Consider the following 57,671-nt stretch of genomic DNA (forward strand, 5'->3'; position numbering starts at 1 on the left):
CAGAATTGATTGAAAAAGCACAAAAAGTTGTTGATACTTTTCAAGAGAACTTACTGTACGCCAGGGTAGATGGGATACTGATTGATAATGAACTTTATTTAATGGAAATTGAATGCATTGAACCTGATTTATATTTCAATTTAAGTGAAGGTTCACTGGAACGATTTGTTACGGCAATAGTGGAATTAATACAGTAAATTTGTTTCCATCAAACAAATTACAAATTAACACAAACCTTGGATGAAAGTATATACAAAGACTGGTGATAAAGGAACCACGGCACTTTTTGGCGGAACCAGAGTCCCAAAGGATCATGCACGAATAGAAAGTTATGGTACGGTAGACGAATTGAATTCTCACATTGGACTAATCCGAGATCAGGAGATGAATTCCCATTACAAAGAAATTCTAATCGAGATTCAGGATCGTTTGTTTACAGTAGGCGCTATATTAGCAACGCCACCGGAAAAAGAAGTACTGAAAAACGGCGAACTTCGTTTGAAAAAACTCGGAATAATTGAATCAGATATTGAACTGTTGGAAAATGAAATTGACAGCATGGAAGAAGCATTACCACCCATGACTCATTTCGTACTTCCTGGAGGACATACAACCGTGTCATATTGTCATATAGCACGTTGCGTATGCCGTAGAGCGGAGCGTTTAGCAGTTCATTTAAGCCACAACGAACCGGTTGCAGAAATCGCAATAAAGTACCTGAACCGACTTTCTGACTACCTTTTTGTGTTGGCACGAAAGTTGTCTCATGATCTGAAAGCTACGGAAGTTCAATGGATTCCTAGAAAATAATTTGCAGCATTTAAGGTCTTTTTCAGTTGTATTTATAGTGAAAAAATGCAAACTTTTTAACCGCAAAATTTAAATCAAAAAAAACGTTCTTAACTTTTTATTAAAATAAATGATTTTTTACTTGTCTTTTTCAGTAAAAAATTTATTTTTGCACAAAACTAAACAGACAACAAGATGTATTGGACATTAGAATTAGCATCCTATCTAAGTGATGCACCGTGGCCTGCTAACAAAGACGAACTTATTGACTACGCTATTAGAGCTGGAGCTCCATTAGAAGTAGTAGAAAACCTTCAGTCTATAGAAGATGAAGGCGAGATATATGAATCAATGGAAGAAATTTGGCCAGATTATCCTACAGACGAAGATTATCTTTGGAATGAGGATGAATATTAAAAAGTAAACCAAGAAAAAGTCTCTAAAGAGGCTTTTTTTTTGTTTAAATTTACAGAATTACACAAACAGAAATAAAAACATATTATGAGTTTTATAAATAGTATTATCAAAGTCTTTGTTGGGGATAAATCTCAAAAAGATGTGAAAGCTTTACAGCCGTATCTTAACAAAATTAAAACTTTTGAAACTCCTTTAATGGCATTATCTAATGATGAGCTTAGAGCGCGTACTGCATTTTTCAAAGAAAAAATAAAACAAGACCGTTCTGAAAAAGATGCTAAAATTAGTGCTCTGAAAGTAGAAGTTGAAAGTATTGAAGATATCGACAAACGAGAGGATATTTACGTCGCTATTGATGCGCTGGAAAAAGAGGCTTATGATATTTCGGAAAAAACGTTGTTAGAAATTCTTCCGGAAGCTTTTGCTGTAGTCAAAGAAACGGCTAGACGTTTCAAAGACAGTACACAAGTAATTGTAACTGCCACTGCAAAAGACCGTGAACTTTCGGCAACAAAAAGCTATATAACTCTAGATGGAGACACTGCGATCTGGGCAAATTCTTGGAGTGCTGCGGGTAAAGAAATTACTTGGGACATGATTCACTATGACGTACAATTAATTGGCGGAATGGTTTTACATGAAGGAAAAGTAGCAGAAATGCAAACAGGTGAAGGAAAAACATTAGTGGCAACTTTGCCGCTTTACTTAAATGCATTGACAGGAAACGGAGTACATCTAGTGACTGTCAACGATTATTTGGCAAAAAGAGATAGTACATGGAAAGCACCTTTATTTGAATTTCATGGTATGTCAGTAGAATGTATTGACAATTATCAACCAAGCTCAGAAGGAAGAAAAAAAGCATACGATGCTGATATCACGTACGGAACCAATAATGAGTTTGGTTTTGACTACTTGAGAGATAATATGGCACATTCTCCAGAAGATTTAGTGCAAAGAAAACACAATTATGCGATTGTCGATGAAGTCGATTCTGTTTTGATTGATGATGCAAGAACACCATTAATTATCTCAGGTCCAGTTCCTCAGGGAGATCGCCATGAGTTTAACGAATTGAAACCAAAAATTGAAAATTTGGTTAGTTTACAACGTCAATTGGCAAACGGCTTCCTATCTGAAGCTAAAAAATTAATAAAAGAAGGAAACACTAAAGAAGGTGGATTCCAATTGTTAAGAGCCTACCGAGCATTACCAAAAAATAAAGCATTGATTAAATTTTTGAGTGAAGAAGGAATTAGACAATTGCTTCAAAAAACCGAAAATCAATACATGCAGGATAACAAAAGAGAAATGCACAAGATTGATGAGGCATTGTATTTTGTTATTGAAGAAAAAAACAATCAGGTAGAACTGTCTGACAATGGTATCCAATTCCTTTCCGGAGATACTGATTCTGACTTTTTTGTACTTCCGGACATTGGAACCGAAATTGCCGCTATCGAAAAAAGAAAACTTGATAAAGATGCAGAAGCGGAAGAGAAGGAAAAATTATTTCAAGATTTCGGAATCAAAAGTGAGCGCATCCACACCCTGACACAACTTTTGAAAGCATACGCTTTATTCGAAAAAGATGTAGAATATGTAATCATGGACAACAAAATCATGATTGTTGATGAGCAAACGGGACGTATAATGGACGGTCGCCGGTATTCTGACGGTTTACACCAAGCCATTGAAGCCAAAGAAAATGTAAAAATTGAAGCAGCAACACAAACATTTGCAACAGTTACATTACAGAATTACTTCAGAATGTACAACAAACTGGGAGGAATGACAGGAACAGCCTCTACTGAAGCAGGTGAGTTGTGGCAAATATACAAACTGGACGTGGTAGAAATTCCTACGAACAGACCAATGGCCAGAAAAGATAAAGAAGATTTTATTTATAAAACTACTCGTGAAAAATTCAATGCCGTAATCGAAGACGTTTCAGAATTATCTAAAGCAGGGAGACCGGTTCTTATTGGTACAACTTCAGTAGAGATTTCAGAATTGTTAAGCCGAATGTTGAAAATGAGAGGTGTTGCACACAATGTCTTGAATGCAAAAATGCACAAACAAGAAGCGCAAATCGTTGAAGAAGCAGGGAAACCTGGTGTGGTAACAATTGCAACAAACATGGCTGGTCGTGGTACCGATATTAAATTATCTGCCGAAGTAAAAGCCGCAGGTGGATTAGCAATTGTAGGTACGGAACGTCATGATTCGCGTCGTGTGGATCGTCAGTTGCGTGGTCGTGCAGGACGTCAGGGTGATCCGGGAAGTTCTCAGTTTTATGTTTCTCTGGAAGACAACCTCATGCGTTTGTTTGGTTCTGAAAGAGTGGCAAAAGTAATGGACAGAATGGGATTACAAGAAGGTGAAGTGATTCAGCATTCTATGATGACCAAATCTATTGAACGTGCTCAGAAAAAAGTAGAAGAAAACAACTTTGGTGTTCGGAAGCGTTTATTGGAATATGATGACGTAATGAATGCGCAACGTGAAGTAGTGTACAAACGTCGTCGTCATGCTTTGTTTGGAGAGCGTTTGAAATTAGATATTGCCAACATGCTGTATGACACCTGCGAACTCATTATTGATCAAAACAAAGCGACTAACAATTTCAAAAACTTCGAATTCGAATTAATTCGTTATTTCTCTATTACATCACCGGTTACTGAAAGTGAGTTCATAAAACTCAGCGAAATGGAATTAACAGGTAAAGTATACAAAGCTACATTAGAATATTACACCGAAAAAACAGTACGAAGCGCCAGAGAAGCATTTCCTATTATAAAAAATGTTTACGAAGACAAAAACAACCAATTTGAACGCATTGTTGTTCCATTTACAGATGGAATCAAATCGTTGAATGTAGTTACTGATTTGAAAAAAGCCTACGAAACTGAGGGAGCTCAACTTGTTGCTGATTTTGAAAAAAATATTACATTATCTATTGTTGATGAAGCTTGGAAAAAACACTTGCGCAAAATGGATGAGTTGAAACAATCGGTACAACTTGCGGTTCACGAACAAAAAGATCCATTGCTAATTTACAAACTCGAGGCTTTCAATTTGTTTAGAGCTATGATTGACAATGTCAATAAAGAAGTAATTTCGTTCTTGTTCAAAGGCGATTTACCGGCTCAAGAAAACCAACAAATTCAAGAAGCGAAAGAAGTACGTCAGAAAGAAGACTTTCAATTGAGCAAAGACGAGGTGCTGAATTCTGATGAATTAGCAACACAAAATCGTGAAGCGGGACAAACGCAACAACGCCAAGTTACCGAAACTATCGTGAGAGATATGCCAAAAATTAATCGCAATGATACTGTTACGATTCAGAACGTGGCCAACGGACAAACTCAAGAAATGAAATACAAAAAAGCCGAGAGCTTAATCGCTTCAGGACAATGGGTTATCGTTAACTAATAACCGTTTCGATACCTTAAATTAAATTCCTCAATTACGAAAGTAGTTGGGGAATTTTTTTTATCCTGAATTTATTTCAGGATCTAATTTCAGGAGCCATTTCCCGCCCTACGCTGCAAGCTATTTGGTTTTAAACCCTTTTTCTAGCCGCTGTCAGGTGCTTCCGTCGGTCGCTCTGCCACCACCAGAAAAAAGTAGTTTTCAACCGGCATAGGCTTTCCGCTGCGGTCGGGGCTAGGGATTTTGCGATAAATAACTCCGTTTACGGTTTCCCGTAATAATCCTATAATCAAAGAATATATCTTTGAAAATAAATGAATTACTTTTTTATTTTATAAGTATTTTCAGTGATTTATTTATATATTTGAAAGTAAATAAAAATTGACGTTTATCAGACAAAGCGACCCAATTTAGGGTGGATAAGTCGGACGTCGTCAGTAGTATATACAAGTTATAGGCAATTTCCGAAAATACGCACAATTAATATATGAAACAATATTACGATCACCTGTTTATAAAAGAAGGAAGTACGATAGAAGAGATAAAAAGTGCCTATAGAAAATTAGCTAAAAAATTTCATCCTGATGTCAATCAAAATAATGATTATATTGAGGAATTTAAAATGATCCACAAAGCTTATGAATCTCTAATTTCTCACATAGAAAACACTAATAAATCTTCTTCTCAAAGTAAAGACAATTCGTCAAAAGTAGATAAAAAGAAATCTGTAACAGAACATTTCGATTATAGTGATTACTCTGACGAAATTCAAGTCGAAAATTTAATTTATCAAATCAAAGAAACAAAATTCACTAAAGAAATTAGTATTCATTACCAAAAAATAGTTGCTGATGGGATTTACTTCATTGTTAAGCTAGGAATTAAAAATATTGACAAAGAAGTTCGGAAATTATCATTCACTGACTTCAAATTATACGATGAAGATTTAAATTGTTATTCAAGTTTAGGACAAGAAATAAGATATTTAAATTTAAATCAGAAAGAAATGATATTTGAAAAAGAATGTCAACCACATTTACCTACTATCGGTTACGTGATGTTTGAGGTTCCGAATATAAAAACGTATTTTTTAGAACTTTATGGTGGAAGAATTCCAGGAAGACCAAGCTATAAAAAGAAAATAATACCATTAGAAATTGACACAAAAAATTTAAATGTCTAAACTAGAAACTTCCTATAATAGCTACTCCAACGTTGGCAGTCAGTTTGCCTAAAAAAACTTATAAACAAAACCTTTTAAAAATTTAAATTATGAAGAAAATTATTTTAGGATTATCATTAGTTATTGCTTTTGCGTCTTGTACTAAAAGTCCAGAAAATCAAGCCCAAGAAAACGTACAAGAATATATAACTACAAAAATGGATGATCCAAAAAGTTATGAATCTGTAAGTTTCGGTAAATTAGAAAAGGGAAAATCATCTTATCAAGATGAAGAAAAATATAAAAATTTAGTTTTAGAATATAATGATATGGACAAAAGAGTTTCTGACGCTTATGATTTTGCAATGTCTATGACTCACGAAAACACCATCAAATCAGCAACCGAAAGTTATGAAAAATTAGCATCAATGCGAAGCTCTGTTTTAACTGAGACTGAACAATATTTAAAAAAATATAAATCAGTTGATATTTTTAAAATGAAACATCTTTTTAGAGGTAAAAATAAAATGGGAGCGATAATTTTAGACAGTTGCAATGTAATTTTAGATAAAAATTTAAAAGTAAAATTAGTTCAACAATTGTAATCGAAAAAAACCGAAATATCCCTCGTGCCCACAAAGTAAACACAATATTAATGCGAATCAAGGGTTTAAAAAGAAAGAAATATCTGTTTAAAATTATATTAATAATCTGATAAACAGTATATTTATAGTGTATCTAACGCACGTTTAAATATATGATTAATCAGCCTAAAGCCCTAAAATTAATAAAAATCTACTCAATAATCTGCGACAGATTTGAAAAAGATTTAAAATATACTTGCGAACGTTTTAGCAACCCCGCTAGCGCGAGCGCAATGTCATTAAGTTAAGGGATTTTCATATTGCATCTTTCTGATTTTTAAGAACCAAAGGTCTTATTCGAGTTCTATACTTGCCTGCTTCACGTTTGTTACTCCGGTTTAATCGAATTGGAATTGTGTTTTGAAGAAATAGATTTTCCCCGCTAGCGCGAGCGTCTCGCTCGTGCCCACAAAGTAAACACAATATAAACTAAATGAGCACAAAATATAAATTTGGAGAGAAAACGGGAGCTTATTTTGTGAGCTTCGCAACTGTAAATTGGATTGATGTATTTACTAGAGACGCATATTTTTGTAATATTATTGAGTCATTGGACTTTTGTCGAAAGAAAAAGGGAATGGAGATTTACGGCTATTGTATTATGCCTAGTCATGTGCATTTAATATTTCGTTCCGAAAATGGAGACCCATCAGGATTGATGCGTGACTTCAAAGGTTTTACATCAAAAAAATTGCTCAAAACAATTGAAGAAAACACTCAAGAAAGTCGAAGAGAATGGATGCTTTGGATTATGGAACGAGCAAGAAAAAAGAATAGCAATGTAAAGCATAGACAATTTTGGCAACAGGATAATCATCCCATTGAGATTTGGTCGTTAAAAGTTTTTGAACAAAAGCTTACCTATATTCATCAAAACCCTGTAGAATCTGGTTTTGTAACCGATCCGATAGATTGGAAATATAGTAGTGCTAGAAATTATGGAAATAACGATCAAACGATTTTAGAAATTGATTTGAATTGATTTAGATTGTGGGCACGAGCGGGACGCACGCGCTAGCGGGGATCTATTGGAAATATAGTAGTGCTAGGAATTATGGAAATAACGACCAAACGATTTTAGAAATTGATTTGAATTGATTTAGATTGTGGGCACGAGCGGGACGCTCGCGCTAGCGAAGGTCTAGAATCAGACAGTCTATAGAATCTCTTTTTAATTAGTTGATTAAAAACACAAATATTCAAAGAGCATGCAAAGTTAGATCCGCAAAAGGATTATTAGTGCAGCTGCTTGGCAAGATTGCAGCTGCCTTTATAAACTTAATATTTTAACCCTTGATTCGCTTTATTTGCCATTGGAAATAACGGCGTCTATCGCTATAAAATGAATCCGAACAATATAAAAGACATACAACTAGAAAGTGAAACAACGTTTTAATGCTCCTCAAAATACCGTTCTTCAATTCGCTTAATGTCTTTTATTGAATTTTTGGCCCAAGCCAATCGCTTTTCTAAAATTTCATTTTCGGATAAATGCCAATCAATATTTGAATTGCGCAATCGATTCGTCAGGTTTTGAATGATAATTGCAGCTGAGACTGAAATGTTTAAACTCTCTGTAAAACCCACCATGGGAATTTTTAGAAAACCATCGGAGCTCTTCAAAATTTCTTCTGATAATCCGTCTCTTTCTGTTCCAAAAAATAAAGCGCTGGGTTTCGAAATGTCAAAATCTTCCATCAAACAATCATTCTCATGTGGCGTGGTAGCGATTATTTGATATCCTTTACTTTTTAACGCGTCCACACAGTTTGTAATGCTGTCGAAGGTATTGATATCGACCCATTTTTGGGCGCCCATGGCAATTTCCTTGTCGATACTTTTTCCGTAGCGTTGCTCGATAACGTTCAACTCCTGAATTCCAAAAATCTCGCAGCTTCGCATCACTGCACTGGTATTGTGCATTTGAAAAATATCTTCTACAGCAATGGTAAAATGATTGGTTCTGTTTTCTAATATTTTCAGGAATTTTTCTTTGCGGTTATCCGTTAGGATATTTTCAAGAAAATTAAGGTAATCAATGTCGACCATTAGAATATTTATTTATGCAAAAATAGTAAAAAAGACTAGCTTTATAGCTTCAAAAGTAGATTCTGACAGCTGCTTTTGGGATTGTTCCATAAAAGCTGAATTATAAATGATTGCGGAATTTGCGTGAGGGATAGAGGCGGTATCCTTTTTGGGCTTTTTAGCCAAAAAGATAAAGCTGAAAGCCCGACCCTTGTGGTCACGCCCAAATTGATATAAAATGAAAAAGAAATTAGTGGTTTTGACAGGAGCGGGGATTAGTGCCGAAAGTGGCATCAAAACCTTTCGGGATAGCGACGGACTTTGGGAAGGGCATAATGTGCTGGATGTGGCCACTCCAGAAGGTTGGCATAAAAACCCGGCTTTGGTACTGGATTTTTATAATCAAAGACGAAAACAACTCAAGGAAGTACACCCTAATTTAGGCCACCAAATTCTGGCTGAATTAGAAAATGAATTTGATGTTTTCATCATCACACAAAATGTAGATGATTTACACGAACGCGCCGGAAGCACGAATGTGTTGCATTTGCACGGCGAATTGTTGAAAGTAAGAAGCACCAAAAACCCAAATTACATTCTGGATTGGCAGGACGATTTGAATTTTGGCGATTTCGATGAAAATAAAAATCAATTGCGTCCACATATTGTTTGGTTTGGCGAGGAAGTTCCAGCACTTGATCAAGCCATTAGAATTAGTGAAGGTGCAGATTATTTTGCGGTGATTGGGACATCTTTGCAAGTGTATCCTGCAGCCGGATTAATCGATTTTACAGCCCGCGAAACACCTATTTTTTATATTGATCCAAAACCCATAAAAATTCCAAATCTCCGAAATCCATTAGATGTGATTCCTGAAGTGGCATCAGAAGGAATGAAAACACTAAAAAAGAAGCTAATCGGCTTTATTTAAAAACCATTCGTTTTCTATTTTGTCACGAAAGGGTTATATTTGCGCCTTTCGAACAAACAACAAAACAATGACTACTTTAAACGAATTGAATGCTATTTCTCCTATTGATGGAAGATATAGAAACAAGACTATTTCGCTGGCTCCATTTTTCTCTGAAGAAGCCTTAATCAAATACCGTGTATTGGTTGAAATTGAATATTTCATTGCTTTGTGCGAAGTACCTTTGCCTCAACTTGCAACCGTAAACCCAGATGTATTCGACAGTTTACGTAATATTTATAAAAACTTCTCTACTGAAGATGCCCTTTGGATCAAAGAGACGGAGAAAGTAACCAACCACGACGTAAAAGCGGTAGAATATTTCATCAAAGATGCTTTTGAAAAACTAGGCTTATCCCAATATAAAGAGTTTATTCACTTTGGATTAACATCTCAAGATATTAATAACACGGCGATTCCGCTTTCGACAAAAGAAGCTTTCGAGAAAGTATACATGCCTTCCTTGATCACTTTGACATCAAAATTAAAAGATCTAAGTGTCGAATGGCGCGATATTCCAATGCTTGCCCGTACCCACGGACAACCGGCTTCACCAACGCGCTTGGGTAAAGAAATTGGTGTTTTTGTAGAACGTCTGGAAGAACAAATGCGTTTGTTGTTTAATATTCCTTTTGCAGCTAAATTTGGTGGTGCAACTGGAAATTACAATGCGCATCATGTGGCGTATCCTCAAATTGACTGGAGAAAATTTGGAGGGAAATTTGTGGAGGACAACCTTGGTTTACACCACTCCTTCCCTACTACTCAAATTGAACATTACGATCATTTTGCTGCATTTTTTGATGCGTTGAAAAGAATAAATACAATCATCATTGATTTGGACCGAGACATTTGGACGTATGTTTCGATGGAATATTTTAAGCAAAAAATCAAAGCGGGAGAAATAGGTTCTTCAGCTATGCCACATAAAGTTAATCCTATTGATTTTGAAAATTCAGAAGGAAATTTAGGAATGGCCAATGCGATTTTCGAACATTTATCAGCTAAATTACCTTTGTCTAGATTGCAACGTGATTTAACGGACAGTACCGTTTTGAGAAATATTGGTGTACCAATAGGACATACGTTAATCGCTTTTGAAGCTACTTTGAAAGGCTTGAACAAATTGTTATTGAACGAGCCAAAATTCCACGAAGATTTAGAAAAAAACTGGGCTGTAGTTGCCGAGGCAATTCAAACAATTTTGCGTCGTGAAGGATATCCTAATCCGTATGAAGCATTAAAAGGATTGACCAGAACCAATGAAGCTATTGATAAAAAAGCGATTCACGGTTTTATAGCAACACTTGAAGTTTCGGATGCCATTAAAGCTGAATTAATGCAAATAACTCCTAGTAATTTTTTGGGAATCAGCTAAAAAAAAATAACCCGTCTTCTTATTAAATTCTGCTTCTATAAAATTTTAACGTTTTATGGGAGCAGAATTTTCTTTTAAGACTAAAATTATCATAAAAAAAAGTTATCCTTTAACGTTTTTTTTGATAAATAATAATAAAATTATATATTACAACAATACCAAAAAACATTTAATACAAATCAGTACATCCATCAATGAATCCCATAGAAGCAACATCACAAATAACACAACATTTACATCCTCTGATCAGTGATTTAGGATTAATATTAATGACCGCTGCAGTTGCGGTACTTTTATTCAAAAAAATAAGACAACCTTTAGTCTTAGGATATTTAATCGCTGGTTTTTTAGCGGGGCCAAATTTTATTTTTTTTCCATCAGTACAAGAAATAAACAGTATCGAAGTCTGGGCTGAGATTGGTGTTATTTTCCTTTTATTTAGTTTAGGCCTGGAATTTAGTTTTAAAAAACTGATGAAAGTTGGAGGTACAGCCGCTATTACGGCGCTGTTTCAAATAACCACTATGATCGTTTTAGGGTATCTCGTCGGACAATGGATGGGATGGTCCTTGATGGATAGTATTTTTTTAGGCGCTATTTTATCGATGTCTTCAACAACAATTATTCTTCGTGCTTTTGATGAGCTGAATGTAAAGGGGAAAAAATTTGCTGGAATTGTTTTTGGAACCTTGATAATAGAGGATATTGTAGCCATTTTGCTGATGGTCTTACTTTCAACAATAGCTGTCAGTAAACAATTTTCAGGAATGGAGTTATTCGAATCTGTTTTAAAACTCTTTTTCTTCTTAATATTATGGTTTGTAGGTGGTATCTTTTTCATACCCACCCTTCTTAAAAAAGCAAAAAATTTATTCAATGAGGAAACCCTATTGATAATATCAATCGCACTCTGTTTAATGATGGTTATCTTAGCTACAAAAGCAGGTTTTTCCCCAGCACTAGGTGCCTTTATAATGGGCTCTATCATTGCTGAAACCATTCATTCAGAAAGAATTGAGCATTTAATTAAACCCGTAAAAGATTTATTTGGAGCTGTTTTCTTTGTATCGGTAGGAATGTTAATCAACCCAAATACTTTAGTAGAATATGCAGTCCCTGTTGTAGTAATCACGTTAATTACAATTTTTGGAAAATCGATAAGTACGATGTTTGGAGCGCTAATTGCCGGTCAGCCCCTAAAGCAATCAGTCCAGTCAGGGATGAGTTTAGCACAAATTGGCGAGTTTTCTTTTATCATTGCCACCTTGGGAATGACATTAAAAGTGACAAGTGATTTTGTGTATCCAATTATTGTTGCAGTTTCAGCAGTAACGACTTTCACTACCCCATTTATGATCAAAATAGCGTTGCCAGTTTATGAACGCTTAATAAAAATACTGCCTAAAAAATTGATAGATGCTATAGATCGATATAGTGTGAATTCACAATCTGTAAAAACGACCAGTAATTGGCAGATTGTTTTGAAAGCAAAGTTGTCACAAATTGTGGTTCATTCTGTAATTATTATTGCCATAATTATTTTATCTGACCGCTATATTATTCCAATGACAGAAAGTTCTAAATTTGGAAACGCAGCAGCAGCCTTGGTAACATCCATAATAATAGCTCCTTTTTTATGGGCGTTATCCTTCAGAAAAGTGGCGGTAGAGCAGATTGAAGCTTTACAAAAAGCAGGCAAACATCGTGGTCCAATAATGGTATTGATTCTAATCCGAATTAGTTTAGGAATCTTTTTTATTGGCTTCTTATTAAATAATTTTTTGTCGCCTTGGATAGCCTTCGTCGCTTTGATCGCTGCAATATCTGTTTATTTATTGTTCCCAAAAAAATTAAACACTTTGTACAATAAAATTGAACTTCACTTTTTTCGAAATTTCAATGATAGAGAAATTTCTCAAGCACAGAAGAAACGAAGTGATTTAACTCCTTGGGACGGGCATATGGCATTTTTCGAAATTACCAAAGAATCAAATCTGGCAGGTAAAGCATTGAATGAACTTGAAATCCGAGAAAACATGGGTATTAATATTGCTTTTATAAAACGTGGAGGCATTACTATAAATATTCCTGATGGCAATGAACGTGTATTTCCCGGTGATGAAATTTGCGTCATTGGAACCGATGACCAAGTTCAAATATTTAAATCTTATCTGGATCAGAATGAAATTGAAGTTCCTGAATTAGTACAAGAAACCGCTATAATATTAAAACAAGTAGAACTAGAAAATGAAGAATTTATCGGAAAAAGCATTCGGAAATCACAGCTAAGAGAAAAAACGAATGGTCTGATCGTCGGGATTGAAAGAAATGAAAAACGGATTCTTAACCCGAATTCGGATATTATCTTAGAGAAAAATGATATTCTTTGGATTGTAGGAAACGAAAAATTACTCACTGCCTTTTTTGAAAAGTAAAACAAGGTCTTTTGTTGTACTCCAAGTTTGATAAAATTATAATTCAACAGGGTCCTCTTTTATTTGAGATGTATTTTACCATCGTCTAAAATAAATTATTATCTTTATTAAGAGACGTTCTCAATAAATCTATCGATTTTTTTGCCAGGATTTCTTGTTTTATTTTTAGTAGTACTGTAGCAATTAATATCATTATTAAATTTTAAATGCGAAAAAAAAATATAATTCAATAAGCTAATCACCTTATCAATTTTATGTCAAAAAACAAAATATTAATCCTATTTTCCCATCCACTTTACGAGAAATCGCACGCAAATAAAGCCTTGGTGGAAAATATTCCAGAATCAGAAAACATAACTTTCCATGATTTATACGAAGAGTATCCTGATTTTGATATTGATGTAAAACACGAACAGGTTTTGTTAAGTCAGCATGACATCATCATTTGGCATCATCCCATGTACTGGTATAGTTGTCCGCCATTGATGAAACAATGGATTGATATGGTACTGGAACACAACTGGGCATACGGAAAAAAAGGAAAAGCCTTGCAAGATAAAATTATTTTTCAAGTAATTACTACCGGCGGAGACAAAGAAAATTATTGCAAAACCGGCAGTGAACGGTACAGTATTCCCGAATTGCTCGAGCCGTTTAACCAAACCGCAAAAGTATGCAACATGATTTACTTACCCCCTTTTGTTGTGCATGGCACACACAATATGTCCAAAGATGATTATAAACAAAACGGTTTAATGTATGGCCATTTTCTAGATTACATAAACAACAATAATTTAGATACGGAAGTACTTTTGCAGTACCATTATTTGAACGAATGGTTTGCCACAATACAACAATAACATGGATACCAATTTTTTACTTCAGGCTATTATTTATTTATCAGCTGCCGTTATTTGTGTTCCTATTGCTAAAAAATTAGGATTAAGTTCTATTTTAGGCTATTTATTTGCCGGCATAATAATAGGGCCTTATGTAATGGGGTTTATTGGTCAGGAAGGCCAGGATATTATGCATTTTGCTGAATTTGGCGTTGTGATGATGTTGTTTTTAATTGGTTTAGAACTGGAACCCAGTAAGTTTTGGAAAATGAGGAAATTTATTATTGGAATGGGTTCCGCACAATTAGTAGGAACAACGCTTCTTTTATTTTTTGGATGTCTTTATTTTATGGATTGGAAATGGGAAACCACACTGGCCGTTTCCTTAGCGCTCGCATTATCCTCTACGGCCATTGTATTGCAAACTTTAAAAGAAAAAGGATTATCTAATACTTCCGTGGGACGTTCGTCATTTGCTGTTCTTCTTTTTCAGGACATCGCCGTAATTCCGATTTTAGCATTTTTGCCGCTTTTATCTACCGTAAATCTAGAAACTACAAATGAAATTCAACAATCCCTAATTACAGGTTTCTCCAGCTGGTTGCAAACTTTAATAGTCATCGGATGTATATCAACAATATATTTTGCAGGCCGCTTTTTATTTGTTCCGCTATTGCATATTATCGCCAAAACTCGGTTGCAGGAATTGTTCACCGCATCGGCATTGTTATTAGTTGTAGGCGTTTCTTATTTGATGCAGCTGGTTGGGTTAAGTCCCGCTCTAGGAGCATTTATGGCTGGAGTCGTACTGGCCAACTCTGAATTTCGTCATGAGCTGGAAGGGGATATTGCTCCGTTTAAAGGATTACTGCTTGGTCTTTTTTTTCTTGGAGTAGGCGCATCGATAAACTTTAAACTGATTCTTGACAATCCCCTTTTCATATTTGTTTTTGGAGCTATTCTTACTTTGGTTAAGTTTTTCGTTTTATTTATAATCAGCCGCTTTCATAAAAAGAAAATAGACCAAAACCTATTATTTGCTTTTGGGTTAAGTCAGGCAGGAGAATTTGGTTTTGTAATCATGAGCTTCTCTATGCAGCTAAACATCATTCCTAACATTTTGGCCAATCAAATCATGGCTGTTATTGCTATGAGTATGATAGCAACACCTTTTTTACTGTTAATAAATGAACGCTTAATTTATCCTAATTCAAAATTTCAAGAAAAGGAAACAAAAAAAGACAGTGATTATATTGATGAAGACAATCCTGTAATCATAGCTGGTTTTGGTCATTTTGGGAGTACAGTTGGACGCCTATTAAGAGCCAATAACGTAAAATCAACGATCCTAGATTATGATTCTGATCGAATAGATGTATTACGAAAAATGGGATTCAAAGTATATTATGGAGATGCCACTCGTTTAGAATTATTGAAAGCTGCAGGTTGTGATACTGCCAAACTTTTTATTGCTGCCATTGATAATCCTACGGTAAATTTGCAAGTAATTGAAACCTTAAAAAAACACTTCCCAAATTTAAAGATCTTAACTCGTGCCCGAAACCGGATTGATGCCTATGAATTAATTGACCATAAAGTAGAACACATTTATCGGGAAACGTTATACAGTGCGGTCAATATGGGGGTAGATGCCTTAGTAGAATTAGGTCACAGGAAATATACCGCTACCAGGCAAGGGCAGCAATTTATAAAATATGATGAAATTACCACCCGAAAATTGGCGGAAAAACGTCATGATAAAATGGCCTATCTGATCACCGTAAAAGAAGAAATTGAATTACAGGAACAATTGTTGAAAAGTGATATTTATTCCCAAGTTGCTGCCACCAATCACAGTTGGGACAGCGAGCATTTGAAAAACAACTTAGCAGATACTACAGAATAACGATTTTCCGAAAACTGAAAAAAGACATAATTAAAACCTTAAGCGGAATTAATTATGCCTTTTTTTATTGTTTAAAAAAACTAAAAATTATCTTGAATAATTAGGCGCTTCTTTTGTAATGGTTACATTATGAGGATGACTTTCATTGATTCCGCTAGCTGTTATGCGAACAAAACGACCGGTTTCCTGTAAAGTTGGAATGTCTTTAGAGCCACAATACCCCATTCCGGCACGAAGACCACCAATAAATTGTTGCATGCTTTCGTTCAATTCCCCTTTGTAAGGAACCCTTCCTACAATTCCTTCCGGAACCAGCTTTTTTACATCATCTTCTACATCTTGAAAATAACGGTCTTTAGAACCTTCTTGCATTGCTTCAACAGAACCCATTCCACGGTACGACTTAAATTTTCTGCCTTCGAAAATAATAGTTTCTCCTGGAGATTCCATGGTACCTGCTAATAATGATCCTAACATTACACAATCAGCTCCTGCAGCAATAGCTTTTGGAATATCTCCAGTGTAACGAATTCCACCATCAGCAATAACTGGAACTCCAGAACCTTTGATCGCCGCAGCTACTTCAAGAACAGCTGAAAACTGAGGAAAACCAACGCCTGCTACAATACGAGTCGTACAAATAGACCCTGGACCAATCCCTACTTTTACTCCATCTGCACCATTCTCAACTAGATATTTAGCTGCTTCAGCAGTGGCAATATTACCAACAATAACGTCTAAGTTAGGGAATTTCGCTTTAACTAATTTTAGTACATCGACAACTCCTTTCGTATGTCCATGAGCAGTATCGATAATAACTGCATCTACTCCGGCATTAACCAAAGCAGTAGCCCTTTCAACAGCATCGGCAGTTACACCTAACGCTGCAGCTACACGTAAACGTCCGTATTTGTCTTTGTTTGCATTTGGTTTTTGAGTCAATTTAGTGATGTCTCTAAAGGTAATCAGGCCCACTAATTTATAATCAGCATTTACTACTGGAAGTTTTTCAATTTTATGACCTTGCAAAACTACTTCTGCTTGTTCCAGAGAGGTACCTTCGGCAACAGTTACTAAGTTTTCACTGGTCATAACCTCAACAATAGGTCTTGAACTATTTTTTTCAAAACGTAAATCTCTATTGGTAACGATTCCTTTTAATATTTGATTTTCATCTACAATTGGAATACCTCCAATACCAAATTCTTTCATGGCATTTTTGGCATCTGCTACTGTTGAAGTTAATGGCAAAGTAACGGGATCGATAATCATACCGGATTCGGCTCGTTTTACTTTTCTAACTTTCGCAGCTTGCTGTTCGATGGTCATATTTTTATGCAAAACGCCTATTCCACCTTCTTGAGCCATCGCAATTGCCATCGCGCTTTCGGTTACGGTATCCATAGCAGCGGATACAATAGGAACATTTAACGTTATATTTCTTGAAAATTTGGATTGAATACTCACTTCGCGAGGAAGCACATTTGAGTAGTTGGGAACTAATAGAACATCATCGTAAGTTAATCCTTCACCGATAATCTTAGAGTTGTGTGCGATCATTGCAATTGTAGTTGGAGTTTAATTGCGTGCAAATATAGATAATTTTAAGCAAAAAATCGCTATCATTTTCCAATAAATAATTAAATTGCCGTTCAAAGTCAATTCTTTGGTTCTAAAATACACCTTGGTTTCCAATCCAGAAAATCGGTTTAATTTATTTTGCTATGACAGAAACCCACACCAATTAAAAGGACTTTCTAATGAAGCCGTTTTTCTTTCGAGAACAAAATTTGGCTCGAATGCAATAGTCAATCAAGATAAAAATCAGTTCTTGAAATCCCTATTCGAAATGGTAAAGGAACTAATGTTCTTACTATTACTCTCCGCAACTAGTGCTTATTTCATTATTAGTGATTATGGAAACTGAATTTTGATGAGTGTAGCAATTGTATTGGTTTCCGCTATTTCACTGTATCCGGAATCCAAAAGCAGAACAGTAATTGAAGCCTTAAAAAAATTATTCCGATACAAAAGCAAAGTCATCTGCAACGGCTAAATCATTGAAATTTCAAGCGAGGAAATAGTTGTTGGCAACAAAACTCAACTAGGCATAAAAATAGGGCAATCATTCGGGAACTCTTGAATTATGGAAAAATAGCAGCTTAAAAACTAACGAAGTATTGTTAGATAGTACTTTATTTTTTATTGTTTTTGAAAATAACATTTAACCCCAGTTGAAAAGAAAGACTATTTGCCTTGGTAACATCGCGGTATTCCAAAAGATTATCAGCAAGAATATAGAAATTTACTGGTCCAAAATGACTGGACAATCCCAATCCTATATTCTTATACGAATACGAATCTATGGTGTACGTGGCTTTCATTTGCAATGCCTTGAAGAGTTTTCGCCTGTAATAGGTGGTAAAAGCGACTAGTGGAGTTCGTGGTGTAGACATAACAAATAATTGAGCGCCAACTGCACTTTTATAAATAGTTTCCGGATCATAATTAAGACAATTGCAATCTTCTGGTCTTTCTTCGTCAAACGAATACTGAACCGAAGTATTAAATTTTGCCGGTCGCCAAGTTGTATAATCCGCATATAAGGTGTCCAAAGGAATGGCATCATTGAATTCCTTGTATCCGTTTCCTGCTGAATTACCGGAACTGAAATTTGGAATCACACCTTCATACTTATAGGTTCCTTTGTATGTTAAACTCTCTACTTCTTTGCTGTGTTTAATAAAACCCACATCAATAACACTGGCCGTAAGCTGTATGTTTTTCTTTGGATAATAGGTAAAACCAGCATCAAATCCCAAACCTAAATTACCTCCTAAAAAAGCTCTTTTAGTAATGTCTTTCGCCACATTAGGCTCGTAATTCTCATCATCATATTGAGCAATTCCAGACGTATTGAGTTGTAATTGTGAATAAATTATCTGTTCATAGACTCCTGTAGTGGAAGGAATAGTGTAAATGTAGCCTGAGTTATTGGTAGAATTAGCATTGTAAATACTCGAATAAATTTTCCCTCGTACTCCTAAAATAAACTTTTCATTGATGTTTTTATGAAATCCAACATGAAATACCGTTAGCAATTCTGCTTTGACACTCAAATCACCTAAATTAAAAACTTTTCCCAGATAAGCACTATTTCCGTCTAAAGCTAAAATGGCAATGTCTTTAGGAACATAACTCAACATATCAAATTCCTGATACATCCCAAACGAAATATAAGAATCATTTTGTTCTCCTTTGATTTTAAAACCTCCGTTAAAAATTTCTATTTGTTCATTGATCGCTACTCTGTCTTTTCTAGAAGATGAGAATACTGCATTGCGTAATTTTACATTAAAATCGACTCCGTTATCCGCAAATAAATCATACGCCGAAAATCCGCTTGAGCCTACATTTGCAGAAATTCCAGACAATAAAGGAACTCCAAAATACCAATTATATTTGAAATCTGCTCCCGGATTAGTCATCAAAGACTGAGGAACTGAAGTGAAATTATATAAAATTTGTTTGTTTTGCGAAAAGCAATCTACAGCTAGAAATAAAATAAAAATTAAGATTACTTTTCTCATTCCAGCACTAAATAAGCGGTTGCACCTGAACGCAGTTTCAAACTCCCAGCACTATCCTCGTTCAATAGTGCACCAGGCGACATTGTCAGTGTAAAAGCAATTCTGGTAGTTCTTTTTAATAAATCAAGCTGGGCATTTTCAAAAGTTTCTGTCTTAGTCATTTTGTTTTCCAGACCGGTATAAGCCGGAACAGTAAAATTTATAGCGTGAACGCGTTGGTAATTTTTGTCCAAAAACACTAGATCCACTGAATATGCTCTACTAATGGTGTTTTCCATTTCAAATGAAAGTTCCACTTTTTTTAATCGCTGTCTAAAAAAATCATCATTAAACACATCCAATACGGGTGCATCATAGATCACGCTTTGCTCTACTCCATTGGTGACAAAATCTTTTGCCGGAATATCAAAATATGCTAAATTAGATACAAAAACAGGCTCTAACTTTAAAGTGTTCACCTGATCATAATCTAAATCACTCGCGCATGAAAAAGAGAACAACAACAATATTAGTATTCCTATAACTCTATTGAAAGCCAGTAGTCTCATGGTATGATACGTTAAAGAAAAAAATTTGATTCGTATACTTAACGCATCAATGATAAACTTATTATTGCCAAAATAAAAGAGTTCCACACGGTTTCCTTTCTTTTATTTCTAGTGAAACTCTCCAAACAACTTAGAAGCCTCATTATAAGTACTTTCAAAACTCATTGGACTCATATTCGTATATTCTTTTTGGGCAGTAAAATATGATAATAATTTCTCCGTGGGCATGTTCCCAGTCAGATCATCAGTAGCCATCGGACAACCACCAAAACCCTGAATGGCACCATCAAAACGACGGCATCCTGCTTTATAAGCGGCATCAATTTTCTCAAACCATTTATCAGGTGTGGTATGGAGGTGTGCACCAAATTCTATTTCTGGATATTGTGGAATTAAATTTGAAAACAAATACGAGATTACATCAGGGGCAGAACTTCCTACTGTGTCCGAAAGCGACAGGATTTTGACTCCCATACTGGCCAATTTTTGAGTCCATTCACCAACAATTTCAACGTTCCATGGATCACCATAAGGATTTCCAAAACCCATTGATAAATACGCCACGACTTCTTTGTTGCTTTTAGCTGCAATTTCAAGAATTTCTTGTAAGGTAATTAACGATTCAGCTATGGTTTTGTGGGTATTCCGCATTTGGAAATTCTCAGAAATCGAAAATGGGAAGCCCAAATAGCGTATTTCAGGATGAACAGCCGCAAGAGTTGCACCTTGTGTATTGGCAATAATAGCCAATAATTTGCTTTTGGTTTGAGATAAATCAAGTTGTGCCAGAACTTCTGCTGTATCCTGCATTTGCGGAATTGCTTTTGGTGAAACAAAGCTTCCAAAATCTATAGTATCAAAACCCACACGCAACAAAGACTGAATATAAGTCACTTTTCTTGTCGTAGGAATAAAAGGTTTGATGCCTTGCATGGCATCCCGTGGACATTCTATAATTTTTATTGGTTCCATAGAAAGCCAAAGATAGAAAAACAATTAAGATTATTAAATTATGATTTTTAAAATTTCTAAAATTGACATTATTACCTATTTTGGTAATAAATTAAAATATTACGTAATTTGGTAATAACAAATATTATTACGTAATTTGGTAATAATTTAATTCTAACCTTTTGAAATTGAATTTGATTTTTTAATTACAGTTGAAATATGATAAGTATAATCACAGGAGACATTATTAATTCGAGACAACTACCTTCTGCAATATGGATTGACGGCTTGAAAGAGCTATTGAATACCAGAGGTAAAAATCCGAGTGAATGGGAAATTTATCGGGGTGACGAATTTCAAATAGAAATTATAAATCCTGAAGAAGCACTACTCACAGCTTTTCAAATTAAAGCGTATCTAAAAACGCTGAAACTCGATGCGAGAATGAGTATTGGTTTTGGTGATAAAACCTATTCTGGAGCAACAATTTCCGAAAGTAACGGAACTGCATTCGTTCGATCCGGGGAACTTTTTGAAACTTTAAAAAAACTAAAAACGACCTTAGCCATTAATTCCGGCACTAGCGATTTAGATACTGAAATAAATTTAATGCTGCGTTTAGGATTGACCTTTATGGACAATTGGCTGGCGCAATCGGCTGAATTTATTGTGGTTTCTATGGCAAACAAAATGCTTTCTCAAGAAGAAATAGGCACAAAATTAGGTATCAATCAAGCCGCTGTAAGTCGGAGACGAAAACGAGCACAATTTGATTTGGTATTGGAATTGGATAATCATTTTCGGAAAAAAATTAAAAACCTCCGTGTATGATTATTTTTGTAAAACTACTATTGGCCCATTTACTTGGTGATTTTTTGTTGCAACCCACATCTTGGGTTTTAGATAAAGAAAACAGGAAACATAAAAGTATTTATCTTTACATCCACACGTTTATTCACTTTTTTCTGGCTTGGATTTTAATTGGTAAGGCTAATTTTGTTTGGTTTGCGACTGTACTAGCGGTAACACATGGAGGAATTGATTTTATGAAATTACACGTTCAAAAAGACAAAACAAAACGCAATTGGTTCCTAATTGACCAACTTTTACATCTTATCGTGCTCATAGCAATTACACTATTTTACAATAACGACCGTATCGATTTTGCATCATATGACAATCAATTTTGGATCTTTGCAACCGGAATACTTTTACTGACACAACCTACATCGATACTGATAAAAAATATCATTTCGATTTGGACTCCAGAAAACAAAAAAAACGATGATTCTCTATCCAATGCTGGAAATTATATTGGAATATTAGAACGCTTATTTGTTTTTTACTTTGTAATTAGTGCCCATTTTGAAGCCATCGGTTTTCTATTGGCTGCAAAATCTATCTTCCGTTTTGGAGATTTAAAAGAAGCCAAGGACCGAAAACTTACTGAATATGTTCTTATCGGAACCTTATTAAGTTTTGGAATTGCTTTATTGACAGGGCTTTTAGTACAATATGGGATATTAGAATTTTTCTAAAATTTTCATATTTATGGCTTTCACTAAAGCTGGTCCTTCATAAATAAAACCGGTATACAACTGAATTAAACTTGCACCGGCGTCTAATTTTTCTATTGCATCTTCGGCTGAATGAATTCCCCCTACTCCAATAATCGGGAAGGCTTTATTGCTTTTCTCAGCTAAAAAACGGATTACTTCAGTAGACCGTTTTGATAATGGTTTTCCTGACAAACCCCCTAATTCGGCTTTATTTTCGGATTGCAATCCTTCACGGAAAATTGTAGTATTAGTAGCAATAACGCCCGCGATTTTAGTTTCCTTTATAATAGCAATAATGTCAAGTAACTGCTCATCTGTCAAATCAGGAGCAATTTTCAGTAGAATTGGCTTTTGCTTTGGCTTTGCCAAATTCTTATTCTGCAACGTTTGCAACAGTTGCGTCAATGGCTCTTTGTCTTGCAAAGCACGGAGATTTGGCGTGTTTGGCGAACTCACATTCACTACAAAATAGTCCACATAATCATACAAAGCGTCAAAACATATTTCATAATCTGAAGTCGCTTCTTCGTTTGGTGTCAACTTATTTTTTCCAATGTTTCCACCTATCAAAATACCTTTATTTTTTTTTAATCGTTCCACCGCTTCTTGAACTCCACTGTTGTTGAAACCCATTCGGTTAATAATGGCGCTGTCTTCTTTCAAACGAAACAAGCGTTCTTTAGGGTTTCCTTCCTGCCCTTTTGGGGTAAGTGTTCCTATTTCGATAAAACCAAAACCAAAGCTGGACAATTCTTTATACAACTTGGCGTCTTTATCAAATCCAGCCGCAAGTCCTACGGGATTTTTAAATTTTAGTCCAAAAACTTCTGTTTCTAATCGGGGATCCTTGACTTCATAAAGCAATTTAAAAAGAGAAGAAAACCCTGGGATTTTAGACAAAAAGTGAATTAATGAAAAAGTAAAATAGTGCACTTTTTCAGGATCAAACCAAAAAAGTATGGGACGTAAAAGTAATTTGTACATGGGTGCGTTGTTATGGAGTACAAAAATAGAATTATCTAACCGATAAATAAATATTTAGAAAATAATTTATATAAATCATTTTGATTACTAAAAATATCCGGGAGTACAACGCGTATTAGAGGTACTGATCCGTAAAAATGGTGACTCGGCAGGAATTACAAATTGTAATGCTTTTAATTCATGATGCCCAACAGTAAAGCAATAGTAGTCCGAAAAAATCTAATTCCTATTTTTAGTGGTTTAATAAAAGACGGAATCACCAACTTTTATATAAAAATAGTACCTATATTGATAGAGGAAAATCACTGGGACTTTGGACAAAAAAAATGGAAAATAGAAACTTTTCCGCGATTGTTTTAACGCTGATATACCAATGGCAAAAATATAATCGTTAATTATTTGCCTATACCGACACAAAAATAATAGTGCAGGCATTGTTATTTCAAAAGATTAAATCAAACAAAATTCACACCAACATTTACTTAAAAATGCTCCTTAAAAAATGATTATATTTGCATAAAACAAAGAAAAATGCAACATATCATAGACCGTTTTATCAGTTATGTAATTATTGATACCGAATCTGATTCAAACTCAGAAACTACTCCAAGCACCCAAAAACAATGGACTTTAGCCCATAAACTGGTTGACGAATTAAAAGCTATAGGAATGCAAGACGTAACAATAGATGACAAATCATATATTATGGCTACTTTGCCCAGTAATGTGGCTCATGAAGTGCCAATCATAGGGTTTATTTCTCATTTTGACACTTCTCCGGATTTTTGTGGAGCCAATGTAAAACCTCAAATTGTGCGCAATTATGATGGAAAAGATATTGTATTAAATCCAGATAAAAACATTGTATTATCCCCGAGTTATTTCAAAGATTTACTGCAGTATAAAGGACAAACACTAATCACTACAGATGGCACAACATTACTAGGAGCTGATGACAAAGCCGGAATTACAGAGATTGTTACCGCAATGGAGTTTCTGATCAATAACCCGGAAATCAAACACGGAAAAATACGAATTGGCTTCACACCAGACGAAGAAATTGGTCGTGGTGCCCACCATTTTGATGTAGATAAATTTGGAGCTGAATGGGCGTATACTATGGATGGTAGCCAGGTAGGCGAATTAGAGTATGAAAATTTTAATGCAGCTGGTGCCAAAATCACTTTCAAAGGCAAAAGCGTACATCCTGGTTATGCCAAAGGGAAAATGATCAACTCTATGCTGATTGCCAATGATTTTATCAATGAACTCCCCTCCGGAGAAACACCTGAAGAAACTAAAGGATACGAAGGTTTCTTTCACGTACATCACATAACAGGAAGCATCGAAGAAACCGTTTTAGAACTTATTATTCGGGATCATAACAAGAAAAAGTTCGAAAGGCGTAAAGAATTAATCGAGAAAATTGTTCGAAAAATCAATAAGAAATTTGCAAAACAATTTGGTGAAGACATAGTTATCACTGAGATTAAAGATCAATATTACAATATGAAAGAAAAGGTTCTGCCTGTAAAACACATTGTAGATATTGCTGAAAAAGCAATGAAAGAAATAGGAATCAAACCGCTTATTAAGCCTATTCGTGGTGGAACAGACGGTTCACAATTATCCTATAAAGGATTACCATGTCCTAATATATTTGCAGGAGGACACAACTTTCACGGAAAATACGAATACATTCCTGCTGAAAGCATGCAAAAAGCAGTTGAAGTAATCGTGAAAATTGCTGAGCTAACAGCATTAGGAGATTCAATTATAAAATAAGCCTAATTTAGAATATTCAAAAATCAATACCTATTCTTGGGATAAAAATAATAATTGGTATGCCTAATTATAATTTCTCAAATTAATTATTGCCACAACAGAATTAGCAGCAGTATTTCAGAAATTCTATCCTTGCAAACAATACGAATTCTTAGCATATCTTGAAACAGCAAAACGAGACGAAATTAAACGTTCCGGTATTGAAAAAAGAATACGAATACTATCAGAAAATATTAGTCTTAATGACAAATATGGATGACATTAAGTCCCATTTCTAAGAACTCAGAGTGGGACTTTTTAATTTAAAAAACACTAAGAAAAGAACATTCACTACAAATCATTCAGAGTAAATCTCCCTAAAATCTTACTTATAGTCTTTCATCAACAATTGTCTCCTACCTCTATTTCTGGTATACTTGAAACTTCCAATTTAGAATATTGAAAAGCTTAACATTCGAAAATAAATTAAATCACTATATTTGCTAACAATTACTTAACCATTTATTAACATTGAGCCGTTTTTTTTAAGTTTTTAATAAAATCAAAAACGACACTAATAATACACACTATGATACAAAAAAAAGAAAATCCTACAGTACCTACTTCCGTAAAACCTGAAATTGATAAACCCGTAAGGGCACCCAAAAACAAAGTTATCCAACCTTCTGAAGAAATTATAGTACCACTTAATGAAGTAGTAATAACTGAAACAATAGAAGAAACCATAGAAATTTCAGTAGAAGACAAAGACGATACAACTGTGGAAGTTCTAAATAAAAAGGACGATACAAAAGATCTTAAAAAGAAGTTAAAAATAAAAGACAAAGACATGAAAGACAAAGACAAGAAAAAGGCTAAAAAAGCTGACGCAAAAGAGAAAGCAAAGCAAAAAGCGAAAGCGAAAGCAAAAAAGGCAAAAAAAGCAAAAAAGGATAAAGCAAAAAAAGCAAAAGTAAAAGCCAAGATAAAAGCCAAGAAAGCCAAAGCAAAATCTAAAAAAGCAAAGAAAGCAAAGAAAAACAAAAAATAATTCGATTATTTTTTATCCAAAAAAAGTCCCAATCCGAAACCGGATGGGACTTTTTTAATTTCTTAAACCAAAAATTATTTTTTGTTCAATACTGCACTCATTTCCATAGAAATAGCAGAACGCTCCATTTTTAATTTTCCTGACATCGTCTCTACAACAACCGTTGTATCCGCTAGTTCAGAAACTTTTCCGTGAAGACCACTTTTGGTGATAATTTTATCCCCTACTTTCAGTGTGCTTTCAAATTCTTTTTCGTTTTTTGCTCTTTTTTGTTGCGGTCTGATCATGAAGAAATAGATCACCACAAACATTAATATAAACGGTGCAAATTGAGTTAATTGTTCCATAATTTTATTTTTATTTGTTAATTATTACATTAAGCCACGACCGGCTTTTATAATTCTTTTGCTGGCTTGAAGCTCTTTTACGAGACTATCTAATATTCCGTTGATAAAAATACTACTTTTTGGTGTAGAATATTCTTTGGCAACCTCTAAATATTCGTTAAGAGTTACTTTTACGGGAATAGACGGGAATTTCAAGAACTCACAAATTGCCATTTTTAGAATGATAGTATCTATTTCGGCAATCCTATCACTGTCCCAGTTGGGCGTTTTATCCACGTATTCCTTGGCTAATTCCGTTTCATTCAAGACTGTTTTTCGGAACAAGTCTTTCACGAAATCCTTATCTTCATTGTCTTTATATAACTTTGGCACTCTGAAATTATCATCTTCACCAGATTTGATTACCTTCAATTGCTTGATAATATGTGTGTTTACTAACGGAATATCATCCACCCAAGTCAATTTGTCATCTTCCAGATACTCATACAATTTCTCGTTAGGCACAATTACATCCATGAATAAATCAACAATAAACTGTCGATCTTCCTCAAAGGTGTTCACCGCATTATTCATGTATTGTGCATACAACGTGCTGGCTTTAATATCATTCAAAAGCAATAAAATATAATCGTCGTTTAACGTCCAATTATTGATTTTACGGTTTTCCAGCGCGATACTTAATGAATTATTTTCGGAAAGAATTTGAAAAATTCTATTTTTGATGAATTTTTCGTTTGGTTTACGTTCCTCAGGAGTTGCAAGATGTTTCAAACTGGATTTATGCAAAAAAATAGTTTCTGTTTTGCAAATTTCAATCAGCGAAGAAAGCATTATAAGATATAAATCTTGAATATTGTCGATACTGTAAAAAAGGAATTTTTCTTCTTTTTCCAGATTATCTGAACCGCTTTGATGCATCGCATAAATGGATTGCATAACCTTGACGCGAATGTGTCTTCTATTTACCACCTTGTAAGAACTTTTATTAATTAGGGTGCAAAAATAAGTATTTCATTTTTTAAAATAAAATATATAATCGGTTATTTTATTGCATTCAATCAACAGTATTCAGTGAATGGTACAAAAATGTTCGCTGAATACTAAAAACTGAGCCTTGAAAACTACTTTTTATTGTTTTCTATTTTTCTTTGATAGATGCGATTTTGAGCAATCGTCAAAGCCGCATGATGCGTTGTCATGTTGTTTGCAAGGGCAAAATCAAATATTTCTAAGGTTGTGTTGTAAATATTTTCTGTTTTACGCATGATCTCCGCTTTGTCATAATGTGCTAATTCAGCATACACATTAATAATTCCTCCGGCATTAATCAAAAAATCAGGCGCATATAAAATGCCTCTTTCTTGCAGAATTGCTCCGTGAACATTCTCATCCGCTAATTGATTATTAGCAGCTCCAGCAATAACTTTGGCTTTAATTTTATAAACAGTATTGTCATTTAAAGTTGCTCCCATGGCACAAGGCGCGTAAATATCAACATCAGCACTGTACAAATCGTCTCCTCTGAAAATTGCTGCATGGTACTTCGCTCCTACTTCATTCAGTTTTTCTTCATTGATATCAGCAATGGTGACAATAGCTCCTTCTTTAGTCAAATAATCAACTAATGTTTCGCCAACGTGACCAATTCCTTGTACCAATACTTTCTTACCACTCAAAACATCCGACCCAAATTGTTGTTTTGCAGCCGCTTTCATGCCTAAATATACTCCGTAAGCCGTAACAGGTGATGGGTTTCCGGAACCACCTCTTGATTCAGAAATTCCAGTAACATACGGCGTTACATCTCTTACGGTATCCATATCTTTAGTTTCCATTCCCACATCTTCAGCAGTAATATATCGTCCGCTTAAAGAATGTACGAATTCACCAAATTTACGCATCAACTCCGGGGTTTTTTGTGTTTTGGCATCGCCAATAATCACCGCTTTACCGCCACCAATATTCAATCCTGTAATTGCTGCTTTAAAAGTCATTCCGCGTGAAAGTCGCAGTACGTCGTTTAGGGCTTCCCATTCATTCGCGTAATTATACATCCGCGTACCACCCAAAGCAGGACCCATAACCGAATTATGAATACCAATAATTGCTTTTAAACCTGTATCTTTGTCGTTGCAAAATACAATTTGTTCATGATCATCAAATGATAATTGACCAAAAACGGGATCCATTTTTTGAAGTTCCTTTACAGTAGTGAAAGCTGCATTCATAGTGTGAAATTTTTATAATGATAAAATTATGAATTTGTCAAAAAGACGATCCAAAATTACACAAAAAATAAATATGCGGTAACATCTTATATAAAAATTGTTTATTCAGCAATTTACACAATCGAAAAATTATTATTAAAATTACTAAAAGCAAAATTTTATACCATCAATAAAACTATTTCAACATAGAATATCATAAAAATGAAAGAATTACGTTATTTAAATAAATATTTCGTCAAATACAAATACAGTTTTTTACTGGGGATTGTTTTTACCATTATTGCACAGATCTTTATGCTTTTTACACCCAAGCTGATCAGCAAGTCTTTTAAGGTAATTGAGGCTTTCGCCAAAGATAAAACCGTAGCCAAATCAGTCATTTACGAGGAATTAGTTGCGAATATTTTACTAATTATTGCCACAACAATCATTGCTGGTTTTCTTACTTTTTTGATGAGACAAACCCTAATCGTGATGTCGCGCCACATCGAATTTGATCTAAAAAACGAAGTGTTTCGGCAATATGAGAATTTATCTCAAAATTTTTACAAACAAAATCGTACCGGCGATTTGATGAACCGAATCAGCGAAGATGTATCCAAGGTCCGAATGTATGTAGGTCCTGCGGTGATGTATACTATAAATACCGTAATTCGTTTTGCTATTGTAATTGTGTATATGTATAACGTATCGCCAAGATTGACTCTGTATACCTTGCTGCCTTTGCCGCTATTGTCCTATGCCATTTTTAAACTTAGTTCCGAAATCAACGTAAGAAGCACCATTTTTCAACAATATTTATCTAAAGTTTCTAGTTTTTCGCAGGAGATATTTTCAGGAATCCGAGTGATCAAAGCATATTCATTAGAAGATCAACACCAAAAAAACATGGTGAATTTAGCCCATGAGAGCAAAAGCAAAAGCTTGAATTTAGCCAAAGTACAATCTTTATTTGGACCATTAATGCTTGCCCTTATAGGAATCAGTAACTTAGTGGTCATCTATTTTGGAGGTCTGATGTACATTGATGGAACGATCAAAAGCATTGGAACCATCGCTGAATTCATCCTATATGTCAACATGCTGACCTGGCCCGTGGCTTCACTAGGTTGGGTTTCGTCAATGGTTCAGGAGGCCGAAGCCTCTCAAAAAAGGTTAAATGAATTTTTAAAAATTGAACCCGAGATAAAAAACAAAAACGAAAACAAATCCATAATTGAAGGTTCTATTTCTTTTGAAAACGTAAGTTATACCTACGAGGACACTAACATCAAAGCGTTACAAAATATTTCGTTCACAGTAAAAAAAGGAGAAACCTTAGCCATTTTAGGAAAAACAGGTTCCGGAAAATCGACTATTTTATCGTTGATTTCCAGAATGTATGATGTTACAGCCGGGAAAATAAATATTGACGGAAATGAAATAAGCACCATTAATCTGTTTGATTTACGCAACAGCATTGGTATTGTGCCACAAGATGCCTTTTTGTTTTCGGACAGTATCAAGAATAATATTATGTTTGGGAAAGAAAATGCTTCAGAAGAGGAAGTGAAATCTGCTGCCAAAAGTGCTGTGGTACATGACAACATTATGGGCTTCAACAAACAATACGAAACGGTTCTGGGCGAAAGAGGAATTACACTTTCCGGAGGTCAAAAACAAAGAGTTTCCATTGCCAGAGCAATTATTAAGAATCCCCCTATTTTACTTTTGGACGATTGCTTGTCAGCAGTGGATACTGAGACCGAAGAAGCGATATTAAACAATTTGCAAGAAATCTGCAAGGACAAAACAACTATTATAGTGAGTCACCGCGTATCATCAGCTAAAAATGCCGATCGAATTATCATTATCGAAAAAGGACAAATTATCCAACAAGGCTCTCATAATCAATTGATAAATCAAGAAGGGTATTATGCTGCTTTGTATTTGAAACAACTTTCAGAAAAAGAAATGCTATAATTGTTGTATAATACATATTTTTTATAGATTTTTGGATACTAGTTAACAACCATAAATTGACAGAAAGGATTATGAGAGAACATGACATGTTAGAAAAAGAAGAGATATTTTCTAAAGTTTTAAGAGCTGGAAGAAGAACGTATTTCTTTGATGTGAGAGCGACAAAAGCAGATGATTATTACATTACCATTACTGAGAGCAAGAAATTTACGGAAGAAGATGGATCTTTCCATTTCAAAAAACATAAAATCTATTTATACAAAGAAGATTTTGCTGCTTTTGCAGAAATTCTTGGCGAAATGACTTCTTATGTTTTGAACCACAAAGGCGACGAAGTAATATCAGAAAGACACCAAAAAGATTTCAAAAAAGAATATGCCTCTGAGAAATCAGAAGATGAAATCATACCGCAAACATCAACTTTTACCGATATAGAATTTGATGATATTTAATATTTAGTTCCTTACTTACCAATAAAAAAGTCCAAAAATCATCTGATTTTTGGACTTTTTTGTTATAGAAAATTAATTTACAGTTGATTGCAAGAATTCCTTTCACAAATTAGCCAATTCGCAATCCGTTTTGAATTTTGAAATCCGGCGCCAGTAAAATCACGTCCCCTTCCTGACCAACTGCTCCTAAAATTAAACATTCACTACTAAATTTTCCAATTTGTTTTTTAGGAAAATTGACTACGGCAACAATCTGTCGGTCTAGCAAATCCTCTTTCCGGTACCGTTTCGTTATTTGTGCGGATGTTTTTCGGATTCCAATTTCGGAACCAAAATCTATTGTGAGCTGATACGCTGGTTTTCTCGCTTCGGGGAAATCATTCACTGCCAGAATTGTTCCTATACGCATCTCTACTTTTTCGAATTCAGTCCAGGATAATTCCATAAAATCTTAGTTTTAGTTTTGAGTTATAAATATACTATTTTAACTATTTATACAACGCCAATCCGCAAGGAAAAACCAGCTCTTAATCGACAAACTCAAATACAGCAATAGTGATAGAAATATCCGTGACATATTCCTTACCAATAAAAACCTAAAATACGAGTCCTTCACACAAAGGAATAATATGGCCTTTTTTTACTTTTTCATGTATAAGTTAATTATATTCGTAGTTTTGTGCCTCAATAAAACAGTAACTATACATTGAATCAATCCTACGCAATGATCACCATACAAGAAGCAAAAACAAAAAGCGAATTAACTGATTTTATCAAATTCCCTTTTTCTTTATACAAAAACAATAAAAACTGGGTTCCGCCATTAATTGCTGAAGAACTGGAAGGATTTGATAAAACAAAAAATCCCGCTTTTGAAACTGCCGAAGCCTATTTTTATGTTGCTAAAAGAAATACCGAAATAGTAGGCAGAATTACGGCAATTATCAATTGGAGTGAGGTAAATGATCAGCAAAAAAAGAAAGTGCGTTTTGGCTGGTTTGACGTCATTGATGACATCGAGGTAACGAAAGCACTCTTAGAAAAAGTATATGAATTAGGACGGAAAAACAATTTAGAACATGTTGAAGGCCCGATGGGATTTTCAAATCTAGACAAAGTAGGTATTCTGACCGAAGGTTTTGACCAAATAGGAACCATGATTACTTGGTACAACCATGAATATTATGCACGTCATTTTGAGCAATTGGGCTATGTAAAAGAGAAAGAATATATTGAGAGTAAATTTCCTTTTGAAAACGTAAAACTACAATTTTTTGAAAAAGCAAATGATTTAGTCAAAAAAAGATACCAGTTAAGTCCGCTTAATTTCAAAACAACTAAAGAGGTCATGCCTCATGTGGATAAAATGTTTGATTTATTTAATAAATCCTACGCTTCCCTATCGTCATTTGTTGCTATTTCCGACACTCAAAAAGAGTATTTCAAGAAAAAATACATCAGCTTTATCAATCCTGAATTTATCAAATTTGTAGAAGACAAAGATCATAACATCGTGGCCTTTAGCATTGTGATGCCTTCTTTTGCAAAGGCAGTACAAAAATCCAAAGGGAAATTATTCCCGCTTGGATTTCTACATTTACTATTGGCAAAAAAATACAGCAAAGATGTCATTTTCTATCTGATAGGCGTATTGCCGGAATATCAAAACAAAGCCGTTACCGCAATTATTTTTAAAGAATACTATGAAACTTTCCGAAAAAAAGGGATTGTTAATTGTTTTAGAACCCCTGAATTAGCTGATAATGCTCCCAGTCTAAACTTGTGGAAACATTTTAATCCATTAATTCACAAACGAAGATGCACGTATCGGTTAGAATTGTAGTATTTGACAAGTATTGAATTAAAAAAATTCATCAGTTTTGCTGATGAATTTTTAGTTTTAAATGCCTGCATGCTAAATTCTTAAAAGGAAATTATAAATCAAAGGATACAATTTACTTTAGACAACACCACACTTACATTAAATTTTAATTGCTTTCTATCTTTAAACGTTACTTTCCCTTTATTATCAACCACATCACCATAACCTTCCACATAAGTATTCCCTTTTTTTAAGAAAACAACTTGCCGTACAGTCATAAGCCCTTCGGACATGAAGGTATACGCTGCATAAAGCGTATCTCCTTTTATTTCTCCTACTAATGTCCCATTATTTTTATCTTTTTCATAGAAATTATACCTTAATTTTCCTGAAACATATTGCTCATTTTCTATTTTCAAAATCATAGAAATGGTATCATTCTTTATAACACCGGTGTAACATTCTTCCATAATAGACTCTTTAACATCCTTTTCTATAGAAACATTTGGACTTGCGGCTTCTTCCAGCTGTTTACTTTTATGACATGAAATTAAAAAACTAAAAAAAATGACACCCAATACAATCCCTTTTTTCATACCCTTTGTTTTTTGTTGTATAAAGATATCACTTCTTTTTAAGTATAAAAAAATCCATCCTGCTAAAGAAAGCAGGATGGATTAGAATAACTTATTTTATAAGACTAAGCGTCTAAATCAACTTTTGTTTTACTTGCAATCTCTTTATAGGTTCCATTTACTAATTTTTCACGAATGGCTTCAAAAGCAACTAGTGTTTCCTCAATATCTGATAATTCATGTGAGGTTGTAGGTATCATTCTCAATAAGATAATTCCTTTTGGAATAACAGGATAAATTACAATCGAAAGGAAAATTCCGTAATTCTCTCTCAAATCGTTCACCATAACCATAGCTTCCGGAACACTGCCTTCTAAATAAACAGGAGTAACACATGTGTTTGTGTCTCCAATATTAAAGTTTCTGGTTCTTAATCCGTTTTGTAATGCATTAACATTCTCCCAAAGTTTGTCTTTCAATTCTGGGTGATTACGCAACAATTCCAATCGTTTCAAAGAACCAATTGTTTGAATCATTGGCAAGGACTTAGCGAACATTTGAGAACGCATGTTGTATTTAAGATAATCGATAATGTCTTTATCCGCAGCTACAAAAGCACCAATATTAGCCATTGATTTAGCAAAAGTGGAAAAATAAACATCAATATCATCCTGAACTCCTTGCTCTTCACCTGCTCCGGCACCTGTTTTTCCAAGTGTTCCAAATCCATGTGCATCATCAACAAGCAAACGGAAATTATATTTTTGTTTCATGTCCACAATCTCTCTCAATTTCCCTTGCTGTCCACGCATTCCAAAAACGCCTTCCGTTATGAAAAGGATTCCTCCTCCAGTTACTTTAGCTAATTTTGTGGCGCGTTGCAGGTTTTTTTCCATACTTGCAAGATCGTTATGACGGTATGTAAAACGTTTTCCCATGTGCAAACGAACACCATCAATGATACAAGCATGTGCATCAACATCATACACAATTACATCATTTTTAGTTACTAATGCATCAATTGTAGACATAATTCCTTGGTAGCCAAAATTCAATAAATATGCTGACTCTTTGCTTACAAAAGCAGCTAATTCATTTTCTAATTGCTCATGATATTTGGTATGTCCACTCATCATTCGGGCGCCCATAGGATAAGCTGCTCCATATTGTGCAGCCGCATCAGCATCTGCCTTCCGTACTTCCGGGTGATTAGCAAGACCCAAGTAGTCATTTAAACTCCAATTCAAAATATCTTTCCCATCAAACTGCATTCTTGGACCTAACTCACCTTCTAATTTAGGAAAAACAAAATAACCTTCCGCTTGTGAAGCCCATTTTCCTAATGGTCCTTTATTGTTTTGAATCCTTTCGAATAAATCTTTTACCATAATATATTAAGTAATAATTTTAATTTTTAAGAAGTTGCAAAAATAATTATTTATATTTTATAAAGGACTTGAAAACAAATTTATTTTTAGTTTATTACAACGATAATTCCTGACAATTTCCTACTATATGCGATATCTGTTACATTATCTAAAAAAAAATGCTTCATTCCTGCTAATAACACAACAAAAAGTATATCTCACTAAACTTTGAAACGATTTTGATTCAAAATCGTTTTATCAATAAACATTGTATCTTTGAATAAATATTTCAATACTAAAGTTTATGGCACAGGACACAAAAGAGTTAAAATTAGCGGTTCTAATTGATGCTGATAATGTTCCCTACAGCAATGTAAAAGGAATGATGGAAGAAATTGCTAAATTTGGCACACCAACCACCAAACGTATTTATGCTGATTGGACGAAACCTAATGCTGGTGGATGGAAAAGTGTTTTATTAGAGCATGCCATTACGCCTATTCAACAATACAGCTATACTGTAGGAAAAAACTCCTCAGATTCAGCGATGATTATTGACGCAATGGATCTATTATATTCTGACAAAGTGGATGGTTTTTGTATTGTATCCAGTGATTCTGATTTTACCCGTTTAGCAATTAGGCTTAGAGAATCCGGTATGAAAGTGATTGGTATTGGAGAGCAAAAAACACCCAATTCATTTATTGTCGCCTGTGATCGCTTCATCTATATTGAGGTTCTGGATGGCGCAATCAAGAAAAAAACAAAAAAACCAACGGCCACTGATCCTAAAAAAGTTGCCCCAAAAACGTTGAACAAAATTGATTTGCACACCATTGAATTAATAGAATCAACCATTGAAGACATAGGTGATGACAGTGGATGGGCATTTCTCGGTGACGTAGGAAATCTTATTGTGAAGAAAAAACCAGAGTTTGATCCTAGAAATTATGGCTTTTCTAAATTAACTCCAATGTTGAAATCATTGACCGATATTCTGGAAATTGACGAAAGAGACTCCGATAAAAAAGGAATCAAACACGTTTATGTACGATTGCGATTTAGTTAACTAATTTTTTGATTGCCTCATATAGCACTTCTTTTTTGATTGGTTTAGACAAATAATCATTCATTCCTATTTCCTTAACCCGCTGTTTTGTGGCCTCCATGACATCCGCTGTTACAGCAATAATAGGAATATGCCTATTGTGTATACCTGCTGCTCCATTTCTTATTGCAATTGTAGCTTCATAACCATCCATCACTGGCATTTGAAGGTCCATCAGTACAATATCAAATTGATTTTTAATCAATGCCATTATCCCTTCCTGACCATTATTAGCAAACATAACTGTGGTATTCAACCATTTTTTAGTAATCATTTTGATCACCATCTGGTTTATAGGATTGTCTTCAACTACTAAAATGGATTTCCCTTCTAAATCATTTTCAATTCCCATTTTAGCAGTTGTTCCTATGCCTTTTTTTTGTTCAGAGACCTCAAAATCAATCGTCATGACACAGGTGGTTCCCACATTAATCACGCTATCCATTTTAATACTTCCGTTTTGCATATCTACCAATGTTTTCACGATATAAAGTCCTAATCCAAGTCCGCTGAATTTTTTCTTATTATCACTACTCTTTTGATAAAAAGAATCAAAAATACGTTCCCTTTTATCAGGAGAAATCCCCACCCCGGAATCTGAAATGGTCAATATCAAGCTCGCCCTGTTGCCGGGCAATAATTCCGCATCAATAGTAAACTTCACACACCCTTTTAAGGTGAATTTAATGGCATTACTTAATACATTATTAACGATCTGAACCAATCGATTAGCATCTCCAATCAAAAAATCAGGAATATTCTTTGATTTCGAAAATTGAAACTCAAGTCCCTTTTCATTCGCTATATTGATCGCATTATTATTTAAATACTCTAAAACCTGTACGGGATCAAATGGATTGTTTTCCAGTTTTAATTCCCCTTTTTCAATTTTAGAAAAATCAAGAATATCATTGACCGAACTCAATAAACTATACGAAGAATACTTTATGATTTTGCATTTATGTTTGATCGTATCATCTTCAACTTCATTAGAAATTGACTCAATCAAATTCATAATAGCATTCAATGGAGTACGTAATTCATGACTAATATTGGATAAAAAATAAGATTTCAAATCATTCATTTCTTCAGAACGAATCAAAGCAAGACGATTGAGGTTGTCTTTTTCATTTTTAAGATTCCGAATCAAATTAGCCATAGAAAGGGAAAGAAAAATAACTTCCAAACCAGTACCTAATTTAGAGCTGTTATCTGTTAGAAACGAATTGGGAATTTGACTGAAGTTATTGAGAATAAAAATGCCAAAGCCGAGCACCAAAAAGAAAATACCCATTGTAAAAAAACCATCTACATGTATTTTTTTACAATACAGATACACGACAGAACTTATAATCAAGATAAGAATCAGCAATCCCAGCACGTTTGCCAATGGATAACACAAAGCTAAAGCCTTAGGAACAAATAAAATACATACAATTAAAACAAAAGCTAAAAAATAAAGAACAGTAAACAAAAAGTAAATTATTTTATTATGTTTTTTGATATTCAAAAAAACTTCACTGTATTTGCCCAGCAAAAAACCTGCAATCATCGCAAAAAGCAACACTGCACGAAGCGAAAACCAACCGCCTTTAGGGGTAATTAACTCATAAAAATAACCATCTAAAGAGAACTGCATTAAGCCGATAAAAACAACATATAAACTATAATATAAAAATGCTTTTTGGCGTAAGGCAAAATAGAAGAATAAATAAATAATAGAAACAATGGCCAGAATACCATAGAATATACCAAAAAACAACTGCTCGTTTGAAATCAACTTTATAAAGTTTTCTGAAGAGTACAACATGACCGGCATGTTGACAACTTCACCATCACTTTTTAGATGCAAAAATAATTGCTGCCTCGAATTTGGCAAAATTTTAATCTTAAAAATAGTTTTACGATTATCAAAACTTCGCTCAGAAAAGGGCATATTATCACCGCTTACCATTTTGGTAATTTTCCCCGAAGTGCTATCAATAAAATACAATTCTACTAAATCCGTTATAGGTCTGGCCGTTTCTAAATAATAATTCAAAGTCCGATCACTAGCGTTTATAAGCTCCGTTTTTGACCAAAAATTATTTTGAGAAAAACCTAAATCATCATTTTCAGTTTGAAGTTTTTTAGGATTAAATGAATTAAAGTTGGCAAGAACATAGTGAATATCTAGATTTCTTTGACCAACATCTGCAACTGTAGTGTAATTGTGCAATGAAACTTCTTTGGGTATAGTTCCATTACTGAATTCATATTGAGAAAATGATTTAGTAAAAAACAATACAACTAAAGAAACATAAATCCATTTATCTATTTTTTTACCCATCGCCGCAAACTGTATAATTAAATATTAGTTTATATACGTTGAAAGATAAAGTTTGGTTTTATAACAGGTTTTAAAATTGCTAGCATTTGATACAAAAAAGTAACTCGTTGGGTTTACTAATTCAAAGCATAATAACCCCCTTCAAATAGAGCTTACAACACACGAATTCAAACGTTCATTTTCAAACGTTCATTTTCAAACTTTTAAATGCAATGTTTAACAAATATTTCCTTTATGATAGCGTTTAGAAAGCACCATAAAAAAATACTGCTGCTTTGTTTGATACAATTATTAATTAAAACATCCTATTTTGACAAACACCTAGCCCAGATTGAAACGGCATCCTTTTCTTGCTTTCTTTAAGCAAGGAAAGATACAGTGTAAAGCTGGAAATAGCTCCTGAAGAAAAGTTTAATCGCTGAATTGGTAAATGGTTATTTGAAAACCTTGGCATCTTTGTACCTTTGCCCTTTTCAAACTAAGATTTAAAATTATGCGCATTGATATTGTTACTGTTCTGCCAGAATTATTGCGAAGTCCGTTTGAGGCTTCGATCATGAAACGAGCTATTGACAAAGGTCTGGTGGAAGTTCATTTTCATAATCTGCGGGATTACACGACCAACAGACAAAAAAGCGTAGATGATTATCCCTATGGCGGTGGCGCCGGAATGGTGATGACCGTACAGCCTATCGACGCCTGTATTACGCATTTGAAAAGCGAGAGAGCCTACGATGAAATCATTTACATGTCGCCGGACGGGGAAACCCTAAACCAGAAAATGGCCAATACGATGTCAATGTATGAAAATATTATTATCCTTTGCGGACATTATAAAGGAGTAGATCAGCGGGTACGCGATCATTTTATTACCAAGGAAATCTCTATTGGTGATTACGTTTTGAGTGGTGGTGAATTAGGAGCATTAGTATTATCAGATGCATTGATCCGATTGATTCCTGGTGTTTTGAGTGATGAAACCTCCGCATTGACGGATAGTTTTCAGGACGGATTATTATCAGGTCCTATATACACTCGTCCGGCAGATTACAACGGATGGAAAGTTCCGGAGGTTTTGACCAGCGGGAATTTTGCCAAAATTGACAAATGGCGCGAGGATATGGCCTACGAACACACGAAGAACAGACGACCGGATTTGTTGGAAGATTAAAATTTGTTTGAAGTTTAAGGTTTAAAGGTGGTATTCAAGAACTTCTAAACTTTAAACAAGAAAAACTTTAAACTTTAAACTTTTTTATTTACTTTTGCACCCACATTAGCTCAACCTCTGGCGAGATCCGTGAATGTTGACTTAATACAAACCATAATTAAAAAATATCATGGCAGATTTAATGAAATTCGTTCAAGACGAATTTGTAACAAGAAAAGATTTCCCAGTTTTTGCAGCTGGAGATACTATCACTGTTTACTACGAGATTAGAGAGGGTGAAAAAACAAGAACTCAGTTTTTTAAAGGAGTTGTTATTCAAAGAAGAGGTTCTGCTAATACAGAAACGTTCACGATTCGCAAAATGTCAGGTGCTATTGGTGTAGAGCGTATCTTCCCAGTAAACTTACCAGCTTTACAAAAAGTGGAAATCAACAAAAAAGGTGCAGTTCGTAGAGCTAGAATTTTCTACTTCAGAGAACTTACTGGTAAAAAAGCTAAAATTAAAGACAAAAGAAGATAGTCAAATATCTCTTTATTATAAAAGTCCTGACGTTGTCAGGATTTTTTTTTGGTTTAAAGTCAAGCTATTCAATACTATTCTACCAATTTTATTAAAATTGAATGCATTTGAAGCACTTATTTTTTGACAAGAAATAAGGAATATATTTTCCATATTCTTATTTTGACCATCCTAAAGTAATAATTTGACAATTCATTTTAAACAAATGAAAACGCATTTTCTTTTACGATAACGTTTTATTACATTTGTAGCTACATTTAAAAAATAAGAATTACATATATCAATACATTATGACAAAAATTAAAGTAGCTAATCCGGTAGTTGAATTGGATGGTGACGAAATGACACGAATTATTTGGTCCTTTATCAAGGAAAAATTAATTCTTCCTTATTTAGATTTAGATATTAAATATTACGATTTAGGAATGGAAAGCAGAGATGCTAGTAATGACCAAATCACTATTGACTCTGCTGAGGCAATAAAAAAATACAATGTTGGTATTAAATGTGCCACAATTACTCCTGATGAAGACCGTGTTACCGAATTTGGTTTAAAAAAAATGTGGAAATCTCCAAACGGAACCATCCGTAATATTGTAGGCGGAACCGTTTTCCGTGAACCAATTATCATGAAAAACGTACCTCGTTTAGTACCGGGTTGGACACAGCCTATCGTTATTGGTCGTCATGCTTTTGGAGACCAATACAAAGCTACAGATACTGTTATCAAAGGAAAAGGGAAACTAACAATGACTTTTGTTCCTGAAGAAGGAGAAACTCAAACTTGGGAAGTATACGATTATAAAGGAGACGGAGTCGCAATGGCAATGTATAATACGGATGAAAGTATTTACGGTTTTGCACATTCCTCTTTCCAAATGGCTTTGACAAAAAAATGGCCTTTATATCTTTCTACAAAAAACACTATTTTGAAAGCCTATGACGGACGTTTCAAAGATATTTTTGAAGAAGTATATCAATCTACCTACAAAGCACAATTCGTTGAAGCAGGAATTGCTTACGAACACCGTTTGATCGATGACATGGTTGCCTCTGCAATGAAATGGAGTGGTGGTTTTGTTTGGGCGTGTAAAAACTATGACGGTGATGTTCAATCTGACACTGTTGCACAAGGTTTTGGTTCGTTAGGATTAATGACTTCAGTATTAGTTACTCCTGATGGAAAAACTCTAGAAGCAGAAGCGGCTCACGGAACAGTTACACGTCACTACAGACAACACCAACAAGGAAAAGCAACATCAACAAACCCAATCGCCTCTATTTTTGCATGGACAAGAGGATTGGAACACAGAGGTAAACTGGACGAAAATCAAGCTTTAATTGATTTTTGTCATACTCTAGAACAAGTATGCATTGATACTGTTGAAAGCGGAAAAATGACTAAAGACTTAGCGATGTTAGTAAAACCAGAAGGGTTGACTGCTGCAGATTACTTGACTACCGAGGCTTTCTTAGCAGCGATACAAGAAAATTTAGATGCTAAACTAGCTTAATTTTTTTACTACATAATATTAAAAAGACAACTGGAAACAGTTGTCTTTTTTTTTACCTTAGCAATACCTTAACGGTTGTTATATGTCAAATACTGTTCTATTTAATGTAATTTGCATTTTTGTATTTAGAAAAATTTAAACAATGACTCCAAAGAAAATTATTCCCTTTTTAGTGGTATTACTATGCTCCTTTTCATGCTTCGCTCAAGAGAAATTTACGCTAAGCGGAACTATTATTGACGCCAACAGCAACGAAACTTTAATAGGCGTCAACATTGTAATCCTTGAACTCAAAACCGGAGTAACTACCAATGAATATGGATTTTACTCCATCACAGTTCCAAAAGGAATCTATAACGTACAAATTAGCTATTTAGGATTTCAAACCAAGGAAGAGCTAATCGACTTGAGTCAAAACCTAAAAAATAATTTTAATTTATTCAGTGATGAAACCGCCTTGAAAGAAGTTGTTATTACGGATAATGAAACCAAAATAGACATCAAAAAACCCGAAATGAGCGTCAATAAACTCTCCATTTCAGCGATCAAGAAAATGCCCGTTGTGCTGGGCGAAGTCGATGTTTTAAAATCTATTTTATTACTGCCCGGTGTTACAAATGCTGGTGAAGGCGCTTCAGGATTTAATGTTCGTGGTGGCGGTGCCGACCAGAATTTAATTCTGCTCGATGAAGCTACCATATTCAATTCTTCACACGTTTTTGGTTTTTTCTCTGTTTTTAATCCGGATGCCATCAAAGATTTGAAGTTGTACAAAGGCGGAATTCCAGCTCGTTATGGTGGAAGAGCCTCTTCTGTGTTGGATATTTATCAAAAAGACGGCAACAGCAAAAATTTTCATATCAATGGAGGAATCGGATTGATTTCCAGTCGTATTTTGGCTGAAGGACCATTGGTAAAAGACAAAGGTTCCTTCCTGATTGGTGGCAGAAGTTCCTATGCGCATTTATTCCTGAAGCTATCCGAAAAACAAAAAAACAACTCCGCTTATTTTTATGACCTAAATACCAAGTTGAGTTATAAATTAGATGCAAATAACAGTCTGTATTTATCGGGTTATTTTGGCCGAGATGTCTTCAGCCTGAACAAAAGTTTTACCAATATTTATGGAAACACCACTTTAAACTTGCGCTGGAATCACTTGTTTTCTGAAAAATTATTTTCTAATTTATCGCTCATTTACAGCGATTATTATTACGGTTTGGATTTGGATTTTGTAGGGTTCAAATGGGATTCCGGCATCAAAAATTACAATATCAAATACGATTTCAAGAATTACATTTCAGATATATTCAAATTGAATTACGGAGTAAACGGAATTTATTACGAATTCAATCCGGGAACCATCAAGCCATCTGATACGGACTCCGGAATAAATTTTGCTCAATTGGATAAAAAATATGCTTTTGAACCCGCAGTTTACATCAACGCTGATCACGAAATATCCGACAGAATAGCCCTTTCCTACGGACTTCGATACAGTATATTTTACCGTTTAGGGCAATCTACCGTGAATATTTATGAAAATGACAATCCGGTTATCTTCAATTCGGAATTACAGATTTATGAAAAAGCGACTCCAATTAACACTAAATTTTACGACAAAAATAAAGTCATCCAAAGCTATAATTATCTGGAACCTCGTTTTTCATTGGCGTACAAAATCAATGACAACCAATCCATAAAAGCAAGTTACAACAGGATGGTACAGTATTTACAATTAATTTCGAACACCACATCGCCAACTCCACTTGATGTCTGGACGCCAAGCGATAATTTCATTAAACCCCAAATTGCAGATCAGGTGGCTTTGGGTTATTTTAAAAACTTTCAAGAAGGAATGTATTCCCTTGAAGTAGAAACGTATTATAAAGAAGTGCAAAACCGCTTGGATTATATTGATGGTGCTAATTTGATTGCCAATAAAGCCATTGAACAAATAATCCTGAACGGGCAATTACGATCATACGGTTTAGAAATCATGTTCCGAAAAAACGAAGGGAAATTTAATGGCTGGATATCGTATACATTATCCAAATCCGAGCAACAAACTCCGGGAAGAACCTCAATCGAAACCGGAATCAACAACGGCCAATGGTACAATTCCGTATATGACAAACTGCACAATATTGCAATAACCAGTTCCTACAATCTAAATGAAAAATGGTCTTTTGGAGCTAATTTTGCCCTGCAAACTGGGCAACCGGTAACATATCCTGTTGGACAATATGAATACTTAGGCATCAATCTACCCAGTTATGGATTGAGAAATAGAAATCGGCTCCCCGCTTACCACCACCTGGATATTGCCGCTACTTTGACTCCTAAAAGCAACAAAGACCGCCAATGGAAAGGCGAATGGGTTTTTAGCATTTACAATTTGTACAATCGGAAAAATGCCGCTTCTATTAATTTTAGACAAAATACAGATACAGGAATCAATGAAGCTGTAAAAACTTCGATATTTGGTGTAGTTCCAGCGGTGAGCTATAACTTTAAATTTTAAGCTTAGCATTCTACAAGGCAACTAAATAAAAAATAAAATCATGAAAAAAACAACACTATATCTGGTACTTCTCATCGCTATTTTTTCGGCAAGTTGTGAAGATGTTGTCGAAGTAGATTTAGATAATGCTCCACCAAAACTGGTAATTGAAGCAGCAATTAATTGGAAAAAAAGAACTTCGGGAAATCAACAAAAAATAAAACTGACTACAACAACTGGATTTTACGGTACAACTATTCCAAAAGTTTCCGGAGCAACAGTGTCTATAAAAAATAGTGCTAATGTGGTTTTTACTTTTTCGGAAATTGCAAATACCGGCGAATATACTTGCGCTACTTTTATACCGGTAATCAACGAAACCTATACACTGACAGTTATCAGCAATGGCAATACGTATACCGCAACCGATACACTAAAACCCGTTACGCCAATCACAAAAATTGTTCAAAACAATCAAGGCGGTTTTACAGGGACTGACATTGAAATTAAAACATTCTACCAAGATCCAGCGGGTGAAACCAATTATTACCTATACAAATATGTGTATTCAAACCAATCAAAATCAAATTTTTATGTTGACCAAGATGAGTTTTTCAACGGAAACGAATTTTTCAGTATGTCGCAAAATGACGAGTTAAAAAAAGACGATAAAATTGAAATAATCCACTTCGGAATTTCAAAAGCATACTACAATTACATGAGTGTATTAGTGAGTATTGCAGGAAATAATGGTGGCGGACCGTTTCAATCTCCGCCTGCTACCGTAAGAGGAAACATAATCAACACCACGGATTCGGCTAATTATCCTTTGGGTTATTTCTCCCTTAGCGAAGTTGATGTTAGAAGTTACACGATTGAATAATCAGGAGCTAATCCGGCTGTTCATTACAACCAAAAACAGGCTCTAAACAGTTTTCCAGACCGTATAAGGAGCTTCCTTTGGTCGCTCTTCTACTGCCGGAAAACTAAAGTTTACAACCTGTTTTGGTTTTCATTGCCATCCGGGCTAGTACGTGAGAGATAAAACGAGAACTTTTATTTACTTTTACACCATAATTCATAATTCATAATTCACAATGTCTTCACACCATATCGTTCGCGACGACCAAGAACCTGCTTTAATCATTGCCAATGGCGCTTCCTGTAACCCGGAACTATTGGGTCAATTACTGGAATGGTCACCACTCGTGGTCGTATTAGATTCGGCTATGGTTCGCGTTATGGAACTAGACATCAAAGTCGATGTGCTTTTAGGAGATTTTGACCGAGGATTTGACCCAGAAATTTATAAAACGTCTCAATATCCCATCGAAATAATTCATACTCCGGATCAGAATAAAACCGATTTAGAAAAAGCTTTTGACTATTTAATCGAAAGAAAAATTCCTGCTGTAAACGTCGTTTGGGCCACCGGACGAAGAGCTGATCATACCATAACCAATATTACCAACATTACGAGATATAGAAATTTATTGAAAATTGTCATTCTGGACGATCACTCAAAAGTATTCCTTTTGCCTAAAAAATTCGAAAAATGGTATACGGCAAACACTCCTATTTCATTAATCCCTATAGGTCACGTCACTGGAATTCATTCTGATAATTTATTTTATCCGCTGAAAGATGATAGTCTGACTATTGGTTACAGAACCGGCAGCAGCAACCACGTCCTCAAAGACGGAATCGTAACAATAGAACATAATGAAGGTGATCTATTAATGATGGAATGCCTGGATTAGTTTTATTGCATGTTCAACAATACATTTCTTATAATTTCATAATGACTCCAAGGAATAAAATGATTCGCTTTTTTGATCGTTATTGAATCGATTGATTTAGCATTGGTAAACTTTTTTTGCATAAAAGCAACATTGCTGTACGGCACCAAAACATCTTTTGTTCCATGAATAATCGTTACATCACATGTATTTTTTTTCATGAAACTTCGATATTCTTTGAGATTGTACCCTTAAATTTTCTGCATCGCCAAAATCACTGAATCCAAAACCCGATAGGTCAATCGCAATCATTCGGTATTTTTTAAGCAATAAAGCATCCTGAAAATATTCTTTAAAAGCATTCCAACTGCCAGGCGAGCCGTGAATAAAAAAAAGGTCGGGTTTCGAAAAAACGCAATATTCTAATTTTGTGATTTATTTTTCATCTGTTTAGTGGGCCAAAAACGTCTTTATCCATTTACAAAATAGTTATGCCTATATTTGCATCGAAATAAAAAAAATGAAAGCGAAAACGATTACCGAAAAGACTAATTTACATCCCAGAAATCTGGATAGATTTGGATATAATTTTGAGGAACTAATTCAAAAATCCCCTGAATTAAAGCCTTTTGTTTCCGCCAATAAGCACAATCCAGACGCTTTGGAAGAAACAATTGATTTTAGTAATCCCGATGCGGTAAAGTCGCTTAACAAAGCATTATTGTTGTCCCATTACGACATTCAAAACTGGGATATTCCTAAAAATTATCTTTGTCCGCCCATTCCCGGAAGAGCGGATTACATCCATTATATAGCAGATTTATTAGCTTCAAGCAACAACGGAATCATTCCTGAAGGAGAAACCGTTCAAGGCTTAGATATAGGCGTAGGTGCGAATTGCATTTATCCTATAATTGGTAATTCAGCGTACGGATGGAGTTTTGTAGGTACAGATACCGATTTAAAAGCAATTGAAAATTGCAGTGCCATTATTGAAGAAAATCCAAAATTGATTGACGCTATCAGCTTACAACAACAAACGGAATCGCGCTTTATTTTTAAAAATATAATCACTCCCGAAGACAAATTTACGTTTACCATTTGTAACCCACCTTTTCATGCCTCGCAAGATGAAGCCACGAAAAGCACGATTCGAAAAATCAACAATTTAGAAAATGCTAAAACTACAACCCGAGGTACAGCCGAACGAAGTGACGCTAAACCTGTTTTAAATTTTGGTGGTCACAATGCAGAATTGTGGTGTGAAGGCGGTGAATTAGGTTTTGTAACCCAGATGATTTACGAAAGTGCAAAATATCCGATGCAGTGCTTGTGGTTTACAACTTTGGTATCTAAAAAAGAGAATCTTTCCAGTCTTTACAAAACATTAAACAAAGTAAGTGTGGTCGAAATTAAAACCATCGATATGGCTCAAGGCCAAAAAACTAGCCGAATTATTGCTTGGACTTTCCTCAGTGAAGCACAACAAAAAGCTTGGAAATTTTAAAAAATCAGCCTAATTACTCCTTGTTCTGGTTAGAAATGAAAGATCTTTATCAATAAAAATAGTACATGTTCAATAAGAAGAACTCAAACTAGTTTTTTCATAAAAAAAAATGTAAATAATAATTATTTGCCATTTAACAAATATCTTGATTGTTTTTATTCTAATTAACGCCATTTAAGTAGTATTTTTACGGTTCTAACATTAAATTACCAAAAATGAAAAAACTTTTCTTTATTCTAACTTTAATTTTTTCAGCAGTAATAACTGCCCAAGAAATTAGAGTCTCCGGTGTTGTTACTGACGACTCCAACGCCACCTTACCTGGAACAACCATTATGATCAAAGGAATTGCAAAGGGCACTACTTCAGATATAGATGGTAAATACACCATTACTGCAAAAATTGGAGATATTTTACAATTCTCCTATGTAGGTTTAGAAACAAAATCAGTTAAAATCACAGGAAGTACACTAAACATTACTTTAACGGGAAGTGGCGAAACATTACAAAATATAGTTATAATGGGCTCCCGTAATCCTACAAGAACCGTAACGGAATCTGCAGTGCCTATTGATGTTATTTCTATGAAAGAGATCGCTTCACAAGGTGCTCAAACGAATTTGAATCAGATTTTAAATATGGTTGCGCCATCATTTACCTCAAATACAACCACTGTAGCTGATGGAACGGATCACATTGACCCTGCACAATTAAGAGGTTTAGGTCCTGATCAGGTGTTGGTTTTAATAAACGGAAAAAGAAGACACACTTCTTCTTTGGTAAATATTAATGGATCCCCTGGTAGAGGAGCTGTAGGTACCGACTTGAATTCCATTCCCGCTTTTGCTATCGAAAAAATTGAGGTATTAAGAGATGGAGCTTCAGCTCAATATGGCTCAGATGCTATTGCTGGTGTAATTAACATCAACATGAAAAAAGATACTAAAAAATTAGAAATAAACCTTTTTGGAGGAAGTCATTTTTCTAAAAATGCTAACGACCATACCGGTGGAAATGATGGAAACAACATTCAAATTGACTTGAACTACGGAACAAATTTAGGAAAGGAAAAAAGTTTCATTAATATTACGGCAAGTGCTCAATTGCGAGGTCAAACAAGTCGTGCTAAAGAAGTTAAAGGAAATTTATTTAACCGATACAATGCTGTTGAAGAAAGAGCTAGAATAGCAGGTATTAACATTAATAGTTTGTATGCGAATACGTTACTACCCCTGGTTTTTATAACGGTTTGCTGAACACAATTAATACGTATGCGCAACAAGTAAGTTATTTTGATGCAGCAACAAAAACTGCAATCCAAAATGCTGCTACATCAGGGAATTTACCGGGGATGAGAACTTTATTAGGAGTTGATGCCACAACTGACGAACTAGCCTTTAGAGGTTTAGTACGAAATGATTTTAATATGCGAGTAGGTCAATCATCACTTCAAAGCTCACAATTCTTTGTAAATGCTGCCTATCCTTTAACTGATAAATTAGAATTGTATGCTTTTGGAGGGAACAGCTACAGAACTGGTGAAGCCGCCGGTTTTTACAGAAGACCAAATCAATCTAGATCGTATACCGGATTGTATCCAAATGGTTTTTTACCAGAAATACATTCTACAATCAACGATATCTCAGCAGCAGCGGGTCTTAGAGGTATAATTTTCGAAAATTGGAATTTTGACTTAAGCAATACTTTTGGAAGAAATGCATTTGATTATGGCGTTGAAAATACCGTCAATTCTTCCATGAGAGAAAACTCTCCTACTGAATTTGACGCTGGTGGATTAGCCTTTAGCCAAAACACAACTAATTTCGACATGAACCGAAAATTTGGTGATTTGAACGTTGCTTTTGGAGCTGAATACCGAAATGAAAACTATAGTATTAGTGCAGGACAACCAGAATCATATAATTTATATGATATAAATGGTGATGTCGCTTTACCAGGAGTAACCCCCGCTAATCTGATAGTAACTGATTTCTTTGGATCTATTAGAGGGAATGGCTCCCAAGTATTTCCGGGTTTCAGGCCAACAAATGCTATTGACAAAGGTCGTAACAGTACCGCTATTTATGGAGATCTTGAATATGATGTTACAGAAAAATGGTTATTGAACGGAGCCGTTCGTTTTGAAAACTATTCTGATTTCGGAAACACTACTAATTTTAAAGTTGCCAGTCGTTATAAACTAACAGACAACATTAATTTGCGTGGTGCTGTTTCCACAGGTTTTCGCGCTCCTTCTTTACATCAAATCAATTTTAATGCTACAGCGACTCAATTTGTTGGTGGTGTACCATTTGAAGTAAGCACATTTAGTAATGATTCCCCGGCAGCACAAGCCCTTGGAATCCCACAATTGAAACAAGAAGAATCTAAAAGTGCCAGTATTGGTTTTACCGCTAAGATTCCAGAAGGAAACATTACTTTGACTGCCGATGCTTATATTGTAAGAATAGATGACAGAGTAACTTTGACGGATCAATTTTCTCGTCCATCGGGAACGTTTGCTGACGGAACGCCACAGAGAGAGCTTCAATTACAATTTGATCTCGCTGGAGCAAATGCGGCAACCTTTTTTGCCAATGCTATTAGTACAGAGTCTAAAGGAATTGATATCATTATAACACATAAGCTAAATTTAGGAGCCATAGTAATCAAATCTGATTTAGCTACTACTTTTTCTCAAACAAGACAAGTGGGCGCGATTAAAGGTTCACCTACTTTAGTTGCTAATGGTCAAATCAACCGCTATTTTTCTGAAATGAGCAGAGTCTATCTAGAAGAAGCCATTCCAAGAGTTAAAGGAAATTTAACCAACTCCTTTACTTATAAAAAATTCGATTTCTTTTTGAGAAATGTTTACTTCGGCCAGGTTACTGATCCAAATACGGCTGATGTAAATGGAGATGGAAGAGTTGAAGGAGCAATAATAAATGGTCTAGCAGTCGAAATTGAGCATCCAATCTGGGGCGCAAAAATAATCACTGATTTATCTGTTGGTTTCAAAATTACGGAAACTACAAAAGTTGTAATTGGGGCTAACAATATTTTTGATATCTATCCTGATGTAAATCTTGGTACACAAACTGCAAAAAGAGCAAATGGTGTTGACACAAATGGCAATGTAACTTATGCTGCCAATGCAACAACAATTGACTTGTCAAATGCAAATCAATTTGCATATTCAAGAAACACCTCTCAATTTGGTCAAAACGGAAGATTTCTTTTCGCTCGATTAAGCTTGAGTTTCTAGAACTCCCTGTTTTACACTAAAAACCATTCGCCCACGCGAATGGTTTTTTTTTGGCTCATCCTTTGGTAAAAAAAAGAATCCAAACTTGTATCTTTACAGCTCTAAAACTTTGCCACTTAACACCAATGAATTTTCAAGTAGTATCCGATTACCAGCCCAAAGGCGACCAACCACAAGCGATTGACAAATTAGTTCAGGGGATTATTGATGGTGATAAATTCCAAACTTTATTAGGTGTTACCGGATCCGGAAAAACATTTACGGTAGCCAATGTAATTCAGGAAGTACAAAGACCCACTTTGGTTTTGGCACACAACAAAACGTTGGCGGCACAATTATACTCGGAATTCAAGCAATTCTTCCCGAACAATGCCGTGGAATATTTCGTTTCCTATTACGATTATTACCAACCCGAAGCTTTTATGCCTGTAACCGGCGTTTTCATCGAAAAGGATTTATCCATCAATGAAGAACTGGAAAAAATGCGAATGTCAACCACTGCATCCTTGCTTTCTGGACGAAGAGACATTTTAGTTGTGGCCTCCGTTTCGTGTTTGTACGGTATTGGAAATCCTGTCGAATTTCAGAAAAACTTGATACCAATTGAAAAAGGACAAATTATTTCCCGCACCAAATTATTACATCAACTGGTGCAAAGTTTATATTCCAGAACGGAAGCCGATTTTAATCCTGGAAGTTTTAGAATAAAAGGAGACACCGTTGATGTGTATCCTAGTTATGCTGACGAAGCCTACCGAATCCATTTCTTTGGTGATGAAATTGAAGAGATCGAAAGTTTTGACACCAAGAACTCTCAAGTACTTGAAAAATTTGATAAACTGACGATTTATCCGGCCAATATGTTCGTGACTTCACCGGATGTTTTACAAGGTGCGATTTGGGAAATCCAACAGGATTTAGTAAAACAAGTCGATTATTTTAAGGAAATTGGAAAACATCTGGAAGCTAAACGACTGGAAGAACGTACCAATTTTGATTTGGAAATGATTCGGGAACTGGGTTATTGCTCCGGAATTGAAAATTATTCTCGTTATCTGGATGGTCGTTTACCTGGAACAAGACCTTTTTGCCTGCTGGATTATTTTCCAAGTGACTTCTTAATGGTTGTTGATGAAAGTCACGTAACACTTTCACAAGTCAGTGCTATGTATGGCGGGGATAGAAGCCGAAAAGAGAACTTAGTGGAATATGGTTTCCGACTTCCTGCAGCAATGGACAATCGCCCTTTGAAGTTTGAAGAATTTGAAGCCATGCAAAATCAGGTAATTTATGTTTCAGCAACACCTGCTGATTATGAATTGCAAAAAACGGAAGGTGTCGTTGTGGAACAGGTAATTCGTCCGACAGGATTATTGGATCCCATTATCGAAATCCGACCAAGTTTAAACCAGATTGATGATTTAATCGAAGAAATTCAGGTTCGGGCAGAAATTGACGAACGCGTTTTAGTGACAACTTTAACCAAAAGAATGGCAGAAGAACTCGCAAAATATTTAACGAAAGTCAATATTCGCTGTCGCTATATTCATTCTGAAGTCGACACTTTGGAACGAATAGAAATCATGCAAGATTTACGAAAAGGAATTTTTGATGTATTAATTGGTGTCAATTTACTTCGTGAAGGTCTGGATTTACCGGAAGTTTCTTTGGTGGCCATTTTAGATGCAGACAAAGAAGGTTTTTTACGAAGCCACCGCTCACTTACGCAAACAATTGGTCGCGCAGCAAGAAACCTGAACGGTAAAGCAATTATGTATGCGGATAAAATAACCGCCAGCATGCAAAAAACCATTGATGAAACAAATTATCGCAGAACCAAACAAATCAATTATAACACTGAAAACAATCAGACACCACAGGCATTAAACAAAAAAATAGAAAGTGCATTTACCAAAAATCCTTTGGTAGACTATGAATTGGGTCTCACTTTGAATGCCGCAGCAGAACCGGAAACTGCATATCTATCAAAAACGGAAATCGAGAAACTTATCCGGGAAAAACGGAAATCGATGGAAAAAGCCGCAAAAGATCTGGACTTTATGCAGGCGGCAAAATTACGGGATGACATCAAGAGATTGCAGCAACAATTAACTTAATTATGTTGCTCTTGAAAAACAGTCAATAAGACTTCAGAATTAATAATTGCGTTTGGCGCTTCATCCATCAGCTTCAGAATTCGTTTTGTTGCAGCAGGATTAAGTCCCATTTCAATTGCTATTTGTTGGATGTTAACAGCTTCTTTCTTGTGCAAAATTCCGTCGCTATGCATCAGTAAGGCCAATCTATAAAATTGCTGTATCCGCTGAAATTCGGATTTAATGGGCAACTGGGGCAATTCTAAATGAAACAAATCATTGAAACCTCCTTTTTCTATATTCAATTCATTGGCTATAATAAACAAAAAATCATATTCTTTCTTGTGTAAATGACCATCAACTGTAGAAAAAGCAATCATCTCCAAAAGTAAACTTCTCTTTTCTTCGAATGTATCCATCAAATTATTATTTTTAGCTAAAATATTGTTTTTAAATTGAATTACAAAACGAACTAATGATTCAACGATACCTATTATTGCTGTTTATCCTTTTTTTGATACCAGAAATCAACGCTCAAGAGCCAAGACCTTCAGTTAGAACTTCGAAGCAGCGTACGGCATCAAAACAAGTTTCCACTTTTACTATCGAGGCTCCACAGCTTCAATCGACAAAGAAAATTTGGGTGTATTTACCCCAAAAATATGCCACATCCAAAAGAAAATTATCCGTAATTTACATGCATGATGCTCAAAATTTATTTGACGCTACAACTTCTTATTCAGGTGAATGGAATATAGACGAAAAATTGGATAGCCTAAAAGCACCCGTTATTGTTATAGGAGTTGAACATGGAAATGAAAAACGCATTGATGAACTGACGCCTTTTAAAAACGAGAAATATGAAGGAGGAAAAGCAGACCGTTATTTAGAATTTATCGTAAAAACCTTAAAACCGCACATCGATAAAACGTTCAGAACCAAAACCGGCAAGAAAAACACTATCATCATGGGAAGTTCCCTTGGCGGTCTTACTTCGTATTACGCTGTTTTAAAATACCCAGAGATATTTGGAAAAGCGGGAGTATTTTCCCCTTCCTTTTGGTTTACCAAAGATATTTATGATCTGACTGAAAAGTCTAAAAAAATAAAGTCTAAAATCTATTTTCTATGTGGAGACAATGAAAGTGAAGATATGGTGACCGATTTGAATAAAATGGAATATTTACTGAATTCCAATAGATGTTCCTGCCTTAATTTGAATGAAAAGAAAATTGTAAAAGGCGGACAACACAATGAAAAATTATGGCGTGATGGTTTTGTAAAAGCTGTTTTATGGCTTGGTTACTAAATTATTCTGCTGCAAGTAAACACAACAAACATTAAAATCACATTCCTTATGGAACTAATCTTAAGAGCATACAACCTTAAACTGAAACATACATTCACGATTTCGAGAGAATCTATAGACTTTCAGCCTTCTTTGATTGTGGAATTACAAAGTGATGGTTATTCAGGTTTTGGCGAGGCAACTTCTAATCCGTACTACAAGACAACTGTTCCGGTGATGATGCAGGACTTGGAAAAAATTCGATCTGTAATTGAAACTAAAACAAATGAAACCCCTGAAGAATTTTGGGCTGCGATTCATCCGTATTTAAAAAACAATATGTTTGCCTTATGCGCTTTGGATATGGCCTTTACGGATTTGTATGCTCGTAAAAAAGAAAAAAAACTGTACCAATTGTGGAATTACACTACCGATAAAAATCCATTGACAGATTACACAATAGGAATTGCATCGATAGAAAAAATGGTGGCTAAAATGAAAGAATTACCTTGGCCAATTTATAAAATAAAATTAGGTACAAAGGAAGATATTGCCATTGTTACTGAACTTAGGAAACATACTGACGCTGTTTTTAGAATTGATGCCAACTGCGGCTGGGGTGTAGCAGAAACCATAAACAATGCCGTTGAACTAAAAAAATTAGGTGTCGAGTTTTTAGAACAACCCATGAAGGCAAACAATTGGGAAGAACACAAGGAAGTTTTCAAACATTCTGTTTTACCAATTATAGCCGACGAAAGTTGTATTATAGAAGAAGATGTAGCCAAATGTCACAATCATTTTCATGGGATAAATGTCAAATTAGTAAAATGTGGAGGACTAACTCCCGGAAGACGAATGATTCAGGAAGCCAAGAAATTAGGGTTAAAAACCATGGTGGGCTGCATGACCGAATCAACAGTTGGAATATCCGCAATTGCGCATTTATTACCGCAACTGGATTATGTAGATATGGATGGCGCACTATTATTATCCGAGGATATTGCCACAGGTATTACCATTGATTTCGGCAAAATAAGCTATTCTGACTTGAACGGAACCGGTGTAACTTTAATGTAGTTTTAAATGAAAGTCAATCAATTTCCAGATCGAATAATTGAAGTAGAAAATGAAGAATATCTTTATTTTGGCGGAACAGCTTATTTGGGTTTGCCTACACATTCCGAATTTCAAAACTTAATTATCAAAAATATTTTGCAATGGGGAACGGCGTACGGAAGTTCCAGAAGTGCCAATATTCAACTGACTGCCTACGAAAACGGAGAACGCTTTATAGCCCATTTTATCAAAGCAGATGCTGCACTTACTCTTTCATCCGGTATGCTGGCAGGGAAAATAGTTATTGAAATACTCGAGTCGCAAACCAATTGTTTTTTTCATTTTCCAGGCACACACGCCGCCATCAAAGCTCCTAACAGCTTACCTGTTTTTACTGAAAATGAATTAAATCCTCGTTTACTAGATACCGCAACTGAAAAAATTACGATTCTAACGGATTCTGTTCCATCCTTTCAGATAAGACCAATCGATCTTTCGATTTTAAATTCGATTCCGTCCAATAAAGAAATCACTTTGGTTATTGACGAATCGCATTCGCTTGGAATTTTGGGAACAAATGGTTGCGGAATTTATTCGACCATCAATCTTCCTAACATCAAAAGAAAAATCATGATGGCCTCTTTAGGGAAAGCCTTTGGATTAACGGGTGGCGTAATTGCCAGTGATTCTGAATTTATTAATCAGATAAAAACTTACGATACTTATATTTCCAGTGCCGGAATGAATGCCGCATTTGTACAAACTATGGCAGATGCAGCAGCAATTTATTTGCAACAGCATCAAAAACTAAAAGAAAACATTCAGTATATAGATGCTCATTTAATTAAAAACAAAGCCATTCATTTTGACCCTAAGTATCCGCTTGTTTATCCGAAAATCATTGGACTTGCTGAAATTTTGACTGCAAATAAGATCATAGTGACCAATTTTAAATACTTGACAGATACTCAGAATTTAAATAGAATTGTAATTACTGCCAATCATAGGAAAGAAGATTTAGATACTCTAATTCAGATTTTGAATTGCAACCAATTCTAAATCTAAAATTGTGTTGCAATTGCTTTTAAACCGTACCTTTGTAAAAAATTAGAATATGATGACAAACAACGATATCTTTAAAAAACTTCGCGTCGCTTTAATGCTGCGTGACGATCAAATAGTTGAAATATTGGAATTGGTAGATTTTAGAATCACTAAATCCGAATTGGGTGCATTTTTCCGCGATGAAAAACATGAAAATTACATAGAATGTGGTGATCAGGTGTTGCGTAATTTTCTAAATGCATTGGTTATTCACTTGCGTGGAACCAAAGAAAATCCAAAAAACCCAAATGATGTTTTAGCCAAGCACAAAGCTCAAATTCCTGCAAAAGAAGGAGCTAAAGATAGACCCGAGTTTAAGGCAAAACCAAGAGACGAAGAAAAATCAAGAGGCGACGAAGCACCATCAAAATCAAGACCTGCTACAAAAAACACTTCTAAAAAACAGTATCCAAAAGGAAATTCAAAAGTCCAAATAGTGGAGAAAGTGAAATTTAATTTCGGAAAAAATAAAAAATCATAAGTAGTAAAGAGTTATATCCTCTACTATATTAAATTATAAAATCCTGAACGAGAATTCAGGATTTTTTGTATATTTAGTTCATCTTAATGAATTTACGTCATCAAAATGAAACAGCTCCTAACCTTTTCTATATTATTTATTACAACATTATTTTTTGGACAAAACACTAAAAATCCAGATGCAGCTATGTTTTTTGATTCAATTTTAATGCCTGTAAATATGATGGAATATTTTGACCCAAATGAAATTGAATCTGTGAATGTAATCAAAAAAGACACTACAATAAATGCTGTTTTGTATCATGACCAACTTTATATTGCTTCTAAAAACCCCAAGAAATATGATTTTATAGGTTTAGATCAAATTAAATCTGAATTCACAAAAATCAAAAGTAATGATGTCATTTATATGGTAAACGGAACACTAATAAAAGACAATATTGAGACTTTCAAAGTAGACCGAAACTATATTCTAGAAGTTGAAGTCACCAATACAGAAGCACATTACAATCTAAGAAAAAGTGACACCAAATTTGACATTATAAACATTTTGGGAAAAACCAAAGAAAATTTAGATAATAAAAATAATATTTTAATAAGAGGTCAAGAGGTAATTGGTGTTAAATAGATTTTAAAAAAAACATTAAATGACTGTGCTTTGTGAATACCAATATATTTAATTTTATTTAAAAGATGTAGTTTGGCAACTACAGGACATACCTAATTTAATATTTTTTAAACCATTTTTAAGAACTACAGCTTAACATAGAACACCCCACTTT

General features: G+C 34.8%; 53 protein-coding genes and 1 pseudogene (2 of these 54 only partly in view). 37 read left to right on the forward strand and 17 right to left on the reverse strand.

What is annotated here, in order from left to right:
- From EKL99_RS10250 to EKL99_RS10280, 7 genes are all read left to right on the forward strand, one after another.
- On the forward strand, nucleotides 1-197 hold the 3' portion of the coding sequence (locus tag EKL99_RS10250; RefSeq protein WP_126561932.1) for a RimK family alpha-L-glutamate ligase. The gene continues 661 nt to the left of window position 1, outside the view; 197 of the gene's 858 nt are visible here — the last part of the coding sequence; the start codon falls outside the window, past its left edge; its stop codon occupies nucleotides 195-197.
- A 43-nt stretch (nucleotides 198-240) separates the two neighbouring features.
- Complete coding sequence (locus EKL99_RS10255; RefSeq protein WP_126455107.1) at nucleotides 241-810, forward strand: cob(I)yrinic acid a,c-diamide adenosyltransferase; 570 nt, start codon at nucleotides 241-243, stop codon at nucleotides 808-810.
- Nucleotides 811-984: 174 nt separating this feature from the next.
- Nucleotides 985-1,206: a DUF2795 domain-containing protein gene (locus tag EKL99_RS10260; RefSeq protein WP_007138072.1), complete on the forward strand. Its 222-nt coding sequence runs from the start codon at nucleotides 985-987 to the stop codon at nucleotides 1,204-1,206.
- Between the two features lie 84 nt (nucleotides 1,207-1,290).
- A complete protein-coding gene (secA, locus tag EKL99_RS10265) occupies nucleotides 1,291-4,641 on the forward strand; it encodes a preprotein translocase subunit SecA (protein ID WP_126576894.1) in 3,351 nt (1,116 codons plus the stop codon).
- A 487-nt stretch (nucleotides 4,642-5,128) separates the two neighbouring features.
- Nucleotides 5,129-5,824, forward strand: coding sequence for a DnaJ domain-containing protein (locus tag EKL99_RS10270; RefSeq protein WP_126576895.1), 696 nt, complete (start codon nucleotides 5,129-5,131; stop codon nucleotides 5,822-5,824).
- A gap of 89 nt (nucleotides 5,825-5,913) precedes the next feature.
- Nucleotides 5,914-6,408 (forward strand): hypothetical protein, encoded by a 495-nt coding sequence (locus tag EKL99_RS10275; protein ID WP_126576896.1) that lies wholly within the window; start codon nucleotides 5,914-5,916, stop codon nucleotides 6,406-6,408.
- A 472-nt stretch (nucleotides 6,409-6,880) separates the two neighbouring features.
- Entirely contained in the window at nucleotides 6,881-7,429 is a 549-nt protein-coding gene (locus EKL99_RS10280; protein WP_126576897.1) for a transposase, read from the forward strand.
- A 410-nt stretch (nucleotides 7,430-7,839) separates the two neighbouring features.
- Here the strand turns inward: EKL99_RS10280 and EKL99_RS10290 are convergent, their stop codons facing one another.
- The gene (locus EKL99_RS10290; RefSeq protein ID WP_126576898.1) at nucleotides 7,840-8,496 is read right to left on the reverse strand and encodes an RNA methyltransferase; all 657 of its coding nucleotides are present in this window, start codon (nucleotides 8,494-8,496) and stop codon (nucleotides 7,840-7,842) included.
- Between the two features lie 217 nt (nucleotides 8,497-8,713).
- On the opposite strand from EKL99_RS10290, the gene EKL99_RS10295 reads away from it, so the two are divergent.
- From EKL99_RS10295 to EKL99_RS10315, 5 genes are all read left to right on the forward strand, one after another.
- Entirely contained in the window at nucleotides 8,714-9,406 is a 693-nt protein-coding gene (locus tag EKL99_RS10295; protein WP_126576899.1) for an NAD-dependent deacylase, read from the forward strand.
- Between the two features lie 67 nt (nucleotides 9,407-9,473).
- Nucleotides 9,474-10,823, forward strand: a complete 1,350-nt coding sequence (purB, locus tag EKL99_RS10300) for an adenylosuccinate lyase (protein ID WP_126561938.1) — start codon at nucleotides 9,474-9,476, stop codon at nucleotides 10,821-10,823.
- Between the two features lie 194 nt (nucleotides 10,824-11,017).
- Nucleotides 11,018-13,258, forward strand: a complete 2,241-nt coding sequence (locus tag EKL99_RS10305) for a cation:proton antiporter (protein ID WP_126554341.1) — start codon at nucleotides 11,018-11,020, stop codon at nucleotides 13,256-13,258.
- Nucleotides 13,259-13,512: 254 nt separating this feature from the next.
- On the forward strand, nucleotides 13,513-14,118 hold the full coding sequence (locus EKL99_RS10310) for an NAD(P)H-dependent oxidoreductase (RefSeq protein WP_126456328.1): 606 nt from the start codon (nucleotides 13,513-13,515) through the stop codon (nucleotides 14,116-14,118).
- Between the two features lies 1 nt (nucleotide 14,119).
- A complete protein-coding gene (locus EKL99_RS10315; protein ID WP_126460265.1) occupies nucleotides 14,120-16,003 on the forward strand; it encodes a monovalent cation:proton antiporter-2 (CPA2) family protein in 1,884 nt (627 codons plus the stop codon).
- 87 nt (nucleotides 16,004-16,090) lie between these two features.
- Here the strand turns inward: EKL99_RS10315 and guaB are convergent, their stop codons facing one another.
- Nucleotides 16,091-17,563 carry an IMP dehydrogenase gene (gene guaB, locus EKL99_RS10320; RefSeq protein WP_126454571.1) on the reverse strand — a complete coding sequence of 491 codons (1,473 nt, stop codon included), beginning with the start codon at nucleotides 17,561-17,563 and terminating at the stop codon, nucleotides 16,091-16,093.
- Nucleotides 17,564-17,648: 85 nt separating this feature from the next.
- Between guaB and EKL99_RS10325 the strand changes: the two genes are divergently transcribed.
- Nucleotides 17,649-17,930 (forward strand): cation-transporting P-type ATPase, encoded by a 282-nt coding sequence (locus EKL99_RS10325; RefSeq protein ID WP_158614925.1) that lies wholly within the window; start codon nucleotides 17,649-17,651, stop codon nucleotides 17,928-17,930.
- A 6-nt stretch (nucleotides 17,931-17,936) separates the two neighbouring features.
- Complete coding sequence (locus EKL99_RS14790) at nucleotides 17,937-18,059, forward strand: hypothetical protein (protein WP_255416411.1); 123 nt, start codon at nucleotides 17,937-17,939, stop codon at nucleotides 18,057-18,059.
- A gap of 139 nt (nucleotides 18,060-18,198) precedes the next feature.
- Here EKL99_RS14790 and EKL99_RS10330 read toward each other — a convergent pair whose 3' ends face one another.
- From EKL99_RS10330 to EKL99_RS10340, 3 genes are all read right to left on the reverse strand, one after another.
- On the reverse strand, nucleotides 18,199-19,593 hold the full coding sequence (locus tag EKL99_RS10330; RefSeq protein ID WP_126576900.1) for a DUF5723 family protein: 1,395 nt from the start codon (nucleotides 19,591-19,593) through the stop codon (nucleotides 18,199-18,201).
- A complete protein-coding gene (locus EKL99_RS10335; RefSeq protein ID WP_126576901.1) occupies nucleotides 19,590-20,141 on the reverse strand; it encodes a hypothetical protein in 552 nt (183 codons plus the stop codon). Before EKL99_RS10335 ends, EKL99_RS10330 begins: the two co-directional genes overlap by 4 nt.
- 108 nt (nucleotides 20,142-20,249) lie before the next feature.
- Complete coding sequence (locus EKL99_RS10340; RefSeq protein ID WP_126576902.1) at nucleotides 20,250-21,113, reverse strand: hydroxymethylglutaryl-CoA lyase; 864 nt, start codon at nucleotides 21,111-21,113, stop codon at nucleotides 20,250-20,252.
- A 198-nt stretch (nucleotides 21,114-21,311) separates the two neighbouring features.
- On the opposite strand from EKL99_RS10340, the gene EKL99_RS10345 reads away from it, so the two are divergent.
- Complete coding sequence (locus EKL99_RS10345; RefSeq protein ID WP_126576903.1) at nucleotides 21,312-21,923, forward strand: hypothetical protein; 612 nt, start codon at nucleotides 21,312-21,314, stop codon at nucleotides 21,921-21,923.
- Entirely contained in the window at nucleotides 21,920-22,630 is a 711-nt protein-coding gene (locus EKL99_RS10350) for a DUF3307 domain-containing protein (protein WP_126564477.1), read from the forward strand. Before EKL99_RS10345 ends, EKL99_RS10350 begins: the two co-directional genes overlap by 4 nt.
- Here the strand turns inward: EKL99_RS10350 and EKL99_RS10355 are convergent.
- Nucleotides 22,616-23,635 carry a quinone-dependent dihydroorotate dehydrogenase gene (locus tag EKL99_RS10355; RefSeq protein ID WP_126561945.1) on the reverse strand — a complete coding sequence of 340 codons (1,020 nt, stop codon included), beginning with the start codon at nucleotides 23,633-23,635 and terminating at the stop codon, nucleotides 22,616-22,618. The genes EKL99_RS10350 and EKL99_RS10355 overlap by 15 nt on opposite strands.
- Nucleotides 23,636-24,166: 531 nt before the next feature.
- Here EKL99_RS10355 and pepT point away from each other — a divergent pair.
- The 3 genes from pepT (at nucleotide 24,167) to EKL99_RS14535 (ending at nucleotide 26,450) form a co-directional block, all read left to right on the forward strand.
- Nucleotides 24,167-25,420, forward strand: a complete 1,254-nt coding sequence (gene pepT, locus EKL99_RS10360; RefSeq protein ID WP_126576904.1) for a peptidase T — start codon at nucleotides 24,167-24,169, stop codon at nucleotides 25,418-25,420.
- Between the two features lie 88 nt (nucleotides 25,421-25,508).
- The gene (locus EKL99_RS14905; protein WP_370453909.1) at nucleotides 25,509-25,679 is read left to right on the forward strand and encodes a hypothetical protein; all 171 of its coding nucleotides are present in this window, start codon (nucleotides 25,509-25,511) and stop codon (nucleotides 25,677-25,679) included.
- Nucleotides 25,680-25,988: 309 nt separating this feature from the next.
- On the forward strand, nucleotides 25,989-26,450 hold the full coding sequence (locus EKL99_RS14535) for a hypothetical protein (RefSeq protein WP_197037232.1): 462 nt from the start codon (nucleotides 25,989-25,991) through the stop codon (nucleotides 26,448-26,450).
- A 74-nt stretch (nucleotides 26,451-26,524) separates the two neighbouring features.
- Here the strand turns inward: EKL99_RS14535 and yajC are convergent, their stop codons facing one another.
- The 3 genes from yajC to EKL99_RS10385 form a co-directional block, all read right to left on the reverse strand.
- Nucleotides 26,525-26,797 carry a preprotein translocase subunit YajC gene (yajC, locus tag EKL99_RS10375; RefSeq protein WP_126454584.1) on the reverse strand — a complete coding sequence of 91 codons (273 nt, stop codon included), beginning with the start codon at nucleotides 26,795-26,797 and terminating at the stop codon, nucleotides 26,525-26,527.
- A 24-nt stretch (nucleotides 26,798-26,821) separates the two neighbouring features.
- A complete protein-coding gene (gene nusB, locus EKL99_RS10380; RefSeq protein ID WP_126576920.1) occupies nucleotides 26,822-27,733 on the reverse strand; it encodes a transcription antitermination factor NusB in 912 nt (303 codons plus the stop codon).
- Between the two features lie 185 nt (nucleotides 27,734-27,918).
- The gene (locus EKL99_RS10385) at nucleotides 27,919-29,025 is read right to left on the reverse strand and encodes a Glu/Leu/Phe/Val dehydrogenase (protein WP_126460240.1); all 1,107 of its coding nucleotides are present in this window, start codon (nucleotides 29,023-29,025) and stop codon (nucleotides 27,919-27,921) included.
- A 201-nt stretch (nucleotides 29,026-29,226) separates the two neighbouring features.
- Between EKL99_RS10385 and EKL99_RS10390 the strand changes: the two genes are divergently transcribed.
- Complete coding sequence (locus EKL99_RS10390) at nucleotides 29,227-30,987, forward strand: ABC transporter ATP-binding protein (protein WP_126576905.1); 1,761 nt, start codon at nucleotides 29,227-29,229, stop codon at nucleotides 30,985-30,987.
- 71 nt (nucleotides 30,988-31,058) lie between these two features.
- Nucleotides 31,059-31,439 (forward strand): PUR family DNA/RNA-binding protein, encoded by a 381-nt coding sequence (locus EKL99_RS10395; protein WP_126460233.1) that lies wholly within the window; start codon nucleotides 31,059-31,061, stop codon nucleotides 31,437-31,439.
- Nucleotides 31,440-31,548: 109 nt separating this feature from the next.
- Here EKL99_RS10395 and EKL99_RS10400 read toward each other — a convergent pair whose 3' ends face one another.
- Nucleotides 31,549-31,884 carry a tRNA-binding protein gene (locus tag EKL99_RS10400; protein ID WP_126460231.1) on the reverse strand — a complete coding sequence of 112 codons (336 nt, stop codon included), beginning with the start codon at nucleotides 31,882-31,884 and terminating at the stop codon, nucleotides 31,549-31,551.
- Between the two features lie 279 nt (nucleotides 31,885-32,163).
- On the opposite strand from EKL99_RS10400, the gene EKL99_RS10405 reads away from it, so the two are divergent.
- Nucleotides 32,164-33,282, forward strand: coding sequence for a GTP cyclohydrolase (locus tag EKL99_RS10405; protein ID WP_126564474.1), 1,119 nt, complete (start codon nucleotides 32,164-32,166; stop codon nucleotides 33,280-33,282).
- A 98-nt stretch (nucleotides 33,283-33,380) separates the two neighbouring features.
- On the opposite strand, the gene EKL99_RS10410 is transcribed toward EKL99_RS10405, so the two are convergent.
- Both EKL99_RS10410 and EKL99_RS10415 read right to left on the reverse strand, forming a co-directional pair.
- Nucleotides 33,381-33,857: a hypothetical protein gene (locus EKL99_RS10410; RefSeq protein ID WP_126576906.1), complete on the reverse strand. Its 477-nt coding sequence runs from the start codon at nucleotides 33,855-33,857 to the stop codon at nucleotides 33,381-33,383.
- A 104-nt stretch (nucleotides 33,858-33,961) separates the two neighbouring features.
- On the reverse strand, nucleotides 33,962-35,224 hold the full coding sequence (locus EKL99_RS10415; RefSeq protein WP_126460222.1) for a pyridoxal phosphate-dependent aminotransferase family protein: 1,263 nt from the start codon (nucleotides 35,222-35,224) through the stop codon (nucleotides 33,962-33,964).
- 283 nt (nucleotides 35,225-35,507) lie between these two features.
- Here EKL99_RS10415 and EKL99_RS10420 point away from each other — a divergent pair, with 283 nt between their 5' ends.
- Nucleotides 35,508-36,272, forward strand: a complete 765-nt coding sequence (locus EKL99_RS10420) for an NYN domain-containing protein (RefSeq protein ID WP_126454595.1) — start codon at nucleotides 35,508-35,510, stop codon at nucleotides 36,270-36,272.
- Here the strand turns inward: EKL99_RS10420 and EKL99_RS10425 are convergent.
- The gene (locus EKL99_RS10425; protein ID WP_126576907.1) at nucleotides 36,265-38,640 is read right to left on the reverse strand and encodes a hybrid sensor histidine kinase/response regulator; all 2,376 of its coding nucleotides are present in this window, start codon (nucleotides 38,638-38,640) and stop codon (nucleotides 36,265-36,267) included. The genes EKL99_RS10420 and EKL99_RS10425 overlap by 8 nt on opposite strands.
- Before the next feature lie 493 nt (nucleotides 38,641-39,133).
- Here EKL99_RS10425 and trmD point away from each other — a divergent pair, with 493 nt between their 5' ends.
- The 6 genes from trmD (at nucleotide 39,134) to EKL99_RS10455 (ending at nucleotide 46,108) form a co-directional block, all read left to right on the forward strand.
- Entirely contained in the window at nucleotides 39,134-39,811 is a 678-nt protein-coding gene (trmD, locus tag EKL99_RS10430; protein ID WP_126460215.1) for a tRNA (guanosine(37)-N1)-methyltransferase TrmD, read from the forward strand.
- 169 nt (nucleotides 39,812-39,980) lie between these two features.
- Nucleotides 39,981-40,331, forward strand: coding sequence for a 50S ribosomal protein L19 (gene rplS, locus EKL99_RS10435; protein ID WP_126454599.1), 351 nt, complete (start codon nucleotides 39,981-39,983; stop codon nucleotides 40,329-40,331).
- A gap of 290 nt (nucleotides 40,332-40,621) precedes the next feature.
- On the forward strand, nucleotides 40,622-41,845 hold the full coding sequence (locus EKL99_RS10440) for an isocitrate dehydrogenase (NADP(+)) (RefSeq protein ID WP_126460212.1): 1,224 nt from the start codon (nucleotides 40,622-40,624) through the stop codon (nucleotides 41,843-41,845).
- 142 nt (nucleotides 41,846-41,987) lie between these two features.
- Nucleotides 41,988-44,369: a TonB-dependent receptor gene (locus EKL99_RS10445; protein WP_126576908.1), complete on the forward strand. Its 2,382-nt coding sequence runs from the start codon at nucleotides 41,988-41,990 to the stop codon at nucleotides 44,367-44,369.
- A gap of 40 nt (nucleotides 44,370-44,409) precedes the next feature.
- Nucleotides 44,410-45,231, forward strand: a complete 822-nt coding sequence (locus EKL99_RS10450; RefSeq protein WP_126576909.1) for a DUF4249 domain-containing protein — start codon at nucleotides 44,410-44,412, stop codon at nucleotides 45,229-45,231.
- A gap of 214 nt (nucleotides 45,232-45,445) precedes the next feature.
- Nucleotides 45,446-46,108, forward strand: a complete 663-nt coding sequence (locus tag EKL99_RS10455) for a thiamine diphosphokinase (RefSeq protein WP_126515584.1) — start codon at nucleotides 45,446-45,448, stop codon at nucleotides 46,106-46,108.
- A 2-nt stretch (nucleotides 46,109-46,110) separates the two neighbouring features.
- On the opposite strand, the gene EKL99_RS10460 is transcribed toward EKL99_RS10455, so the two are convergent.
- Nucleotides 46,111-46,308, reverse strand: a complete 198-nt coding sequence (locus EKL99_RS10460; RefSeq protein ID WP_126576910.1) for an alpha/beta fold hydrolase — start codon at nucleotides 46,306-46,308, stop codon at nucleotides 46,111-46,113.
- Nucleotides 46,289-46,522 carry an alpha/beta fold hydrolase gene (locus tag EKL99_RS14910; RefSeq protein WP_126576921.1) on the reverse strand — a complete coding sequence of 78 codons (234 nt, stop codon included), beginning with the start codon at nucleotides 46,520-46,522 and terminating at the stop codon, nucleotides 46,289-46,291. Before EKL99_RS14910 ends, EKL99_RS10460 begins: the two co-directional genes overlap by 20 nt.
- 85 nt (nucleotides 46,523-46,607) lie before the next feature.
- Here EKL99_RS14910 and rlmF point away from each other — a divergent pair, with 85 nt between their 5' ends.
- The 3 genes and pseudogenes from rlmF (at nucleotide 46,608) to uvrB (ending at nucleotide 52,979) form a co-directional block, all read left to right on the forward strand.
- Nucleotides 46,608-47,594: a 23S rRNA (adenine(1618)-N(6))-methyltransferase RlmF gene (gene rlmF, locus EKL99_RS10470; RefSeq protein ID WP_126576911.1), complete on the forward strand. Its 987-nt coding sequence runs from the start codon at nucleotides 46,608-46,610 to the stop codon at nucleotides 47,592-47,594.
- 215 nt (nucleotides 47,595-47,809) lie between these two features.
- Nucleotides 47,810-50,862 (forward strand): annotated as a pseudogene (locus tag EKL99_RS10475) (TonB-dependent receptor domain-containing protein).
- 125 nt (nucleotides 50,863-50,987) lie between these two features.
- The gene (gene uvrB / locus EKL99_RS10480; RefSeq protein WP_126561955.1) at nucleotides 50,988-52,979 is read left to right on the forward strand and encodes an excinuclease ABC subunit UvrB; all 1,992 of its coding nucleotides are present in this window, start codon (nucleotides 50,988-50,990) and stop codon (nucleotides 52,977-52,979) included.
- Here the strand turns inward: uvrB and EKL99_RS10485 are convergent.
- A complete protein-coding gene (locus EKL99_RS10485; RefSeq protein ID WP_126561956.1) occupies nucleotides 52,976-53,377 on the reverse strand; it encodes an excinuclease ABC subunit B in 402 nt (133 codons plus the stop codon). The genes uvrB and EKL99_RS10485 overlap by 4 nt on opposite strands.
- 56 nt (nucleotides 53,378-53,433) lie before the next feature.
- Here EKL99_RS10485 and EKL99_RS10490 point away from each other — a divergent pair, with 56 nt between their 5' ends.
- From EKL99_RS10490 to EKL99_RS10510, 5 genes are all read left to right on the forward strand, one after another.
- Nucleotides 53,434-54,267: an alpha/beta hydrolase gene (locus EKL99_RS10490; protein ID WP_126561957.1), complete on the forward strand. Its 834-nt coding sequence runs from the start codon at nucleotides 53,434-53,436 to the stop codon at nucleotides 54,265-54,267.
- A gap of 48 nt (nucleotides 54,268-54,315) precedes the next feature.
- Entirely contained in the window at nucleotides 54,316-55,326 is a 1,011-nt protein-coding gene (locus EKL99_RS10495) for a dipeptide epimerase (RefSeq protein WP_126554321.1), read from the forward strand.
- 6 nt (nucleotides 55,327-55,332) lie between these two features.
- Nucleotides 55,333-56,364, forward strand: coding sequence for an aminotransferase class I/II-fold pyridoxal phosphate-dependent enzyme (locus EKL99_RS10500; protein ID WP_126576912.1), 1,032 nt, complete (start codon nucleotides 55,333-55,335; stop codon nucleotides 56,362-56,364).
- A gap of 58 nt (nucleotides 56,365-56,422) precedes the next feature.
- Nucleotides 56,423-56,890, forward strand: coding sequence for a DUF1456 family protein (locus EKL99_RS10505; protein ID WP_126454659.1), 468 nt, complete (start codon nucleotides 56,423-56,425; stop codon nucleotides 56,888-56,890).
- Between the two features lie 105 nt (nucleotides 56,891-56,995).
- The gene (locus EKL99_RS10510) at nucleotides 56,996-57,517 is read left to right on the forward strand and encodes a hypothetical protein (protein ID WP_126576913.1); all 522 of its coding nucleotides are present in this window, start codon (nucleotides 56,996-56,998) and stop codon (nucleotides 57,515-57,517) included.
- A 118-nt stretch (nucleotides 57,518-57,635) separates the two neighbouring features.
- Here EKL99_RS10510 and EKL99_RS10515 read toward each other — a convergent pair whose 3' ends face one another.
- Nucleotides 57,636-57,671, reverse strand: partial view of a YdiU family protein gene (locus EKL99_RS10515; RefSeq protein WP_197037235.1) — the end only. The gene runs 1,533 nt beyond the window's last position; the window shows 36 of its 1,569 coding nt (coding positions 1,534-1,569); the start codon falls outside the window, past its right edge; its stop codon occupies nucleotides 57,636-57,638.

Source organism: Flavobacterium sp. ZB4P23, assembly GCF_003970375.1.
GTDB lineage: Bacteria > Bacteroidota > Bacteroidia > Flavobacteriales > Flavobacteriaceae > Flavobacterium.

Excerpts from the sequence above, each read along its gene's own strand:
- EKL99_RS10410 (WP_126576906.1), bottom strand. The coding sequence starts at position 33,857 with ATGAAAAAAGGGATTGTATTGGGTGTCATTTTTTTTAGTTTTTTAATT.
- EKL99_RS10500 (WP_126576912.1), top strand. The coding sequence starts at position 55,333 with ATGAAAGTCAATCAATTTCCAGATCGAATAATTGAAGTAGAAAATGAA.
- purB (WP_126561938.1), top strand. The coding sequence starts at position 9,474 with ATGACTACTTTAAACGAATTGAATGCTATTTCTCCTATTGATGGAAGA.
- EKL99_RS10355 (WP_126561945.1), bottom strand. The coding sequence starts at position 23,635 with ATGTACAAATTACTTTTACGTCCCATACTTTTTTGGTTTGATCCTGAA.
- EKL99_RS10260 (WP_007138072.1), top strand. The coding sequence starts at position 985 with ATGTATTGGACATTAGAATTAGCATCCTATCTAAGTGATGCACCGTGG.
- rlmF (WP_126576911.1), top strand. The coding sequence starts at position 46,608 with ATGAAAGCGAAAACGATTACCGAAAAGACTAATTTACATCCCAGAAAT.
- EKL99_RS10460 (WP_126576910.1), bottom strand. The coding sequence starts at position 46,308 with ATGAAAAAAAATACATGTGATGTAACGATTATTCATGGAACAAAAGAT.
- EKL99_RS10425 (WP_126576907.1), bottom strand. The coding sequence starts at position 38,640 with ATGGGTAAAAAAATAGATAAATGGATTTATGTTTCTTTAGTTGTATTG.
- EKL99_RS10340 (WP_126576902.1), bottom strand. The coding sequence starts at position 21,113 with ATGGAACCAATAAAAATTATAGAATGTCCACGGGATGCCATGCAAGGC.
- EKL99_RS10270 (WP_126576895.1), top strand. The coding sequence starts at position 5,129 with ATGAAACAATATTACGATCACCTGTTTATAAAAGAAGGAAGTACGATA.
- EKL99_RS10335 (WP_126576901.1), bottom strand. The coding sequence starts at position 20,141 with ATGAGACTACTGGCTTTCAATAGAGTTATAGGAATACTAATATTGTTG.
- EKL99_RS10315 (WP_126460265.1), top strand. The coding sequence starts at position 14,120 with ATGGATACCAATTTTTTACTTCAGGCTATTATTTATTTATCAGCTGCC.
- pepT (WP_126576904.1), top strand. The coding sequence starts at position 24,167 with ATGCAACATATCATAGACCGTTTTATCAGTTATGTAATTATTGATACC.
- EKL99_RS14790 (WP_255416411.1), top strand. The coding sequence starts at position 17,937 with ATGAGTGTAGCAATTGTATTGGTTTCCGCTATTTCACTGTATCCGGAA.
- EKL99_RS10330 (WP_126576900.1), bottom strand. The coding sequence starts at position 19,593 with ATGAGAAAAGTAATCTTAATTTTTATTTTATTTCTAGCTGTAGATTGC.
- guaB (WP_126454571.1), bottom strand. The coding sequence starts at position 17,563 with ATGATCGCACACAACTCTAAGATTATCGGTGAAGGATTAACTTACGAT.
- EKL99_RS10280 (WP_126576897.1), top strand. The coding sequence starts at position 6,881 with ATGAGCACAAAATATAAATTTGGAGAGAAAACGGGAGCTTATTTTGTG.
- EKL99_RS10455 (WP_126515584.1), top strand. The coding sequence starts at position 45,446 with ATGTCTTCACACCATATCGTTCGCGACGACCAAGAACCTGCTTTAATC.
- EKL99_RS10295 (WP_126576899.1), top strand. The coding sequence starts at position 8,714 with ATGAAAAAGAAATTAGTGGTTTTGACAGGAGCGGGGATTAGTGCCGAA.
- EKL99_RS10305 (WP_126554341.1), top strand. The coding sequence starts at position 11,018 with ATGAATCCCATAGAAGCAACATCACAAATAACACAACATTTACATCCT.
- EKL99_RS10440 (WP_126460212.1), top strand. The coding sequence starts at position 40,622 with ATGACAAAAATTAAAGTAGCTAATCCGGTAGTTGAATTGGATGGTGAC.
- EKL99_RS10505 (WP_126454659.1), top strand. The coding sequence starts at position 56,423 with ATGACAAACAACGATATCTTTAAAAAACTTCGCGTCGCTTTAATGCTG.
- EKL99_RS10445 (WP_126576908.1), top strand. The coding sequence starts at position 41,988 with ATGACTCCAAAGAAAATTATTCCCTTTTTAGTGGTATTACTATGCTCC.
- EKL99_RS10350 (WP_126564477.1), top strand. The coding sequence starts at position 21,920 with ATGATTATTTTTGTAAAACTACTATTGGCCCATTTACTTGGTGATTTT.
- EKL99_RS10405 (WP_126564474.1), top strand. The coding sequence starts at position 32,164 with ATGATCACCATACAAGAAGCAAAAACAAAAAGCGAATTAACTGATTTT.
- trmD (WP_126460215.1), top strand. The coding sequence starts at position 39,134 with ATGCGCATTGATATTGTTACTGTTCTGCCAGAATTATTGCGAAGTCCG.
- EKL99_RS10485 (WP_126561956.1), bottom strand. The coding sequence starts at position 53,377 with ATGGATACATTCGAAGAAAAGAGAAGTTTACTTTTGGAGATGATTGCT.
- nusB (WP_126576920.1), bottom strand. The coding sequence starts at position 27,733 with ATGCAATCCATTTATGCGATGCATCAAAGCGGTTCAGATAATCTGGAA.
- EKL99_RS10495 (WP_126554321.1), top strand. The coding sequence starts at position 54,316 with ATGGAACTAATCTTAAGAGCATACAACCTTAAACTGAAACATACATTC.
- EKL99_RS10275 (WP_126576896.1), top strand. The coding sequence starts at position 5,914 with ATGAAGAAAATTATTTTAGGATTATCATTAGTTATTGCTTTTGCGTCT.
- EKL99_RS10400 (WP_126460231.1), bottom strand. The coding sequence starts at position 31,884 with ATGGAATTATCCTGGACTGAATTCGAAAAAGTAGAGATGCGTATAGGA.
- secA (WP_126576894.1), top strand. The coding sequence starts at position 1,291 with ATGAGTTTTATAAATAGTATTATCAAAGTCTTTGTTGGGGATAAATCT.
- EKL99_RS10255 (WP_126455107.1), top strand. The coding sequence starts at position 241 with ATGAAAGTATATACAAAGACTGGTGATAAAGGAACCACGGCACTTTTT.
- rplS (WP_126454599.1), top strand. The coding sequence starts at position 39,981 with ATGGCAGATTTAATGAAATTCGTTCAAGACGAATTTGTAACAAGAAAA.
- EKL99_RS10510 (WP_126576913.1), top strand. The coding sequence starts at position 56,996 with ATGAAACAGCTCCTAACCTTTTCTATATTATTTATTACAACATTATTT.
- uvrB (WP_126561955.1), top strand. The coding sequence starts at position 50,988 with ATGAATTTTCAAGTAGTATCCGATTACCAGCCCAAAGGCGACCAACCA.
- EKL99_RS10490 (WP_126561957.1), top strand. The coding sequence starts at position 53,434 with ATGATTCAACGATACCTATTATTGCTGTTTATCCTTTTTTTGATACCA.
- EKL99_RS10310 (WP_126456328.1), top strand. The coding sequence starts at position 13,513 with ATGTCAAAAAACAAAATATTAATCCTATTTTCCCATCCACTTTACGAG.
- EKL99_RS10450 (WP_126576909.1), top strand. The coding sequence starts at position 44,410 with ATGAAAAAAACAACACTATATCTGGTACTTCTCATCGCTATTTTTTCG.
- EKL99_RS14535 (WP_197037232.1), top strand. The coding sequence starts at position 25,989 with ATGATACAAAAAAAAGAAAATCCTACAGTACCTACTTCCGTAAAACCT.
- yajC (WP_126454584.1), bottom strand. The coding sequence starts at position 26,797 with ATGGAACAATTAACTCAATTTGCACCGTTTATATTAATGTTTGTGGTG.
- EKL99_RS10415 (WP_126460222.1), bottom strand. The coding sequence starts at position 35,224 with ATGGTAAAAGATTTATTCGAAAGGATTCAAAACAATAAAGGACCATTA.
- EKL99_RS10290 (WP_126576898.1), bottom strand. The coding sequence starts at position 8,496 with ATGGTCGACATTGATTACCTTAATTTTCTTGAAAATATCCTAACGGAT.
- EKL99_RS10395 (WP_126460233.1), top strand. The coding sequence starts at position 31,059 with ATGAGAGAACATGACATGTTAGAAAAAGAAGAGATATTTTCTAAAGTT.
- EKL99_RS10390 (WP_126576905.1), top strand. The coding sequence starts at position 29,227 with ATGAAAGAATTACGTTATTTAAATAAATATTTCGTCAAATACAAATAC.
- EKL99_RS10420 (WP_126454595.1), top strand. The coding sequence starts at position 35,508 with ATGGCACAGGACACAAAAGAGTTAAAATTAGCGGTTCTAATTGATGCT.
- EKL99_RS10385 (WP_126460240.1), bottom strand. The coding sequence starts at position 29,025 with ATGAATGCAGCTTTCACTACTGTAAAGGAACTTCAAAAAATGGATCCC.
- EKL99_RS10345 (WP_126576903.1), top strand. The coding sequence starts at position 21,312 with ATGATAAGTATAATCACAGGAGACATTATTAATTCGAGACAACTACCT.